Below are 57,671 nucleotides of genomic sequence, written 5' to 3'. Positions count from 1 at the left end.
TCAAGTTTAATCAATGCGCTTCTGCCAGACAGGGATTTGCGTACCGGTGAAGTTTCTGATTGGAGTGATAAAGGACAGCATACCACTACGTTTGCTGAGATGTTTGAACTGCCACAAGGTGGCTTTATTGTAGATACACCAGGGATTAGAGAGTTGGGTGTAATAGATATCGAAAAAGAGGAGTTGGGCCATTTCTTCCGGGAAATCTTCAAAACTTCTCATCAATGCCGTTTTAATAACTGCAGGCATGTTAATGAACCAGGTTGTGCAGTAATCGAAGCTGTTAATAATGATGAAATTGCCATATCAAGGTACGAAAGTTACCTGAGTATTTATCATGGTAATGATACACGGCATTAGCCCCACAGCCCCCTGAAAGGAGTTGAAAGGCAAGGTGCAAATGAAAATAAATAAACGTTTTGTTATAAACGATAGAAAGTAAAAAGTACCGTTTAGGGGCTTGGGGAATAAATATGAAATTTAAATTAGGAGATTTTGTTCGTTTTGTTGATGAAAAACGTGAGGGCTATGTAACGAAGATTATCGATGCGCAGACATTGGGTGTAACTGATGAAGACGGTTTCGAAATACCAGTTGCCATTAGTAATTTAACTTCTGTGCATGGGCATGGTGTGGTTGCAGAAGAGCAAGATGCGCCAAAGCCGGTTCATGTAAATGTGCCTTCTATTAATAAAATTGAAAATGGAATTTATGTCGCCGTAGCTACAGATAACAAGGCAGGTAATGTGGTTCACTTTCATTTATTGAATCAATCACCAAACGTGCTTTTGGTAAGTTTAATAACTGAGAAAAAAGAAAAGTACGCAGGCATTTTCCATGGCGTGATAGAAAGTTACCAGTCTGGTTTGGTTTACTCTGCTTCTTTAGCTGATTTAGACCTTTGGCCCGAATTCACTTTTCAAATTATAATTGCTGGTAAAACAGATGTAAAACCTGTAGATCCACTGGTGATCCGCAAAAAGTTCAGGGCCAAAGATTTCTCTTCAGAGCAGAAAGAATTGCCCCAAGCTAAAAAAGGTTGGTTAATCCGGTTGGATGATTTGGTACCCATCACCATCGATGCTCAAAAGTTAAAGGAGAGTTTTTTTAAATCGCCTGCTGAAAAGAAAACAGTAGATGTGCCCGCAAAGGAAATCGATCTGCATATCGAAAAGTTGAGAGACGACCACCACTTCCTCGAAGCGGATGAAATTCTACAAATTCAGCTAAACTATTTCCAAAACTCACTCGATGCAGCTATTGTTCACCATTTTGATAAAATGATTTTTATCCACGGTTCAGGAAACGGAACACTCAGAGATAAAATCCATAAGCTGATCAGTAAAAACCCTAACATCAAAACCTATATGGATGCCAGGAAGGAAAAATTCGGTTACGGGGCAACTGAGGTCGTTTTTAAATAAATAAGTTCATTAGCTTAATTAATAGTCATTGGTTCATTTGTTGCCTATGAACTAAAAACTGCAAACCGGAAACTGCAAACTGTTAACTGAAAACCGCGAACTGAAAACTGAAAACTATTAGCCGAAAACCTCATCTCCATAATCAGGGTTTGCGCCATGTTGCGAAGCCACAAACGAGCCAACCTTACAGGCCCTGTCTAAAACGGTATCAATAGGGTAGCCGTTGAGGTAGCTGGAAATAAAGGTGGCCAGAAATGAATCACCTGCACCAACAGTATCGGCGACTTTAACCAGATAGCCTTTATGGTGATATAAGTGGCCGTTTTGCAAAACATAAGCACCTTTTTCGCCTACGGTTAAACAGATGATCTCAATATCAAAACCATGGCTAATTTGCTTTAGGAGTTGTTCATCTGTATTACCAGTTAAAGCTAACTCATCTTTAAGGTAAACCAATTCATGTTCATTTACCTTTAAAATGTTGGCCTCGCTTAATAAGGTTTTTAAGGTTGCTATGGTATAAAACGGCGGACGGAGATTAATGTCGAATATTTTGAGTTTTGCATGCTTTAATAAAGTAAGAATAGTGTTTTTGCTTTCTTCGTTCCTACAGGTTAAGCTGCAATAAACAAAAGCATCTGCTTGTTCAACAGCTTTAATAATTTCGTTGTTTAGGGTTATTGCATCCCAGGCAACAGGTTCAACAATGGTATAAGTTGCCTGGTGCTGTTCATCTAGTTGTACTTCAACTGTACTTGTCGGTAGCGTAGGGTGTGTTTGAACTAAATTTGTAGGATATCTTTTCGAAGCAAGGAAATCTATGAGTTCCTGGCCATTTGCATCATCACCTACTGCACTAATAAACTGGCTATCAATATTTTGTTTATGAAGGTTTAAAGCTACATTCATTGAAGATCCTCCCGCTTTTTTCCCTTCTGGAAAAACATCCCATAATATTTCGCCAATGGCAATAACTGATTTTTTCATAGTTGACTTTTTGATTTCGCAATGTAGCAAATTTGTGAAATAACGATTGCCAATGGAGTCTGCAAATTAAAATTTATTATTTTTAAAGCAGCTTAGTCTTCACTTACCTGTGATGGTTTTTAAAAGCTTTTCATATTTTAGTAGCAGTAACATCCTTTAATAAACCTGAACCAAAATGATTAAATCAATTTTTGTCTTTCTTTTTTGTAGCATCACTATCTATGCTACGGCTCAAACGCCAGCAGATAGACAAGCTATTCTTAAAGTACTGGAAACCCAACGGCTAGCCTGGAATAAGGGTGATTTAGAAACCTTTATGCAAGGTTATATAAAAAGCGATAGCTTGCTTTTTGTTGGCAGCAGCGGACCAACTTACGGTTGGCAGCAGACATTAGCTAATTATAAAAAGACTTACCAGGGAGCTGCCGGAATGGGACAGCTTACGTTTGGAATTAAGAAAGTAGATTTTCTAAATAAAGATGTGGCTTTCGTTTTAGGAAGCTGGCATTTGAAAAGAGATAAAGATGAGCCAAAAGGTTATTTCACTTTATTGTTTAAAAAACTGAAAGGCGAATGGAAGATATTTGTTGATCATTCCAGCTAAGCGGTCAGCATTTTAACTGGAGTAGATATGCTGAAATAGGTTTCGTCTACTCCCATTTAAATATTAGCTACTATTCGCCTAATTTAAAATCTTTGTAATAGTAATCTTTGTCTTCATCAGTAAGTTGACGAATTATCCTGCAGGGATTTCCGGCAGCGAAAACATTATCCGGAATGTTTCGGGTTACAATGCTCCCTGATCCGATGACCACATTTGACCCAATTTTCACACCAGGGTTAATCACCACATTTCCACCAATCCAAACACTGTTTCCAATAGTAATTTCCTGGGCCCATTCAAACTCCTGATCGCGAAGGTGTGCATGAATAGGGTGGCCTGCTGTATAGATCGAAACGTTTGGTGCTATGAATACACTATTACCAATAGATACTTTTGCGCAATCTAAAATGACTAGATTGAAGTTTGCATAGAAGTTTTCACCAATTTCGATGTTATAACCATAATCACAGCGAAATGGTGGTTCAACATAGAACATTCTTTCTGTTTTGCCGAAGAGTCTTTTAAGCAATTCTTTACGCTGTTTGATAAATTTTGGAGCCAGATTATTGAATTCAAAAGTGATTTCACGGGCTTTTAACCTTTCTTTAGATAGGATAGCATCTCCAGCCTGGTATGCTTTTCCCGCAAGCATTTTTTGTTTTTCTGTGAGTATTATTTCTTCCATTACTGATTTTTAGCGTGATCATTTTAAAGGTAGTAATTGTATCCAAATGATCAATAGCATTGAGATCTAAAATGATTAGTGGCAGTAGTTTGGAACCTTTGTGCCTAAAACAAAAGCGGGACCTCAGTTAAGAAACCCCGCTTTAAGCTTGTATTTATAGTATTTTAAGGCCTGCCTTTGGCTAAAGCGCGTTCAGCAATTTTAACTGCTTTTTTCTCTCTCCACTGTGCATATTTTTCTTTGAAAGTCATTTTTATTAAACTGTCAATTGCTCCGTGAGTAAATAAGCTCCACACGCTGGCTACTTTTCTGGTGATGGATTGATCCCAGGCACGCAAGCTTAATGAGAATGAACCATCCAGGTATTTCATCCAGTGCCACATTCCTGTCGGCATAAATAAGGTATCGCCATGCTCTAAGAAAACTTCGTAACCTTCAATCCCTTTTAAGGAAGGAAATTTTTCGAAATCAGGATTGTCTACCTGATAATCTTCTAAGGCATAAGTGGCATTCGGCAGGCAATATAAACGATCTTTCCATTTATTGTCAAAAAGCACAATGTGTTTTCTGCCACCAAAATGTGTATGAAAAATGTGAGGTAAATCAATATCGTAATGTAGAAAAGTTACCGAATTGGAACCTCCAAAAAACATAGCTGGCATGCTTTCTATAAAACCACCCATTAAATCTTTAGGAATTTTTATATCATTAATCAAACTGGGAACCTTTTTAAATAAATTAAAGAAAAAGATTCTCAATTCTGTTGGTTCACGCTTAATTAAATCCAGATAATCGCCAAATTTCATGTGAGCAGTTGCCGCATTAATTGGTTTAGATGGATCTGCTTTGGAGTTATCATACAATGGAACTTCCAATTCGCCGCCAATCTCTTTTAAGTATTCTGTAGTCCATTTTTCTCTTGCTGGCCAGTCTTTGGTAAGGCCCTTAATAACAAGCGGACGTTTCGTTTTCAAATAATTTTTTTTGAAATCCTCTGGAGTAATACTCTCAACGATATCAACAGGTTTTAGAATGAAACTCATGCGTTTAAAATCGGTTATTTGTGCCGAAGAACAAAAATGTAAATTTTATTTTACAAAAAGTATATTGTGCACTAAATGTGACTAAATTCACGTAATCTGGATTTAATAGCTCCTTAACAATTTATTTATTTAAGCGGGCACTTTGCTTTTGATAATTTCAGCATATGCTGCATCCCACAAATCGATCCGTTTTTGTAAGGCTCTTTTGGTGGTTTCTTCAGCTTCAATCCAAAAAAGTTCATCTTTTGCACATAACTTTTCCGTCATAGATAAGGCCAGGTGACTGTGGTGATCGCCATCCACTTCAATATGACGTTCCAGGTAATACTTGAAAATGGAAACCTGCTCGGGGTTGGAACTATTTAAATCGTTCACCATACTAAAGAACATATTTGGAATCAAATCTTCGCGACCGAATGTAAAGCTAGCGGCCTGAAGATGGGGTTTTCCGCTATTTATTGTTTCAAATGTGGCATTCACAAAGTCTCTGGCTGCCTGAGGAACTTCTGCTAATTCAAAAGCCATGTCGAAATCTCTGCCATTTTTTAACGACGTTAAGAAATGATTAATAGGTTTTATATTAGCACCACATTGTTCCATCGCATCTAAATATAATTCGAAGTGGCTTTTAATAGTTCCATCAGCATCAACATCACTCTCTTCGCCGGCAACAATCTCATTAATCAGCTGCCTGGTAACTGCATCTCCAACAGGAAACCATGGGAGTGTAGTACATGTTAAATTAATCTGCAGCGATTTTAGTAACGACATAAAATCCCAAACCGCATAAATATGGTATTCCATAAAAATCTGCAAATCTTCCAATTCACTGATTGCTGTATACACTTTATGATTAATTATTTGTTGCCTCAGTTGGGCAATATTCTCCTTGATTTTTGAAATATTGGGGTGCATAGTTATAATATAGATGATCTACTACCGATAGAAACAGTTAAGAAATAAGTCGCATTTAAAAATCACTTCTCACTATCATTTTACGGTATTGGTTTGCCAAAATTAAGCAGTAAAGTCTGAGTAAAGTGCAAAAAGTAAAAACCTGAAAAACAAGTGACAAACCGGGCGGACTTAGATTGAATAATAAAATAATAAACGCCCTTACTTGGAAGCAAGGACGTTAGATTAACCACCAAAGGGACGTGATATAACGTGAAAATGAATATCTGAATAGATTGCAAGGAAAGCATTGAAATAAAAAAATGCATTTGCCAAGGCAAATGCATTTTTCAAATCAAATTGAAATTTATGTTTTATTTAGGCATTAAAACGCTATCGATAACATGGATAATACCATTTTTTTGGTTCACATTAGCAATGGTTACTGTGCTTTTTCCACCTTTTTCATCTTTCAAAACAAGTTTTTTTCCTTCCATCGAAGCCCAAAGCTTACCGCCTTCTACTGTAGTAAGTTCTGCTTTGCCACCGCCAGCTTTGATCGCTGCAGCAATTGCTTTGCTATCCATTTTACCTGCAACAACATGATAAGTTAAGATTTTTGTTAATGTCGCTTTATTTTCTGGCTTCACTAAATTACCAACTGTACCTGCAGGAAGTTTATCAAACGCTGCATTTGTTGGTGCAAAAACAGTAAACGGACCAGCGCCTTTTAAGGTTTCTACCAAGCCTGCTGCTTTAACTGCGGCAACCAACGTAGTGTGATCTTTAGAGTTTACAGCATTATCAACAATATCTTTTGTTGAATACATTTCAGCGCCACCAACCATTGGGTTTTTCTGAGCATAAACTTGAGTGGTAATGGCCATTGTGAATACGGCAAATGCCGATAAGATTAATTTTTTCATTTTTTCTAATTTTTAGGTATTTTTATTTGCATTCATTTACGATAGCTTACCAATGCTTGGTTTTTTAGAATTGAAAAATAGATTTAAATATCTGATAATTAGTTATTTAAAATTTATTTGGCTTTCGTTATGAAACAATATTTTTTGCCTGTTAATTAGTTTTGGTGTTGGCTTTCAATAGGGAAATTCCTTCAGGATATAAGTGAAATCCCTATACAATCGAAAATGTATAGGGATCATTTGAGCAATTTTGAAACGAATAAATTAAATCATTAATTAGCAATGATGACTAGGTTACTTTCGCCGCTCTTATTTTTTTGGAAAAGTATTTTGGGAAGAAGCGTTTCAGAAAAATCGACTTTGTTTCCTTTCCGCCTATATAAACTTCCTCTTTTTTTAGTTTTACTGCTGCAATAATCTGTTTTGCACACTCGTCCACATTCATTCCATTTGCTTGTGCATCATCCATGGTTCCCTGACTATCTCCCTTTGCTGTTAAAGCATTAATAGAAACATTGGTCTTAATAAAACCAGGACAAACAATTGTTATGTCTATATTTTGATCATATATTTCTGATCTCAGGGAATCGAAATAACCGTGTAATGCATGCTTAGATGCAGCATAAGCTGATCTTAACCTAGTGCCAAATTTACCAACCAAGCTGCTGATGACCACTATTTGTCCGCCACCATTCTTAAACATCACCGGTAGAACTGCTTTACTTAAAATAACAGTTCCCCAAAAATTGGTATTTATAATTTGTTGTTCGGTGCTTAAATCTGTAGCCAATGCTAATCCACGTTGACTTACTCCGCCAGCATTGATTAATAAATCTATGCTCCCAAAAATTCGAATGGCATCTGCTGCTTTTTGTGCCAAGATTTCAGTTTCACATAAATCGAAAGGCAATACATGAACATTAAAAGAATTTTGGCAATTGCCTTTTACCCTGAAAAGTTCATCCCGGTTACGGGCCGAAATAATTAGTTTATCTCCGGCTTTAAAATGTTCATAAACCAAAGCTTCACCAATGCCGGATGATGCGCCTGTAATCCATATAATTTTCGACATATATTACATTAGTTATAGAATTACAGAATGATTGAGTTTTGAATGAGTAAATGTTATCTAACCCGTAAAATCAATCATTCTCTAATTCCCTCATTCTCTAATTCAATCCTTTATTCATTTCCTACTATGAACAATTCTGAGGCGATGTGATCGGCAAAAAGTTTACCGCTCTCGCTCAGTTTAATTTGATCATCCTGAATATCTAACCAGTCTCTATCTTCAAAAGCCTTTAAATTACGGTTAGTTTCTTCTAAAAAATCTGCTCCAAAATCAGTTTTGATTTTCTCTAAGTCTGTACCCCACATCGTCCTCAATGAAGTCATTATATATTCATTAAACCTATCGTTCAATGATAATTCTTCCACTATTTCCGGTAGTTTATTTTTAGATAATACCTCCATATACTGCGCATTGTTTGCAGGATTCATATATCGGTTTTGTCCATCGAAACCATGTGCAGATGGGCCAATTCCTAAATAATCTACGCCACGCCAATAGTTGGTATTGTGAACGGCGTAACAGCCTGGTTTGGCAAGGTTAGATATTTCATAATGCTCAAAGCCGGCAGTAATAAGTTGATCCATCAGGATTAAAAATTGTGCAGCGCTTTGACTATCATTCACGGGCGTTTGTTTCTTATTTCTGATGGCATGTGCCAATGCCGTTTTTGGCTCAACAGTGAGGGCGTATGCAGAAATATGTGGCACCTCCAGCTCAATTGTTTTTTGAATATTGAGCAGCCATTTAGAATCGCTCAATAACGGGTAGCCATAAATCAGATCAAGGCTTAAATTTTCGAAGCCTGCATCCTGACTTCTTTTAATGCAATTTTCTGCTTCATCTGCATGGTGAGCACGGTTCATCCAAAGTAAATCTTCATCGAAAAATGATTGAACTCCTACGCTAAACCTGTTAATTGGTAATTTTTTCAGCTCTTTTAGCTTTGCTGCTGTTAAATCATCTGGATTAGCCTCAATAGTAATTTCAGCATTTGAATCTACCGAAAAAGTATGATTAATGGTATCGAAAATCTTTTGCAGTGCCACCTCAGATAGGATAGAAGGCGTTCCTCCGCCCAAATAAATACTACCAATTTGGCCCGAAATCCTATCCTGCTTCATTTCAATTTCCTTGCAAATGGCCTCTACCATCTCATTTTCATATTTCAATGAAGTACTGAAATGGAAATCACAATAATGACATGCTTTTTTGCAAAATGGAATGTGGATGTAGATACCGGACATTTCGCAAAGATAATGAAGTTCGTATTTCTTTTTTTGTCATAATATACTACTAAATATCGCCATACTGAATTAGACTCGCCTTTGGATAAAGTAGTTAAAACATATGTTTTGTAATAAATTCTGATTTATAAACTCAAAAGGATGTAAATCATCGTGAATTATTTAGAAATCTGAAACGCATATGAATCAAAACCTCTTCAAACTACAGAAAATCATTCTTTTGATCTTGTTATCCGGATTTATACCTTTTTTGAAAGCTCTTGGGCAGTCTAAAACAGATAGTATTACCTCTTTTTTACAGGATGAAATGATAAAGAGAAATATACCGGGTTTACAAGTCGCCATCATTAGGAATGGGAAGGTAGTGTTGGTTAAGTCATTTGGATTTGCAAATATAGAAAACCGGGTTAAAGTTAATGACAGTGCCGTATTCTCGATCAATTCCGCTACAAAGGCATTTACAGGCGTCGCCATTATGCAATTGGTAGAAGAGGGAAAGATTAATCTTCAAGGCATGATCTCCTCGTATTTAGATAGCCTACCAGATCAATGGAAGGAGATAAAAATTTACCAGCTACTCACTCATACTTCAGATTTACCAGATTTTGTTGATGTTAGAAAAGGTGGATTTGTTGAAGGTTTAAAATACCCTGAAGCATTGAAAGCGATTCGGAAATATCCCATGGAATTTACTGCAGGAACACAAATGCGATATAATCAAACGAATTACGTATTGCTTGGTCAGATCATTGAAAAATTGAGTGGCAAATCTTTTGAAAAATTTATTCAGGAGCGGCAATTTGATCCGGCTGGGATGAAAAGAACGGGTTTCGGAGATTCTCGAGATATTATTATGGATAAAGCACCTACTTACAGGCTTTCTAAAATCACTGAGAGAAATTTTGTAAAAGGTAAAACATTAGAACGTACCTGGGAAGAATTTACCGAGTTACGTGCTACTGCCGGAATAAACAGTTCTGCAAGCGAACTTGCCAATTGGATTTTATCTTTACAAAATGGGATACTGCTAAAACCAGAATCATTAAAAACAATGTGGGAAGCTGGAAAACTTAATAATGGCAATTATTCAGGCTGGGCATTAGGTTGGATAGCCCGTAGAAATATAGCACCCCGCGCAGTGGCGGGTATAGGTGGGGCTCGTTCCTGGTTTTATGTGTATCCGGATAATCATCTGGCAATAATTATATTAACCAATCTATCAACCAATCAACCTGAAGATCTGGCACCTGAAGTAGCAGGTTTTTATTACCCGGAATTAAAGTCTATTAATGGAGGTAGTTTACCAGAAACAGTTTTACCATTGAGGGCATTGCTCGAAAAAGAAGGGTACAATAAAGCAATACAACTGAGCGAAAAAATAAAAAAGCGTGACGGTAAATTTTTCCTTTCAGAAAGAGATTTAACTAACTGGGCCTATTATTTGCTTCTTATACAGCATAAGCCCAAGGAGGCTATCGAGCTTTTCAAGCTATATGTACATTTCTATCCATCAGATGCTAATGCATACGAAGGTTTAGGAGAAGCTTATCAATCAACAGGCGATTTAAAAAACGCAATTGCAGCTTACAAAAAAACTTTAGAACTGGATCCGAAAAATACAAATGCAAGTAAAAAACTCAAAATCCTATTAAATAACTAGTATGAGCACCAAGCTAAGATAAATCATGAATGAAGATCAATTTACGAAGTTTGGGTGGCTTTTGTTGTAAAAAATACTTCGAAAGTTTTAGGGTACTATCAGCAAACTTACGAAATTCTTCAGCGCACAGGCCTTTGAAATTTCGTAAGTTAATCACTTATAAATTTTAGGCAGATTTACTTCTTGTAATTCAATTTCAGATGGCTTATCGTATTTGAAGCAGACATCAAGATATGGCATATTTCAAAACCATTTATTTTCTCTAGGTAAACCATGATTATTCAGCTACTTTTGCGTCTTTAAGTTTTGATTTACAGCATGCCGAGATTTATTTTTACTTTATTAGCTTTCATTTTGACAGCCAATTGTGTTTTTACGCAAGAAATTCCGGCTGCTCCTGATAGTGTAATTGCAGTAAATCAATATAAATTTAAACGCTATCGGCTTGATTCTGCTTCTTTAGCCAGACAAAGAGTAGTTACTGATTCCATCATCAGCCATACCTGGGTATTACCGGATAGTGCGATTAATAAAAATGCCTTGATGGACAGTGTGGAGAAAGAGTTTCTTTTTCCTAAACTGGATTTATTAGGTTGGCAAAAGCAATATTCACAATTTAAGAAAAAAGCTAATCCGTACCAATTGGGGAAACAAATTCCAAAAGGAAACGTGGGTTTATTAGGCTTCATTTTTGCGATGCTGGTGATTTTCGCTATTCTGAAAAATGCTTTTTCAAAACAGCTTTCGGCTATTGTTGAATCTTTTTTTAGTAACCGGATTTTGAACAACATCAACAAGGAAGATAACCTTTTTAGTTCCTGGCCTTTTTTGCTGCTGTTTATTCAGTTTGGATTTATTTTAGGGATGTTCTTTTTCCTGGTAGCGCAATACTATGATATGTATCAGGCGAAGCATGGATTTAAATTTTTCTTTACCATTTCCATTACGATCATTGTCTTTTATGCCCTTAAATTAGTTATATTAAGATTCATTGGCTATCTGTTTAACGTTCAGAAACCAGTAGGCGAATATATCTCTATTTTGTACCTCAGCTACTTTAATGCATCCTTACTTTTTATTCCATTAGTTGTGGCATTTGCATTATCTCCATTAAAATATGGTGTAATATATATAGCATTGGCTTACTTGCTATTAGGTGTAATATTTGCATTTCAGCTACTTAGGGCTGGCATCACAATACTTTCTAATAATAAGTTTTCTAAAATTCATTTAATTTTGTACTTTTGCGCCCTCGAAATATGTCCTATTTTAGTACTAATTAAAACGATAGGATTGTAGCAGGAAAAAGGAAAATGCAAGAAAAGAACGACTCTAGAATTCGCAAAATAAAAAGTATTTTGGTTACTTTACCAAAACCTGAAACCGAAAAATCTCCTTACTACGATTTGGCGAAAAAGCATAATTTAAAGGTCGATTTCAGATCCTTTATCCATGTTGAAGGTGTGCCAGCGAGAGATTTCAGAAAGGATAAGATTAACCTTGCTGATTTTACAGCAGTAATCTTTACCAGTCGTAACGCTGCAGACCACTTCTTTAGAATTTGTGAGGAAATGCGTTATGATGTGCCAGTAGATCTAAAATATTTCTGTCTGTCTGAAACTATTGCATTATACCTTCAAAAATACATTCAGTATAGAAAACGAAAAATATTCTTCGGAAAGCAAACAGCTGCAGACCTTGCGGAGGTGTTAAAAAAGCATGCCAATGAAAAATTTTTATATCCATGTTCTGATATGGCAACAGAGGATACCATGAAGTTTTTAGAAAAAAGTGGTTATGATTTTACTCCCGCAGTATTATTTAAAACCGTTGTGAGTGATTTATCAGATCTTGCAGAAGTTTTTTATGATGTAATCGCATTTTTTAGTCCTTCAAGTATCCAATCTCTATTTAAAAACTTCCCTAATTTTCAACAGAATAATACCCGCATCGCGGCCTTTGGTACCAATACAAGTAAGGCTTGTGTAGATATGAATCTAATCGTTGATATTGCAGCGCCTACCCCGGGCGTGCCATCAATGACTATGGCTATTGAAAACTATATTAAGATATCTAATAAATAAGACTATCAATATTTTTAGTAAGTCAATTCTTGAAATATTTAACGAATTGATATTCAGTTAGTTGTGTGTGGTTGTCGCTTGGTAATCATCTGTGTAATCCTTTAGTAAAAGGTATTAGCTGTCTAAGAGTAAACTATTTAACTCGAAATATTTGCATTTGTTGATAATTGTATTGATTTTTGATAAGATTGGTCCTAACTGTGCTGTGCACACACTATAAATAATATGAAGAAAATCTACCTTCTAGTCATTGTGGGTATAAGTGTATTACTGGCAAGTTGTGGTCATGAAGGCCAAGGCGAGTTAGTGGGTGCTTACAACCGAAAATTTAAGAACAACCGTGTTCCTTTGGGAATGGTTTATATTCCTCCTGGCCATACCCCTCTTGGAGGATCTGATGAGGACATTACATTCTCTCAAAACGGGCCCAGTAGAATGACGACCATAAGCGCATTCTTTATGGATCAAACCGAGATTTCTAATGCAGAATATCGCCAGTTTACTAACTGGGTAAGAGATTCTATTGCCATTTCAATGATGGGAAATCCTCAGCAATTCATGATGAACCCAAAAGGCAAGGGTGCTGAAGCACTTGGCGGTGAGAAATACATCAACTGGAAAGCTGTAGGAACCAATGGCGCAAATATCTGGCGCAATAAAGGTAAAGGTGGTGCAGGTGCTCAGGCTGCTCAGCTAGACGGGATGTATTATTCTGGCTTAGATGCCTTACCGGGGAGAAAAGAATTTGATGTTCGTAAGTTTGAATATAACTATGCAGAGTTGAATATGGACAAGGCTGCTTTAGGCCATAAGAATCCAAATAGCAAGCGTCAGGATTATATTGATCGTTATAACATTGCTATCTATCCCGATACCATGGTTTGGAAGACGGATTATTCTTATTCTCAAAACGATCCTATGGTTCGCGGCTATTATAATCACCCCTCATATGATGATTATCCTGTAGTTGGTGTAAGTTGGGAGCAGGCTAAAGCATTTGCGCACTGGAGAACCAGATTATACGATGGTGTGGCGCAGGCCAGGAAAATGCCATCAGGATCAAGGTCTGATTATAGATTACCTGCCGAAACAGAGTTTGAATATGCTGCCAGAGGTGGAAATACCAAGACTAAATATCCTTGGGGCGGACCTTACATCAGAAATACAAAAGGATGTTTACAGGCTAACTTCAAACCCGGACGTGGAGATTATTCAAGCGATGGTGGCATTTATACCGTAGGCGTGAGGTCTTATTTTCCTAACGACTATGGTCTTTATAATATGTCTGGTAATGTGTCTGAATGGACGCTAACTGCTTACAATAAAAGCGCATCGCCATTGCTACACGATTTAAACCCGAACTTTACCTATGTTGCGGGGCCGAATGACAGCAAATACCTAAAAAGAAAAGTTGTAAAAGGAGGTTCCTGGAAGGATACCGGCTACTTTCTTCAAAATGCCGTATCTACTTACGAGTATCAGGATACACAAAGATCATATATCGGTTTCAGGTGCGTGTCATCTTATCCCGGTACTGATTTAAGAAACTAAACCAAACAAACTAATACTTAAAGAAAAACATCAAAATTTTATGGCATCAAAAAAACAACCAGGCTGGTTACACGTAGCGATTTCATGGGGAGCAAGTATCGTAATCGTTGGCGCACTATTTAAGATTCTACATATCGGGGGGATTTTCGGTAGTTATATGATTGGAGTAGGACTTGGGATAGAAGCAATTCTATTCTTTTTAACCGGATTTTTTCCGCCAGAGCCAGAACCAGCATGGGAAAGGGTTTATCCAGAGTTAAGAACAGATTTTACAGGAGAACTGCCAAAAGCTTCAGCAAGACCTGTTGCTACAGTTTCTGCACCAGCAAACACAGCGGCGTTAGATAAAATGTTAGCTGATGCTAAAGTTGGCCCGGAGTTAATTGAAAGTTTAGGTAACGGCTTGCGTACATTTGGCGATAAAGTTGCTGCGATATCAAATGTTGCAGATGCTTCTACAGCAACCAATGAATTTACCAGTAAAGTAAAAACAGCCTCTGCCGGTTTCGATAATTTAAGTGCATCTTTTGAAAAAGCAACGGCTAACTTGAAAGCAATGGGCGATAGCAAAGTAGATTCGCAGGCTTACCATGATCAGGTAAATAATTTAGCTAAAAATTTATCGGCATTAAACGCGGTTTATGAATTGGAATTACAAGATTCTAGCGCTCATTTAAAATCAATGAATAAATTTTATTCAAACTTATCTTTAACCATGCAAAACTTTAACGAATCTATGGAAGATTCGAAACAGTTTAAAGAAGAAGTGAATAAGCTGGCTAAAAACTTGTCATCTTTAAATGCAATTTACGGCAACATGCTCTCGGCTATGAATGGCCCACGTCTATAATTTGTTTAGTTTTTAATTTAAAGAAAAAGCTACATAAACATGGCAGGCGGAAAAGAAACAACCAGGCAGCGGATGATCAATATCATGTATTTGGTATTGTTGGCTATGCTGGCCTTAAACGTATCAGATACTGTTTTAGATGCATTCAAAAATATCAATGATAGTTTGGATACTTCAAAGAACAATGTAAACTCTAGTATCAATCAGCTTTTCTCAGCTTTCGAAAATTCGAAATTAAAAGAAGAACCAGCTCGTGCACAGCCTATATATGAAAAGGCTCAACAAGCTAAGGCCGCTGCAGACGAGTTAAATAACTATATTGAGAGTATTAAAAAACAATTTACTGTAGCTGGTGATGGTATTAATCCGGAAACCGGAGACCTTGTTAACCGGGATAATCTAGACATTGCTCAGGATATCATGATCAATAAAGGTGAAGCAGATAAATTAAAAGCGAAAATTAATGCCACCCGAGAGAAATTAATTTCTTTACTTGATCCGGCAGACCGGACTAACGTGGCTTTCTCATTGGAAGCAAAAGATCCGGAACGCAAGAGAAAAGGTAACTGGCAGGCAACTTATTTCGGTGAGGGTACGCCATTAACTGCTGCAATGACTGTGTTGACTAAACTTCAGGCTGACACGAAAAATGCTGAAGCGGAAGTGGTGAAGAAATTGTTCGGTAATATGGATAAAGCACAGGTTAACTTAGATCAGTTTGCTGCGGTAGCTGTTGCGCCAACATCTTATGTGATCCAGGGTCAACCTTATACTGCTGAAGTTTTTTTAACAGCAAGTGATTCCAGGTCAACCCCTGATATTACAGTGAACGGAAATAAGCTATCGATCAAAGAAGGAAAGGGAACTTACACTGGCGGAACAGGTAGTGTAGGTGAATTTACCTGGGTTGGTACGGTAAGGGTTCGTCAAACTGATGGCCAGGTGAAAGAGTATAAAACTCAGCCACAAAAGTATCAGGTTGCAAAACCTTCGGCTACAGTATCTTCTACTAAAATGAATGTGATCTATGCTGGTATTCCAAATCCATTTACAGTTTCAGCGGCAGGATTTCCGTTAGAGAGTATTAAGGCATCTATCTCAGCCGGATCAATGTCTGGCTCAAATGGAAACTATAATGTAAACCTCGCAGGTAGTCAGGTTGGTCAGGAAGTTTCTATTAATGTTAGCGCATCTAATGCTGGTAAAACGGTTAGTCTAGGTTCACAGAAATTCAGGGTTAAAGCCATTCCAAAACCAATTGCTAAAGTTGGTGGAAGATCTGGTGGCGACGTTGCATCTGTACAGTTAAAAAGTGAAAGCGAAATTGAAGCAGATCTGGATGATTTTCCATTTGATGTAAAGTTCAAAATTCAACGTTACAAATTAACGATCATTAAGCCACGTTCTGATGCAATCACAATTTCAGGTAGCGGTGGAAGTTTTGCTGGCCAGGTTAGAGCAGCAATCAATTCCATTACTCCGGGAACAAGAGTATTTTTTGAAGATATCGTTTCTGTTGGTCCAGATGGACGCCAGAATGTGTTGCCTTCATTAGCATTTACTGTTAAATAAGAATAAGATGAAAAGGATTTTAAGCATCGCTGTTTTGACATTATTTACTGCGCTGGCTTTTGCACAAAAAAAGCCAACGAAGTTAGCACCAAAGAAAACTACACCTGTATCTGCGGTACCAGCGCCCGTAGATTCGGTGAAAGTACCTGTAAAAACAGCTAAGAAAAAACTAAAGGTTCCACCAAAGGATGGCTTTTATGCACGTAAAGACATCGATAGTACAGAGATGGTTCCCTTAGCTGACGTACGTGAGGAGGATGTTTTTTATGCTAAACGCATTTGGAGAGAAATAGATTTACGTGATACCGTGAACTCTGCATTGAGGTCGCCAAAATCACGGTTAATAGACGTATTAATTGCTGCAGTTAAAGCAGAAGAACTTACGGCCTATTCTCCTTTTGACAGTGTAAATAATGAAGACGATGCTTTTACAAATCCAATGGCGGCAGATTCTGCTATGATGCAAGCCGCAGGAACGGTTGAGGTTACTGATTCAAAGGCAGGTACCGTAACAACAGTTGCCAATGATCTTAATCCGGAGTCTTTTTTGAAATTTAGAATTAAGGAAGATTGGATCTTTGATGTAAAACGTTCTATTTTCGAACCCCGTATTGTAGGTATTGCACCAATGAAGTTTATTGAATCTTCAAAACAATGGCAACCAGTATTCTGGATTTATTATCCTGAGGCTAGAGAAATCTTAACCAAGAAACGTTTAGTCAATACGAACAATGATGCTTCAACATTAAGTTTCGATGATTTCTTCATCCGAAGGTTATTTAGTAGTTATATTGTTAAAGAATCTAACCCAGGAGATCAAAAACTTAGGGATATTATATCAGATCCTAAACAAAGGTTATACGAATCTGAAAGAATAAAAAAATCAGTTCTTGATTACGAACAAGGACTTTGGGAATATTAAACAAAAAGGGCTTCGAAAAATTCGAAGCCTTTTTGTTTATCGTACCTATATCTTTTAGGCGTTAAAATTACTTGATTAACAAGTAACAAGCTTCACAACTACAGATAGCACTTTAGAAGGGAAAGGTGTCACGGCTAATTATCAAAAAACGAGTACAATACCCTTTCAAAGGTTTGCCAACTCTTTTGCTGGCTTTACTTCTTTGACTGATTCAGTCAAGTTGCAATTGGAAAATTTATATAGAATAGATAAGAGTTGACAAATTACTAGCATTTGGGCTAGAATCTGTCAACTCTTTATTATGGTATTGAGAATTGAAGTCTTACTGGTTATCTGTTGTAGCCTCAATTGCATTCTGTACAGCTACTGGTACATTTGATAAAATATCATAACCCGTTGCAGATTCTACTGCATTAACGGTAGTACGGTATGTTCTCCAATTTGTGTTTAAACCGTTAGTATTAGGCATATTTACGGTAATTACACGTGTAGAAGAGGTAACGCGACTTAAATCATTACTGCCGTTAGGTAATACAACAATTACTTTCCATGTACTAGCAGGTACATTGATCCGGCCATTATCAATAGTGTAGGTAATGCCACCATTACTTCCGGTACCGCCTGAGCCATAAGAACCACAAATTACATAAACTTCGTTGCCAGCTGTAACCAGAGAACGGGTATAGTTCTCCAAATCTGCCCAGGGCCCCTGATTATTGTTAGGTGCCTGTGGCATCATATTACTCATTAAGAATGTAGAAGAATTTGATGCAACTGATGCTGTTCTATCACCAGACGGGCAATTATGACCACGATCGAAACCTGAACCAGAATAGCTGCTGTTTGATACCTGGTACCAACCCGAAGGTAAAGTATTGTTTGCCCTGAAATCATCCTGACGAGATGTAGAACCTAAATCAGATGATCCGATGTGCCAGCTTACCCAGTTTGGTACAGCCCTGCTTTTGCTGTAAGAGCTGCTGTAATAGGTGCCTTGCATCAGGTAATTTTCAGGGCTGGAAGTGCTGGTTACTGCATTGCTGGGGTTCCCCATTAAAAGATTGCTGTTATCACCGGGTGTTGTAGTTGGTGGGGTAGTAGTGCCGCCGTCACCTGTAGCAATACTGAAATCATCAATATTAATGCGGGAAGTGCCTCCACTAATTTTACGGATTTGAAAACGTACATTTCCGGTAATGGCGGTGTTAAAAGTAACGGTTGATAATGCGGCAGAACTACTGGTTATGGTGCTGCCAGATTGTAACCAACTCGAACCGCCGTTGGTAGAATACCACAACTGCCAGGTACTATTGGCATCTGTACCATATTTAGCATGGGCAATACTCACCACATCAGCTCCGTTTACATCGAAATTCATGCTTAATATACCGGTGTTACGGATGCGAGCAGATTGACTGCCATTTTTAGCATCTGCTGCCAAATTTCCAATCAGGGCGTCATTAAGGCTCCAGCTTCCACTGGTCAGCGTTACATTTGCAGTAGTATAGCTTCCTTTGGTGGCAGATTCAAAATTTTCTGGGAAACCGGCTACAATTGCCTGTGCATTGGCTGTAGCAGCCTTGCTGTTTAGTTTTTGTTCAAAAAGGTTTGTTTGAGGTTGAATTTGGTTTTCTTTCTTACAGGCAGCGAGGCCAAGGCACAGAACGGCCATTAAGCTTAGTTTTTTTAATGCTTTCATGTTTAATAGGGATTTTTATGGATGATATGAATTTGCTAGGTTTCTACAGCAAAAGTTTCGAGCGCAAGGCAGGTGCCATCTGGCAAATAGCCAGTAATCAGCACAGGGATGCTGCTTGCACCTTCTACTCGTGTAATTTGGATATTGGATAGGTTCTGTTCCAAAAAGGCATGAACTGCCTCTATTTTGCTTGCATTTTCAACCATTGGCACATCTGCTGCATCAACCTTTGAAGTGAGGTGATGGAAAAAAGCAACATGATCCAATTGTTTTAAATTTTCGGGGGCAGCATGATATTGTGTTGCTATCTTCTGTAATAATTCTGCAGGAGGAATTTTGCCCCAATCGGCCACTTTGAAGGGGCTTTCTGATTCGGTAAAATACAATACGCCCAATAATAGCTTGGTAATTGTAGCCAGGATGTTGTTATTCATGTAAATAGGGGTAGATGTTTACTTGGTTTAACACCCCTAATCTATCAAAAAAGAATTTAACTTGTGCTATGCCAGGGTTACTATTAAGTTAACATTTTAACATAGCGTATAAGCGCTGTCCAGGGCCTTGGTTTAGTCTTCTTTAAAGTGTGTTAATAAAGTCATTACCTGCTTTTTATTCAGCACTTCTGCCAGTTCTTTCTCGGTTGCTTCCTTAATCTTTTTAACCGATTTAAAATGTGTCAGTAATTTATCCGCTGTTGTTTTACCAATTCCCTCAATTTGTTCAAGTTCCGTTTTTAATGTTCCCTGATCGCGTTTTTTCCGGTGAAAAGTAATACCAAATCTGTGGGCTTCATCCCGGAGTTGCTGAATAACTTTTAAGGTTTCCGATTTTTTATCCAAATAAAGAGGATAAGAATCTCCGGGATAGAATAACTCTTCCAATCTTTTTGCAATACCAATTACAGTAACCTTATGCTCAATGCCTAATAGCTTTAAACTTTTCATTGCAGATGAAAGCTGGCCTTTACCACCATCAATGATGATCAACTGAGGCAAAGGCTGGTCTTCCTCCAGCATACGCCTGTAACGACGGAAAACGGCTTCTTCCATCGTCGCAAAATCATTTGGACCTTCTACGGTTTTCACGTTAAAATGTCGATAATCTTTTTTAGATGGTTTAGCGTCTTTAAATACCACAATGGCAGAAACAGGATATTTACCCTGGAAGTTAGAGTTATCAAAACACTCAATGTGCTTAGGCAACTGTGTTAACCGCAAATCATTTTGCATCGTAGTTAAAATGCGGTCAGTTCTTAAATCGGGATTTAGCTTTTCGTATTGATTAAGCTTCTCTTTTTTAAAGAAAAGCACATTTTTCTGCGATAGTTCCAGCAGTTTCTTTTTTTCGCCTAGTTTAGGGACTGTAAATTTCAGTTGTTCATCTTCTATTGAAGGTTCAAAAGGCACAATAATCTCTTTAGAAGTGCTGTTAAACTTTGTTCTGAACTCAAGCATCGCCGTGATCAATAACTCATCATCACTCTCATCAAGTAGCTTTTTAATTTCGATGGTTTGCGTTTGAATAATTGATCCATTTGTTACCTTAAGATAATTAATGAATGCATAACGTTCATCCGAGGCAATGCTCACCACATCCACATTGGTAATGGCGCTATTTACAACGGTAGATTTACTTTGATATTTCTCTAAAACCTGGAGTCTTCTGGAATATTGGTGCGCCAGTTCAAAGTTCAAATCCTCTGATGCCGATTTGATAATTCCTTTTACCTCGCGAATAACGTTGCCAATTTTTCCATTCAGAATTTCTTTTATTTCCCCGATATTTTTATCGTAATCAACCTCTGATTGATAGGCCTGACACGGGCCTTTACAATTCCCGATCTGATATTCTAAACAAACTTTGAATTTGCCCTCGGCGATATTCTGATCATTCAGTGGTAAACTGCAGGTTCGAAGGGGATAGGTTTCCTTAATCAGATCTAAAATGGTATGCATCATACCAATAGAACCATAAGGTCCAAAATAGGTAGACCCATCTTTAATCACTTTCCTTGTCCAGTAAATCCGTGGAAACTTTTCATTCTTAATAATGATCCATGGATAAGTTTTATCATCCTTCAGGTTGATGTTAAACTTTGGCTGGTGTTTTTTAATTAAGCTGTTTTCCAGTAACCAGGCGTCAATTTCAGTATCAACAATAGTAAAAGTTATTTTCCTGATTTTAGAAACCAGCACTCTTGTTTTACCATTGAACTGCTGTTTGTCGCTATTGAAATAAGAACCTACGCGATTGCGCAAATCTTTCGCTTTGCCAATATACATCAACTTTCCATCTGCATCCCAATACTGGTATACGCCCGGTTTATGCGGAATTGCCGTCAATGCTGTTTTATGGTCGAAACTACTCATTAGTGCAAAAATAGGGATATAAGGAGGAAACCTTTCCTAAAAAGGATTAGAAATTGATATTGTTTCAGAATTATGGCATTCAATAACTTAATCGGAAAGATAATGCTATTGGCTTTTTAGTTTAAGTAATACTTGAAAAAATCTTTAGAAACCTAATTTCTCATCAAGCTCCGGACTGGTTTCTTCTTGCTGTTGCTGGTATTGGTTACAATCGTAAGTGATCGAAACGCCAGATTTAGGGGCTTCAAAATCGGCATGGCTAATCTTTAAGGCAGGATTTGCATAAACCCGTTTAATAAAACCAGCAAAAATTGGTAAAGCCGTATTTGCCCCCTCACCCTGGCTGGTACTGATAAAATGAAAAGCCCGGTCTTCGCAGCCTGTCCAAACGCCGGTTACGAGCTGTGGGGTAATGGCCATAAACCAACCGTCAGAGTTGTTTTGAGTTGTGCCCGTTTTTCCACCGATTGGTGCATTTACCTTATATTTATAATTTAATCTCGAACCTGTACCACCAGAAACCACACCTTTTAGCATCCTGGTCATTACGTAGGCAACCTCTTCGCTCATGATTGGTTTTGGTATTTCTTTCTGCGAGAATAATACCACACCATTTTTATCTTCGATTCTGAGTAAATAGATTGGTTTAGTGTAAACGCCTTTGTTTGCGAAAGCACCATAAGCACCTACCATATTATAAATTGAAGAATCGAAAGTACCTAATGCGATAGATGGATAAGCAGGAACGTTTGGAATGCCCATTTTGGTTGCTAATGTAGAAACCGCTACTGGACCAACCTGTTTCATCAGGTATGCCGTTACATAATTTTGAGAAAAGGCTAAAGCTTTTTGCAAAGTAATGGTACCAGCCAATGGTTTTCCTGATGATTTTGGTGTCCAGGGTTCTCCATAACCATCAATCGTAACCGGAACATTAGGTACGGTGTAACAAGGAGAATAGCCATTTTCAATCGCTACGGCATAAGTAAACGGTTTTGCCGTTGAACCAACCTGCCTCGTTCCCATCTTCACCTGGTCATACTTAAAATGTTCATAATTAATGCCACCAACCCAGGCTTTAACGTGGCCGTTAGTTGGATCCATTGTCATCATGGCATTCCGCAATAACATCTTATAATAGCGTACAGAATCGATTGGTTTCATCACTGTATCCACATTACCTTTCCAGGTAAAAATAGTCATCTCCGTTTTGGTGTTAAAATCCTCTTTAATTTCATCATCAGATTTTCCTTCTAATTTGAGTGATTTATAACGATCTGATCTTTTAATACCTTGTTGAATTTGTAAATCTTTTCCCTTAAAAGGATTTCTCCCTTTCCAGCTCGCTAAGAATTGTGCCTGCAACACTTTCATGTATTCTTTTTGCGCCTCCTCGGCATACTTCTGCATATCGTAATTTAGCGTGGTGTAAACCTTCAGTCCATCACGATCTAAATCGTACGCCGATCCATCAGGTTTAGTAATTCCCTGTTCCTGAAAAATATTTTTAATATCACTTTTTAAAACTGATCTGAAATAAGGTGCAATGCCATCATTTACCGTTGCCGCATTAAACTTCAAACCTAAGGGCTTTTCTTGTTCTTCGGTAAATTCCTGCTGACTTAACAATTCTGATTTTACCATCATTGCCATTACGGTGTTTCTACGATCTCTGGATCTTTCCGGATGGCGGGTAGGGGAATACATCGTAATTCCTTTTTGCATTCCAACTAAAGTAGCAGCCTGTGTTAGTGTTAATTTATCTGGCGTAGTATTAAAATAAACCCTCGCGGCAGACTTTATTCCATAAGCCTGGTTACCGAAATCTACCGTGTTTAAATACATGGTAATAATTTCTTCCTTCGTATAATTTCTTTCCAGTTTAACAGCAACAATCCACTCTTTAAACTTGGTAAGTACTAAAGAGAAAAAATTCAGGTTAGATTCTCTTGGGAAAAGATTCTTCGCCAATTGTTGGGTAATGGTACTGGCACCTTGTTTTTTCCCAATCAGGTTGTAGCCAATAATGGTAAAGGTACGTTTGAAATCGATCCCTGAGTGTTCTTTAAAACGGGTATCTTCTGTAGCTATTAATCCGTTAATTACATTTTCAGAAATATCCTTATAGGTAACATTGGATCGGTTTTGCACAAAATAGGTTCCAAGCGGGCGCCCATCTTCAGCAATGATTTCTGATGCCTGATTACTTTTTGGATGCTCAATATCACGGAAAGATGGCAAAGCACCGAAAAGGCCCAAGCCAATCATTGAAATGAAAATAGCGAAAAAGGCTATTCCGGTAATGAGTATTTTCCAGATGATTAAACTATATCTTTTGGTTTCTTGTGCAGAAAGGGATTTATTCATTTTGTGTTGTAATTAGTTCAAAAGAGACTCGTTGCAGAGCCAATTTTAAGCTGCAAATTTATTAATTTTTAAAGAAAATGAACATTTTTGCTTTCACTCAAGCGTCCTGTTCTATTTGTAATTGTCTTTTAAAAACTCCAGGTATTCATTTATACGTTGCCTGTTGGTAAGCTTTTCGAAGTTTTCTTTGCTGATAATGAATCCTTTGTAAAGATTAGCAGGAACTTTCATAATGTTCTTTAGTTGTCCTGAAATGCCCGATTCATATAACTTAGCATCTTCCAAATCAATAAAGCTGGTTACGTAGATTAACTGATCGTTATCTAACTCAATCAATTTATGCGCCAAATCATTATCAGGGTAATTACCACGATTAAACTGGCCTATTCCAAAACGAGAAGAACTCAATGTTAATGTCGCATCTGCAACATCAATTACATAATAATATTCATTGGATGTTGCTGCGCTAAAAATACTTGCCGGCTTGGCTACTTCAGGTTTAATTTCCACTGCTTTTTCCACTTCAGCTACTTTAGCTGGCTTTTCAACAACAGGAACAGCTGCATTTATATCCGTTTTTAATGGTTTGGTTGGTACAGCCATTGGTTTAGCCTGACTTACAAACCTTGGCTCTTTCGAATCGAAATCAATCAACGCTACTGGTCTTTGTTTAAACTCTTCCAGATTGGCTTCAATATATTTCAGGTGATCGCGAACCAGCGGAGTAATAATCCTATCGTTAGCATAATTCGTATTAATGGAATTGAACTCCGTTAATAAAGCATCTAATTTTGAAGTTCTACCAACAGCTATGGCTTTTAAATAGGCGTATTGTGGCGCTAAACCATTATCAGGGGAAGCTGAAATATTAAGGTTTGCCTGATTAATTACCGCTGGATAATCTTTTCTTGCATAAGCATCAAAAGTAACATTGTAATTATTAATGGCTATGTTTTCGAGGTTACTTTGTTTAGCTGAATAAGATGGATCTAAAATAATCCTGGCAAAATTGCTTTCAGGATATTTTGTGAGCACTTGTTGCCGATACTCGCTAGATTTGTTCTCATCAACACCTTTCGAATTGAGATACAAACTATAATAAATGGCAGCAAGATGATTGTTCTCCGGGAATCTCCGTAAAAGCTCGAGGTAAATTTTATCTGCTTCTAACTTATCATTTAATTCTTGCTGATAAAAACTGGCAATTTCAAAATAAGCATCTATTATTTTCTGGTTTGATGCGGTGAGTAATTCTGCCGTAACAGGGAGCGCATCCAGGTATCGTTTTTCCAAAGAAGTTTGATCCTGGATAATTTGGGCAATTCCTTCGTTTGCAGGCACTATTTCATTCGCAACTTTACCACCAGACATTACCTGGTTATTTTCCTGAGCAGATGATCTGGTGCTTTGACGCCAGTTGTCTTCTAATTGGCGGTTACCCCAACGTTTCTTAAAATCTGCAAAACCAGTGCTAATTGCAGCGTTGTTACTAAAGTAAAAGGTATTTCCAATATTGTTTCCAGCTGGATTTAATGACTGATTCGGAAAGTCAGGATCATTTAGCATTTGATTGGGAGTTGACACTACTGTAGCCACTTCCACCTTAGGAGTTAAATACTCTTTTACTTTACGCTCCCGCTCAGTTACTGGAAGATTTGCAAAAGCCTGGGCAGTATCTTCCTGTGCAATTATCGTGAAACGATCTGTTAGGTATTTAAGGTTTTCAGCCTTTTTAGCAATGCTTGTATAATCAGGAAAGGTTTTAGGTAAAATCATTACCGCACTATCGTAATAAAGTTTGGCTTTGATATAATTATTAAATTCCTTGAAGTTTAAATCGGCAACACGCAGGTATGACAAAGCCTTTTGAGTTTGGTTTTTTGTACTTTGTTGAATTGATTTCAGGTAATTTTCTTCTGCCTTATCCAGCTTACCTTCTGTTGAAAACATTTCTCCAACCTGGTAATAAATCTGGTCGGTATAATCAAAATTTTTATCGTCCTTCAAGAGTGCCAGAAGTGCTTTGTCTTCATCAACTTTATATCCATTGATCAATCCCTTCAGCTTTATGCGCTGCAAGTTGGCATGAAAATACATTTCAAACGGTGCGTTGCTGTTTTCTACTTTAGTAAAATTGATGAAAGCATTCTGAAAATCTTTTTCCTTTTCCTGGAGTTGAGCCAGAATATATCGCCAGCGAATACGCAGTTGTTTATCATCAGCAAGGCGTACAGCATTTTCCAATAGCAAAATGGCCTCTTTATTTCTATTTTGATAAATGCGCATTTGCGCGGTGGTTGCCAATGGCTCTGCCAGATCTTTTTTTAACTGATCTTCAGCACGAAGCATGGTATCAATTATTTTATCAGCAAATATCATATTGTTCAACTCCATCTGGCTCCTTGCTTTCCAGTTCATAGCCATAATGAATGTTTTCACATCACTGCTATAGGTTTTGGCCGTGTAATCAAAATATTCTGATGCAATGAAATAATTGCCCTTTAAGTAGTTTGCTTTTCCTAAAAGCATGTAGGCATCATCAATATAGTTGCTAAAACTTTTATCGTTTATAATCGTTTGTCCCTTGGTGATTATTTCATCTAATTGCTTATTTGGTGCTCCGGGTGTAAGTACTAAGTTAACCTGTGGTTCGGGATCCAGGTAAACCGGAAGTATTTTTTCATAGTTATCGATATAGCCTTGTAATAGTGCCTCTCGATGCTCAGTTAATAAAACATTTGAATTATAAATGTAATTGTATCTAGCCGTTAGGTTTTGAAACCTACGATCGATAGCGGTATCTTTGTTGGCTACGCAACCGTAGATAAATAATATGCCTAGAAGAATGAGAAAGCTATTTTTGCTTTTGTTGATGCGTTTTTTCAAGTATGATAATTCTCTTTAGTATGATACAATATACAAATGTTCGCAGAATTACATTATTCAGCTATCGATTTTAATATTCAAAGTTAATCTAATTATTGCATTTAAAAATGGAAAACCCTAAAGAAGATAATACAGGAAAAAAGGTAAATGCGGCGGCAAAGTATTCAGCAATAGGCTTTCAGATGATTGCAACAATTGGTTTATTAACGTTTATAGGCTATAAAATAGATGAACATCGTAATAGTAAAAGCAAAATTATAACAGCGGCATTTGCACTTGCTGGTGTAGGTATTGCACTTTATCAGGCCATTAAGCAGGCAACTAAGCGATAAACTTTCAGCTAACTGTTGTGCATGAACTATAACCTAAACATTAGCAATTTAAACACTCAGCAATAAGACTATCTATCAGAGCAAGGCGATTGATTATTCAAACAATAATTCTGCGCCTCACTAGTTACTTGATCCTAAAAACCTTATCTTTGCGGAAGTTTTTATTTGCAAAGAATTTATTCCATTGACGCTAGCCAAATTTACAAGCATCTATTTCATTTTTGTAGGGATATTAATTGCTGTTATCGCTGTTTTACCAATTGTTTTTCCGGAGAAACAACTTTTCGTTAAGAATTTCTGGGTGGTTTTTGGTTTTATGACAGGTATAACTTATATCGCTTATATGCTGGTTGATATAGGGATAAAACGGGATCCAGAAGTAGGCATTATGGCGATTATGGGATCAATTGCGGTGAAGATGATTTTTTGTATGGCTTTTGTGCTGGTTTACAGTATAAAAGCAAAGGGAAATGGGCTGCTTTTTGTACTTAATTTTTTTTCTGTGTATTTCTTGTTTACTGCCTTTGAAATATACTGTTTGTTACGTAACTTGCGCCACCAAAATTTAAAGTAAAAAACTGCCAATAAATGGATTGTAACCAAGTTTTTGTGTCGAAAGTTAAGAAGGTAATCTTTGTTTTTACGCTTTTAGTCGCGTTTTTATCTCTCAAAAATGATACTTTCGCTCAAGTTGATAGCGCAATTGCGTCACCTGATAGTGTTTTAGCCGAATCTGCTCATGCAGTTTCTGGAGAAGAGGGTGCTACCGAGCATGGTGAAGAGAAATTTGAGCCTACGAAAGTAATCATGGAACACATTGCTGATTCACATGTTTGGCATTTATGGGGACATACATCTATTCCACTTCCTGTAATTTTATATACTTCAGGAGGCTTAGAGGTTTTCTCTTCTGCAAATTTTCATCATGGTGAACATGATTATCAAGGTAAATACAATAAATATCGTTTAGTAACTGGTTTAAAACAAAGCATGACTAAGGATATGTTCAATAAGAACATTAAAGTGGTTGGTGCTGACGGACAGATTGATGAAGCTGCATCAGATACGGTGATCGATTTTTCAATTACTAAAAATGTTGCTGCAATGTTTATTGCTATTGCATTAATCGTTATTGTGTTTTCTGCAGTAGCAGCAGGTTACAAAAAAAGGGTAGGTAAGGCGCCAAAAGGTTTACAGTCCTTCTTAGAGCCGGTAATTATATTTGTTAGAGATGATATCGCTAAGCCAAATATTGGTCATAAATATGCGAAGTTCATGCCTTATTTATTAACGATCTTTTTCTTTATTCTATTTAATAACTTGTTGGGTTTGGTACCAATTTTCCCAGGTAGTGCTAACGTAACAGGTAACATCGCTTTAACATTTGTAATGGCTACGGCTACGATGTTGGTGGTAAACCTAAATGGTAATAAGTATTATTGGAAACACATTTTAACACCTGATGTGCCTTGGTGGTTATATCCAATCATGATTCCTGTAGAATTAATTGGTATTGTTTCTAAGCCGTTCGCTTTGATGGTTCGTTTATTCGCAAACATCACAGCAGGTCACATTATCGTATTGAGTTTAATCTCTTTGATTTTTATTTTTAAAACATTGGCTATTGCCCCGGTTTCTGTAGCATTCGTATTATTTATGGATGTGTTAGAATTATTAGTAGCATTTTTACAGGCCTTTATTTTTACATTATTATCTGCTTTGTTTATCGGAATGGCGGTAGAGGAGCATCATTAACAGAAAACTATTTTTTACAAATTATATAATTAAATTAGTTATGGTAGGTTCAATCGCGGCAATTGGTGCCGGTTTAGCAGTAATTGGTGCCGGTATCGGTATCGGTCATGTAGGTGGTAAAGCAATGGAAGGTATTGCTCGTCAACCTGAGGCTGCATCAAAAATTCAAACTGCAATGATTATCGCTGCTGCCCTTATTGAGGGTGCTGCTTTATTCGGTGTAGTAGTTGCATTATTAGGCTTAGGCGTATAATAGCAAACTGGAATTTATAAACCGGGAATTCAACGATTGGTTGTTTTCCCGGTTTTAATAAAAAATTAAGTAAAAAAAAATATACAATGGAATTAGTAACCCCAAGCATTGGATTGGTATTCTGGACGGCACTTGCCTTTATCTGCTTATTAATATTACTTAGAAAGCTGGCATGGAAACCTATTTTAGGTGCCATCCATGAACGTGAGCAGAGTATTGATGAGGCTTTAAATAAAGCTGAACTGGCTAAACAGGAAATGATTCGTTTAACTACTCAAAACCAGGATTTAATGCACCAGGCTCGTGCAGAACGTGATGAAATTTTGAAGGAGGCTAAAACACTTAAAGATGGTATTTTAAACGAGGCTAAAAAACAAGCTCAGTTAGAAGGTGCTAAATTGATTGAAAAAGCTAAAATCGAAATCGAAAATCAAAAGAAAGTAGCTTTGGCAGAAGTTAAAGGTCAGGTTTCTACATTATCATTAGAAATTGCTGAACGCGTTTTGCGTAATCAATTGGATGACAAAGGTAAACAAGAAGCTTTAGTGGCTAATTTGTTAAAAGACGTTGAATTAAATTAAGTTATAAGTATTACGTTTTAAGTTTTAAGTATTGGGTGTAATTGCGAGATTTTATATTTAGCAATTGGAATTGATAACTTATCACTTACAACTTACAACTCATATATATGTCAGAAATTAAAGTTGCAGGCAGGTACGCTAAATCATTAATCGATCTATCCGTTGAAAATAACGCGTTAGCGGAATCATATAATGATATGGTTTTGTTTGAGAAAGTGGTTGATGATACCCCTGAACTAGAAGCGATACTTAAAAATCCAATTGTACCTCTTGATAAAAAAATAGGGATCTTAAACGGTATCTTCACAGATAAAGTAAGTAAACTAACCCTTAGCTTTTTTAAAGTAGTGGTAAGTAAAGGACGTTCATCTATCTTGTTTGCTACTGCAAAGCAATTTGTACAACAGTATAACCAGCTTAAAGGTATTGTTACTGCTGATGTAATCAGTGCTACGGCGTTAACTGCCGAAGCAAAATCGCAAATTGTTGAAACAGTAAAAAGAGAGCTTGGTGCCAAAGAAGTTATTTTTAATGAAAAAGTTAATGATAAATTAATTGGTGGTTTCATCTTGAAGGTTGGTGATAAGCAATTTGATGCGAGTATTGCCAGTAGTTTAAGTAAGCTTAAAAAAGAATTAGCGCATTAGCGCAAGGCATCTGTATAAGGCGTTAACGCTGAAAGCAAATTGCCAAAACCGGAAATTAAAACATGACGTACGAGGTAGGAAGTATTAAATACTAATAACCAAGTCTACAATAAAAAGAATGCGCTAAGCGTGTGGCATTGAACGCCAACCGCCATGCGCCCAGCACTAAACATTTACAAAAAGATATAAATAGATTATGGTAGAGGTAAGACCAGACGAAGTATCGGCAATTATCAGACAGCAATTGGCGGGCTTCAAATCAGAAACCGAACTGGAAGAAGTTGGTACCGTGTTGCAAGTGGGCGACGGTATTGCCCGTGTTTACGGTTTAACTAAAGTTCAATCGGGTGAGTTGGTTGAATTTGCGAACGGCCTGCAAGGCATTGTATTAAACCTTGAAGAAGATAACGTTGGTGTTGTACTTTTAGGTGCTTCAGACGAGATTAAAGAAGGTGATACCATTAAACGCACCAAGAAAATTGCCTCTATTAAAGTTGGTGAAGGTATGCTTGGCCGTGTAGTTAACACTTTAGGAGAGCCTTTAGATGGTAAAGGTCCAATCTTAGGTGAAACCTACGAAATGCCTTTAGAGCGTAAAGCACCAGGTGTAATTTATCGTCAGCCGGTAAATGAGCCTTTACAAACTGGTATTAAGGCAATCGATGCAATGATTCCTATCGGTCGTGGTCAGCGTGAGTTGGTTATTGGCGATCGTCAGATCGGTAAAACTGCAGTTTGTATTGATACCATTATCAACCAAAAAGAATTTTATGAAGCAGGCCAGCCTGTGTTCTGTATTTATGTAGCTATTGGTCAGAAGAACTCTACCGTGGCAAATATTGTACGTACACTAGAGGAAAACGGCGCTTTACCATATACAGTTGTTGTCGCTGCCTCGGCTGCTGACCCTGCTCCAATGCAGTTTTACGCTCCATTTGCAGGTGCTGCAATTGGTGAATTTTTCCGTGATACAGGTAGACCGGCTTTAATCGTTTATGATGATTTATCTAAACAAGCTGTAGCTTACCGTGAAGTTTCTTTATTACTTCGTCGTCCACCGGGCCGTGAGGCATATCCAGGTGATGTTTTCTACTTACATAGTCGTTTGTTAGAAAGGGCTGCGAAAATAAATTCGAATGATGATATCGCCAAAGCGATGAACGATTTGCCTGAATCTATCAGACATATTGTTAAAGGTGGTGGTTCATTAACCGCTTTGCCAATTATCGAAACTCAAGCAGGTGACGTTTCCGCTTATATTCCAACTAACGTAATTTCGATTACTGATGGTCAGATTTTCTTGGAGTCGAACTTATTTAACTCTGGTATTCGTCCAGCTATTAACGTTGGTATCTCGGTATCACGTGTGGGTGGTAATGCACAGATCAAATCAATGAAAAAAGTAGCAGGTACTTTAAAGTTAGACCAGGCACAATACCGTGAGTTAGAGGCATTCTCTAAATTCGGATCTGATTTAGATGCTGCAACAAAATCAGTTTTAGATAAAGGTGCACGTAACGTACAAATGTTAAAACAAGCACAGTTTACACCTTTTACGGTTGAAAAACAAGTTGCTATTGTTTATGCGGGTACTAAAAACTTAATGCGTAGCGTACCGGTTGATAAGGTGAAAGAATTCGAAACTGAATATTTAACTCAATTGGAAATGCGTCATCCTGAAACTTTAGCAGCACTTAAAGCAGGGAAGTTTGATGATACCATTACTGGTGTTTTAGATACGGTAGCAAAAGAGATTTCAAGTAAATATTAATAAGTATCAAGTATCAAGTAGTTCGTATCAAGTATCAAGACAAGACTTAAATCTAATCTTGATACTTGATTCTTAATACTCAGGAAATAAAGAATGGCTAATTTAAAAGAAGTAAGAAACCGAATTGCATCGGTACAATCAACACAGCAGATTACCAAAGCTATGAAAATGGTTTCGGCAGCTAAGTTGAAACGTGCAACTAATGCAATTATCGCTTTACGTCCTTATGCAACTAAACTAAAAGAAATTCTAGAAAATCTTTCTGCAAGTTTAGAGGGTTCTTCATCGCCTTTTATTGAAGAGCGTGAGCCCAATAAGGTTTTAATTGTTACTGTATCATCAAACCGTGGTTTGGCTGGTGCATTTAACATGAACGTAATTAAAGCGGCCAATAATTTAATTGCCGAGAAATATAGCGAACAGTTTAAAAACGGTAACGTTAGCATTATTTCAATTGGTAAGAAAACACAGGATTTTTACGAAAAACGCAACTATAACGTTATTGGTAATAACAATGAGGTTTATGCTGCTTTAACGTTTGAAAACGTTACTAAAATTACAGATGCTATTATGGCTGCCTTTATTAAAGGCGACTTTGATAAAGTAGAATTAGTTTACAACCGTTTTAAAAATGCGGCTGTACAATTTATTACCACTGAGCAGTTGTTGCCATTGCCAAAAGCTGAAGAAGTAATCAAAGTAAGTACTAAGGCTTCTAATGTTGATTATATTCTGGAACCATCGCAGGAAGAAATTGTTGAGCAGCTAATTCCAAAATCAATTAAAATTCAGCTATATAAAGCGGTGTTAGATTCTCATGCATCTGAGCACGGCGCTCGTATGACATCAATGGATAAAGCCACTGAAAATGCTGGTGAATTGTTAAAAGCTTTAAAACTTTCTTACAACCAGGCACGGCAGGCAGCAATTACAACTGAGTTAACTGAGATTGTAAGTGGTGCAGCTGCATTAAACGGATAGAAATAAAGGTAGATTTCGAAGAGTTTAGCCAGAAGTCTATATTAAGTGACAAACCCATTTCTTAGTTGAAATGGGTTTTTTTATTAAGCAAGTTTCTTTAATCCAAAATAAACATAATAATTTGGGATTGTAATCCAGAATTATTATGTTTATTTTGGATTGCAATCCAGAATTATTATACTTTTGTTTAAATGTTTGAAGCTATGATTGTTAGAAATCAGTTAGATTATGCCTTGGCACGTCTCTTTAAGAGTAAGGCCTTTATTATTTTTGGTCCGAGGCAAACCGGGAAAACTACCTTTGTAGCGCAATTATTAGCGAAAGTTGATAAAAAGACTTTATACCTTAATGGAGATGATGCAGATGTAAGAGAAACTTTGGCAAAGCCGAATGCTGCAAATATTGCACAAATGTTAGGAAATTACGAAGTTCTTTTCATAGATGAGGCACAACGAATAAACGATGTTGGACTACTCATTAAGATTATTGTAGATCGCTTTAAAAAGGTACAGGTAATTGCTACGGGTTCCTCAGCTTTCGAGTTATCTGGTAAGATTAACGAACCATTAACAGGTAGAAAATATGAAATGATGCTTTTGCCATTTTCATATTCAGAGTTGGTAAATCATACAGACTACCTTACGGAAGAAAGATCTTTGGAACAAAGACTGATATACGGCTCTTATCCTGAAATTATTAATGATCCTCAAAATGCAGAAGAGCATTTAAAATTGCTCGCCGACAGCTATTTATATAAAGATTTATTTGCGTTGGAAGAGGTGAAGAAGCCCTTGCTATTTGAAAAAATTGTAAAGGCTTTGGCTTTGCAAATTGGTAGCGAGGTTAATTTCTCTGAATTGGCACAATTGGTAAAGGCTGATCAGAAAACCGTTGATAAGTACATCAGTTTACTCGAAAAATCTTTTGTAGTTTTCAGTTTACCAGCTTTTGCAGGTAATGTGCGAAACGAAATTAAAAAGAATAAGAAAATCTATTTTTATGATACAGGTATTGTGAATGCGATTACGCGGAATTTCAGCCCATTAACAAACAGGAGTGATGTTGGTGCGCTATTTGAAAATTATATGATTGCGGAGCGGATGAAGTTTCTACACCAAAACCAAATTGAGGCAGATCGCTTTTTTTGGCGTACTACACAGCAGCAGGAAATCGATTATGTTGAAAAAACGAACGATAAATTTTTAGCTGTCGAGTTTAAATGGAGTGAAAGAGGAAAAAATAGAATTCCTACCACTTTTACGCAAGCTTATCCTGAAGCAGAAACACTAATTTTATCAAAAGCAGATAGAGGACGCTTTTTGAACGGTTAAAGTCTTTTTTCTAAAAAACAAAGCCCGTTTCTTAATTTGAAATGGGCTTTGTTTTTATGTAGATATAATCAAGGGACTATGGATTGTTTATTATCAATAACAATTATCTATCATTGATTTTGCTTCAAAACACTCATCCTTAAATATCCGTTTTCCAACCTCAAACTTTTTTTGTTCTCTCCAAAAGTATTAACGCTGAATCTTGCTTCTAATAGATAATCTGATTTCCGTTTTTTAAGGCTTAGGATCTCAAATTTCGAACCATTTTGATCTGCCTGAGTGACTGATGCAGGTTTTCCTAAATCAGATTGGCTATATGATGTAAAAATACCATCTCTATTGATTAATGTGAATGCGATACCAGGTGTTGAATTACTTCTCATAAACTCCGTTGAATACCGATAGATACCTGGAGAAAAGATGTCTGTTTTGTCTTGGGGATAATTTAAGTTCCCACCATTATTTTCATTGGTAAATTCAGTTTGGTTATTATTATATATTTTGATAAACGAAACTGCTATATTGGTAAAACTTGCTTTTATACTGTATTCCCTTACAAATAAGGTTGAATCTTTATCACCTTGTAGTAGATAATTAAAGGTGGGTCCTGAAGTAATTCGCAGATTTGACTGAGTGGTAAACGTCATATTCTTTTCGATGGCAAGAGCATTGTACCGGCTTCCATTGATGCTATATGAGGCAGAGTCTTTAAGTAATTCTAATTGATCTTCTGGTTCGATAACAGCGTTATCCTTCTTGCACGCAGCAAGGCAAAGCAGAACCATGCCCATGCATAGTAAATTGTTTGTTTTCATAGATATTTTCATTGTGTGTCCCCAAAGCTATCAAAAAATACAATTGTAACACATTAACAGACAGGATAATTATAGCGTCGCCTTTGTCAACCGATTCGTTAAATGTTATTTTGCTGAAAACTCAAGGTTCAACTAAGCTGTATCGCAAGATTCTTAATACATTTGTCAATCAATTAAAAAAATGAAAAAATACATATTTACATTACTCGCCGTAATTCCATGCTTTGCATTTGCGCAATCTCCGGCAAGAGATTACACCAATGCTGTACTTTGGCAGCAAACATCAGGCGAGTACAGAGCCCTATGCTTCCAGGCCTATAACTTTGCCCGTTTATCATTAAAAGAAGCACTATGGGCAGATACGAGTAAAAAACCAAATTGTGTGATTGTTGATATCGATGAAACGGTTTTAGACAATTCAGCTTTCCAGGGGCACGAAATTAAAAAAGGACTCAGTTATCTACCCGAAGACTGGACTGAATGGACAAGTCTGGCTCAGGCCGACACCGTTCCGGGCGCATTGGCTTTTTTAAAGTTTGCGGCATCTAAAAATATTGAGACGTTTTATGTAAGCAACCGTGATGAGAAGGACTATACCGCCACACTGAAAAACCTTCAACATTTCGGCTTTCCGTATGCAGATGATGCACATTTAGTGGTCTCAAAAGGAACATCAAATAAAGAACCGCGTCGCCAAAAAATTAATGAAACACATAATATTCTCCTATTGTGTGGTGACAATTTGAGCGATTTCGCCAACATTTTTTATCGCGAAAATAAAAACACTTTGGACCAGGTTAATGCCAGTCAGGCGCTTTTTGGAAGTAAGTATATTGTTTTGCCAAATCCGATGTATGGCGATTGGGAAAAACCTTTATATCAGGGTGAAAAGCTTAGCGATAAAGATAAAGCCAAACAACGTTTAGAACGATTAAAAAGTTACTAAGTATTTATAATTATTCAGCAATAAGTATTACTTTTGCTGCATCATAAAAATAAGATTATGGAAAACAACGAATTAAAGCACAATACAAAAAGTATGCAAACGGCTAATCAGCCAGGGATTTATAAGTTAATGATTTTTGGTGTACTGATTTGTATGGTGGGTACTTATGCTCGTTTTGCATTTGATTCTTGGGTATTGTCTTTAGTTTCATGGATCATTTTATTCATTGGAGCAATCATTGCAATTAAAGGTGTATTCAAAATTTTAGACGCTTAAGATTTTTTTTCTACATACAAAAGCCAATTATGTTAAATACGTAATTGGCTTTTTTGTTGAAACAGTTTTTTATATTAAAAGCTTATTTGAAAACTGAATATGGTTTAACTCGCCATGCTAACGTTTTAAATTATTCATCCCGTTTATAGATTTTTCTAAAAAAAATCATCAAGAAACAAACGCTTTGATAGTTGGGTTACCTTAGTCTGTTTTTTGTATAAAGAGAAACACGATGTGATAAACTAACCAAAACGTCGAAACTTTGAATGGCCATTTGAAGCAAATATTTAAAATGATTAATTATTAGAACCATAAAATCATGAAAAGGAATATAATTGCTATTGCCATTATTTTAACAATTTTCGGCTGCAACTCAAATAAAAACGATAAAGCTAATGAATTAAGAATTGCAGATGAAGCAGCTACATTAGCGGAACCTAAAATCATTAAAACTGCTGATATGCGGTTTCGCGTAAAAAACGTCCAAAATACTAAAGAACAGTTGAGTCAGACCATTAAAGCACAAGGTGGTACAGTTGCTGAATTTTCAATAGAAAGCGTTATTCAGGAAACGCAAAAGGTTAAACAATCTGTAGATTCTGTAAAAGAGATTACAGCCTATAGAACCGAAGGGTATCTTGTTGCAAAGGTGCCATCAGAGAAACTTGATGATTTTACAAATACTACAGCTAAAATGGCTGTATTTGTAGATAATCAATCTATGAAAATGGATGATCAAAGCCATACTTATTTGTCTAATAAATCGAAGGCAGGAAACAGGCTGGATGCTGTGGATCAAATGGGTAAACTAGCCGGTAAAAAAAGCTCAAATGTGGAAACTGCGCTAAATATTAAAGATGATTATGTAGATAAAAGGATTCAAAATTTATCAATCGATAGCAAAGTAAAATACAGCACCATTACACTCAATTTTTACCAGGATAACACGATAAAAACTGTGGTTATAGCCAACGATAATGTAAATGATTATAAGCCTGACTTTGGAAATCGTTTTTGGCTAGCTATAGTAAATGGCTGGACCATCTTCAGGGAAATTATTTTAGCACTGTCTAACTTATGGATGCTTATTCTTGTAGGTATTGGCATATACTTTATAGCGAGACACTTTATCAGAAAAAATAAACTTGCGCTAGATTTGGCTACAAAAAACCTCGTTAATCAATCGAAATAGTTTACAGGAACAGGAGGGCTTGTTTTTCGATGATCATTTATATGCCTGGAAGAAACTTAATCTCTATATTTTAATATCGGCGAAAATAAGCTGGAGTATTACGGGGAGGTTTTATTACTAGCCTTTCAGTTTACTGCCTGCCTTTTTTACGCCAGTTACTTTCGCCTTATTGTCGCTCACAAAAGATTCCCAGCCAGAATACGTTTTAGATTTTCCACCTGAAGTTATTTTCTGAAAAGAATGACAAACTGCAACTGCCAAGCCATCTGTAGCATCTAAAAATGCTGGTGTTTCTTTAAAATTAAGTAATCGTTGCAACATGGCTGCCACTTGTTCTTTCGTTGCATTTCCACTTCCTGTAATAGATTGCTTAATTTTTCTTGGGGAATATTCGGTAACTGAAATATTTCTGGAAAGCGCCGCTGCAATGGCAATTCCCTGTGCCCGGCCAAGTTTTAAAAGTACCTGAATGTTTTTTCCATAGAACGGTGCTTCTATGGCTAGAACATCAGGTTTATATTGATCAATAAGTACAGCTGTTTTTTCAAAAATGCGCTGAAGTTTAAGAAATGGATCATCGAGATGCGTCATTTTTACGACGCCCATACTTATCAATTCTGTTTTATTTCCCTTTTCTAAAATTATGCCATAACCCATCACCGCCGTACCTGGGTCGATACCCATAATAACCCGTTCCTTTTTTTCATTCAACATTACAGCAATATTAAGCATATTTGCAAACTAAAAAGATAATCTTGACAGACAAGAACAAAAAAATATTTTCTCTACTTATTAAAACTGCAATTGTCGTATTTGCTTTTTGGTTTATTTATCATAAGCTGGTGGCAAATGAAAACCTGCACAATTTCAAAATACTGTTAACAGATCTTCCGCAGGTAGAAATTATTGTAGTGATTGGTCTGGTTTTATGCCTGATGCTGGTGAACTGGTTTTTAGAGGCAGCCAAATGGAAAAGATTAATGACTCACATTGAGCGCATCAGTTTCTATCGTGCAATCGAATCGGTTTTTTGTGGCTTAACCTTAGCGATCTTTACACCTAATCGCCTGGGCGAATACGGCGGGCGTGTATTTTTTCTATCTCCTAAACGGCGGATTGTTGGAATTGTAGCCATGACGGTTGGGAATATTGGGCAGTTGGTACTTACCAATGTGTTTGGTGCAATCGCCGCCTGCTTTTTTATCTATCAGTTTGTACCTATAGATAATCTGGTTTTTACTGCACTTGTAGTTTTAGCCTCAATATTTTGCCTGTTTTTTATTGTTTTTTATTTCAATATCCAATGGTTAAATGGCATATTATTATCCTTTAAGTTTACCAGGAAATATAAAAAATTCTACAGCATTTTAAAGCGATACAAGAAAGCTGAATTATTTAGGATTATACTTTTTTGCTTCGCTCGTTATGCCGTTTTTAGCTCTCAGTATTTTATTCTTTTTGCATGGCTTATTCCAAATTTAAATTATTTGGATATTGTAATGATGACCTGCCTGTTGTTCTTCATTCAATCTGCATTGCCATCTTTGGATTTGTTCGACGTAGGCATCAGAAGCATTACAGCAGTAGAATTATTTAAGCATATTACCGATCAACATGTGGCAGTGATTGCATGCACGGCAAGCATTTGGCTGATTAATATTATTATTCCTGCTATATTAGGCACATATTTCGTTTTTAAACTCAATTTTTTTGGAATTTCTAAGTCTAACTAGTTTATTATCTGCTACGCTAACCCTTGTTTACTGTTTTCTAGTGATCACATTTATAAGAGGTTGGCATAAGCTTGTTAATTTTTATCCAGATAAAAGTACGCCTGAAACCAAAGTTTCGATCATTGTGGCTGCCCGTGATGAAGAGCTAAATATTACCAGAACAATTGAAGATCTGGTTGCTCAGCATTACCCAAGGCACTTAATGGAAATTATTTTTATTGATGATCATTCAACTGACAGGACAGCAGAAATTGTGATGAGTTATGGAAATCAAGGTGTGAAATTAATCAGGTTGAATGAAGATCGGGCGCTTAACTCTTATAAAAAGAAAGCGATACAAACTGCAATTGGAACATGCTCCGGGGATTTAATTATTACTACTGATGCTGATTGCAGAATGGGTGCACACTGGCTTTCTACTATTGTAAATTATTACGAAAAGCGGGATTATAAAATGATTTCTTCGCCTGTGGCTTATTTTGAAGAAAAAAGCTTATTCGAACGTTTGCAGTCGCTGGAGTTTCTTTATTTAATTGGTTTAGGGGCATCTACAATAGGTAATAAACAGCCATCTACCTGTAATGGTGCAAATTTAGCTTACGAGAAAAAGACTTTTTACGAAGTTGGCGGTTTCCAGGGGATTGATGATTTAGCTTCAGGCGATGATGAACTGTTGCTTCATAAAATTGCGGCTAAATATCCAGATAAAATTGGGTTTCTCAAAAATAGAGAAGCTATCGTATACACGCACGCTAAAGAAAATCTTCAATCTTTCTTACAGCAGCGAAAAAGATGGGCTTCTAAAAGTACCCGGTATAAAAATAAAGCCATCATTGTTTTAGGTGTTTTTGTTTGGGTTTTCAATGTAAGCATACTGGCTAACTTTATCATTGGATTGTTTTTTCCTGGTTTTTTAATGGTTGCATTTTATCAATTGTTCGTTAAAATGATTTTAGAAAGCCTATTTTTATGGAACGTTACCGGCTTTGCGAAACGGCGAAGTTTACTCACATTAATCCCTGTTTTAACTATTTTACACATTCTTTATATGGTATATATTGGCATTGCCGGAAATAGTGGCAAATACAACTGGAAAGGTAGAATGGTTAGGTAATGGATAACAGCCCATCAAGAAAGGTTTGGTTAAAATTTAAACGGAATAGACTGGCGTTCGCCGGGCTGATTTTCATTTTGCTGTTAATGGTAATGGGAGTTTTAGGATACGTTATTATTCCTGTTGACGCTCCGGATGCCAATACGCAGACGGTTCAAATCAGTAAGGAACCAATGGGCGCAAAATTTAAGTTTTTGATTATTCAAAGATATCACAATGTTGAAAAAGTGAGCTTTTTGGAAAGGATGATGTATGGACAAAAGCCACGATTTAAAAGCATTCCCATTACTGCTTACAAAATTGCAGGTAATCGCGTCTTGGTTCATGAATACATTGGGAAAGAAGAAACGAGTAAAGAATCAGTTTATCAGCTGCAGGAACTTTGCCCAAGTTGTGTGTTGCCTAGCAAAATAGGAACACCAGCGCAATTGTTTGAAAACAATAATATCTACGAGCAAATATTTTTGCTGGGTACAGATATATACGGACGTGATTTACTAAGTCGGCTAATTTTAGGAATCAGGGTTTCTTTATCGGTCGGGTTAATGGCCGTTCTCATTTCACTTTTTATTGGCATAAGCTTAGGCGCCATTGCTGGTTATTTTGGCGGAAGAGTAGACGCTGCAATTAGCTGGTTTATGAATGTCGTTTGGTCCCTTCCATCCTTGCTGTTGGTTATTGCCATTTCATTTGCCTTAGGCAAAGGATTCTGGCAGATTTTTATTGCCGTGGGTTTATCTACCTGGGTAGATGTAGCGCGGTTGGTACGTGGTCAGGTAATGGCACTGAAAGAAGTAGAATTTGTTGAAGCCGCCAGGGCTTTGGGCTTTAGCACTTCAAGAACCATTATTAAACATATTTTACCCAACATCGCAGGGCCTATTCTGGTGGTGGCTTCCTCTAATTTCGCATCAGCGATTTTGTTGGAAACAGGATTAAGCTTTTTAGGCTTTGGTGCACAGCCGCCAATGCCAAGTTGGGGCGGCATGATTAAAGAACATTACGGCTATATAATTATGGATGCAGCTTATTTAGCCGTATTACCAGGACTGGCCATTATGTTTACCGTTTACGCCTTTAATGTGTTGGCCATTGGCTTACGCGATGCTTTTGATGTGAAGGGACAAAACGTTAGCGTTTAGTATTTATTAAGATGTAAAACTTCGATTCGAAATTCGTTTGACAAAACTTAAGCATTAATCTTTAAATTTGTAAAATGTTGTTGAACTGTTATCAGGAAGAATTTTTAGAAGCAGGTTGTGATGAAGCGGGGAGGGGCTGCCTAGCCGGACCGGTTTTTGCCGCAGCAGTTATTTTACCAAAGGGTTTCTATCTGGAAGGATTAAATGATTCTAAGCAACTTACTCATGCCCAAAGGGATTTACTTCGTCCTGTTATTGAAAAAGAAGCTTTGGCCTGGGCAGTTGCCTCCTGTGATCATGAAGAAATCGATCAGATTAACATTTTAAATGCATCATTTCTGGCCATGCATCGGGCCATAGAGAAATTACATACTCAGCCTCAATATTTGATTATTGATGGAAATCGATTTAAGACCTATCCACAAATTCCGCATTGCTGTATTATAAAAGGTGATGGCAAGTACCTAAATATCGCAGCAGCTTCGATTCTTGCTAAAACCCATCGCGATGAATTTATGACCAATTTACATGTCGATTATCCTCATTATAACTGGCAACAGAATAAAGGCTATCCAACCATAGCACATCGAAAAGCCGTGATGGAAATAGGGCTTTCTCCGTTTCATAGAAAAACATTTAATGTTCGCGATCCGCAGTTAGATTTGTTTTCAAAAACCATTTAAAATTTAGTATTTTCACGGCATTGTGAAGATTTTATTAATAACTAAGCGGATTCCTTTTCCGCCAAATAGCGGTTATCCCATAGTGGTTTATAACACCATGAAGGGTTTGCTTCAACTTGGTGCAGATATTACTTTGTTTAGTTTAAATCCTTCAAAGGGAAAAATAGATATTGAGGATATTTCTGATCCTATTTTTGAACAGATAAAATATCATACAGCAGATTTAGATACCGATGTAAATGTATGGTCTGCTTTTTTCAACATCTTTACCAACCAATCTTATAATATTTCAAGATTCTACAATGATGAAGCTGCTAACCAATTAGAAAATATTCTCCGCGAAAATGTTTTTGATATTATTCAGTTTGAAGGGCTTTTTGTAGTTCCTTACCTTGATATTGTTAAAGCAAACAGCAATGCCAAGCTGATTTACAGGGCACATAATATTGAGTTTACCATGTGGGAACGCCTCTCTCACTCCGAAACTTTTTTGCTTCGCAGAAAGTATTTGTCTTTTTTAGCGCAACGCTTAAAAGCCTATGAAACCGAACAGATTAATCGCTTTCATCAGATATTTGCCATCAGCGAGCCAGATCGTCAAAGTATTCTCCGTTTTGGTTGTGAAGTTCCAATGACGGTTTTTCCGGTAGCTATTGATTTGGAGCGGTATAAAGTGGATAAATCAAAAACCAGCTTTCCCACGTTATTTCATTTAGGGGCAATGGATTGGCGACCAAATCAGGAAGGCTTGGAGTGGTTTCTGGATGATATCTGGCCGGATATTGAAAAATTAAATAAAGATCTTCGCTTCTATATTGCAGGCAAAAATATGCAGAAACATTTCTTTGAATATGATTCTGAAAACCTGATTGTGGAGGGGGAAGTTTTTGATGCGGTAGATTTTATGAACTCTAAAGCAATTATGATCGTTCCGTTAATTTCAGGTACGGGCATGCGGGTGAAGATTATTGAAGGAATGGCTATGAAAAAATGTATCATCGCTACCACCACTGCAGCGGAGGGAATTAATTGCAAGCATGGTTATGATATCCTCATTGCAGATTCTGCAGATGAATTTTATCGTTCCATTCTGCAATGCATTATTAATCCAAAACGTTGGATGGAAATTGGAGAAAATGCCCGTAAAACAGTAGAGACCGATCATGGTATTTATTTAATTTCATCCAAAATGCTCGAAATCTATCAGCAACTCATTAGCGCTTAAAAGGGGGTGTGCCTGCTCCCAGGCAAATATCGATAAGATCTATATACATAACAATCCACGGAAAGCCCTGGCAGCATAATAAGATTGTGCGCCATTGTGATAAACAAAAACAGTATCATAACGAAAATCGGCGAAAAGTGCGCCACCAAGTCTCCGGATGTTCTCTGGTGTTTTAATCCAGCTGGATGTTTTCTCATCAAACTTGCCTGATTTTTGTAAATGGCGATACTGTTCCTCCGTTAATAGGTCAACTCCCATTTCCGCAGCTAAATCGATCACACTATTTTCTGGTTTATTATCCTTTCTGGCATCAAGTGCCTCCCGATCGTAACATAAACTTCTGCGGCCTTTAGGGCTTTCAGCTGAGCAATCGATGAAATGATATGCTCCTGTTTTTTTATCAAATGAAATTACATCGGGCTCACCACCTGTTTCTTCCATTTCGTTAAGCGACCATAATTTATGTTGGCTTGCCCTTAACCTAATTTCTACATTCGTCCATTTCAATTCCTGATGCCTTTTCATATTCTTTTCAAAACGGCTTTTCAAAAGGTTGATTAATTCTTCCGTTTTTTCGGCCGGTAGCGCCTGGTTTATGCCCATAACTTTATTTTTTTGAAAAATGTGTACTTGTTAACATCACGTCTATTAAGTAAAAATAATAAATAGAATTTAAGTCTTTCCGGAAAGATTCGGTGTTTTGATTTCAATATTTAAACCTCGCAATTATTTAAAACCTGCGAGGTTTAATAGGACAATTTGAATCCAGTGAAATAAGCATTTAAACATTGCTGTTTTCTTAGTACTTTTGCGGCAAATAAAGATTAGGTATGAACAATACGGCATTAACAGAAAAACACATCGCTTTAGGCGCTAAAATGGTTCCATTTGCAGGATATAATATGCCTGTTACTTACGAAGGTATTAATGCAGAACATGCAACTGTTCGTAATGGAGTAGGTGTTTTTGATGTAAGCCACATGGGCGAATTCATTTTGAAAGGTGAAAATGCACTCGATTTAATTCAAAGGGTAACCAGTAACGATGCCTCGAAATTATACGATGGTAAAGTTCAGTATTCTTGCCTACCGAACCATGATGGTGGAATTGTAGATGATCTTTTGGTTTATCGCATAGATGAAAAAACTTATATGTTGGTGGTAAACGCTTCAAATATCGAAAAGGATTGGAACTGGATTCAGCAGTTCAATACCAACGCAGTGGAGATGCATAATATTTCTGATAAAACATCTTTACTGGCCATTCAGGGTCCAAAAGCTGCAGATGCCTTACAAACTTTAACTGATGTAGATTTGGCTTCTATGGAGTATTATACTTTCGTTAAAGGTACGTTTGCAGGCGTAGATAACGTAGTAATTTCTGCAACTGGTTACACCGGTGCCGGTGGCTTTGAGATTTATTTTGATAATGAACATGCTGATAAAATCTGGGATGCCATTTTTGAAGCGGGTAAAGCGCAGAACATTAAACCTATCGGTTTGGGCGCCCGTGATACCTTGCGATTAGAAATGGGTTTCTGTTTATATGGAAATGATATTGATGATACCACTTCTCCAATTGAGGCTGGTTTAGGCTGGATTACTAAATTCTCTAAACCATTTACAAACTCAGAGGCATTACAAGCTCAAAAGGAAGCTGGAATCCAAAAGAAATTAGTTGGTTTCGAAATGATTGATCGCGGTATTCCGCGTCATGATTATGAAATTGCAGATGCAGAAGGAAACATTATCGGCAAAGTAACATCGGGTACCCAGGCGCCATCTTTGCAAAAAGCAATAGGTATGGGTTATGTGGCTAAAGATTTCTCCAAAGAAGGTACAGAGATTTTTATCAATATCAGGAATACGCCAATCAAAGCAAAAATAGTTAAGTTTCCTTTTTATAAATAGATGCAAGTCTTGAGTATTAAGTATTAAGGCAATTGTCCCGACACTTAATACTTACGTCTTGATACTCAATATATGTCGAAAAAAATAGAAGTTTGTTTAACACCTGCATTGATTGATTTATACGATATCGAAGAAAGTATCGTAGTGGTAATTGATATTTTAAGAGCTACATCCTCCATCACTTACGGAATTGATAACGGTGCAGAAGCCATTATTCCGGTAGCCAATGTGGAAGACTGTTTAACTTATGCAGATAAAGGTTATTTGCTAGCTGCAGAACGGAATGGTGAAGTGGTAACAGGTTATGATTTTGGAAACTCACCTTTCTCTTATACAACAGAAAAAGTTAGTGGAAAAACTATCGTTTTAACTACTACTAACGGCACCAAAGCATTATATCTAGCCAGTAAACGTGCCTATCAGGTGGTTATTGGTTCTTTTTTAAACCTTGATTCACTTTGCGATTATTTATCTGTCCAAAACAAAAATGTATTGCTTTTATGCGCCGGCTGGAAAGATCAGTTTAATTTAGAAGATACTTTGTTTGCTGGCGCTGTTGTAAATAAGTTGCGCAAAAACTTCGAGCATTTCGATGATTCCAGCGTAGCAGCTGAAGACTTGTACTCGTTGGCCAAAGATGACTTAAGGAAATATCTTTATAAGTCATCTCATAGCCACCGTTTGGCACAGCTTAATATTGAAGAAGATGTTGTTTTCTGTTTGCAACTAAATATCTGTTCAGCTATTCCGGTTTTACAAGGTGAGAAATTAGTTGCGCTAAATTCTTCAGCGGCGATTTAAATGAAGTGATTTCGAAAAAAATTTCCTCAACTATTATTTTGTAATCAGTTGAGAAATAGTCGGACTATTTTTAATGGTAATCAAAGCTTCTTCGTGTGCTAACCAGTAGATATCTTCAGCACGTTTCATATCGAATGTGCTTATGGCACCTAAGCCTTTCGGCTCAATGAGCACATTGCAAAATTTGGCTTTTCTTTCCATATCATGGTTAATCGACATGATGCCTGCACGACCCATCAAATTAGTAATCCCGGTAATTTTATCCACAGGCTTAAGGTGATTGCAGGAAGATCCAATGATAAAATCGCAGTCTTCCATTAAAGGTTCAACTGGAAAATTATTTAAAATTCCACCGTCAACGTACATTTGTCCATCGATCATAATGGGTTTAAAAATGCCTGGAATACAGCTTGATGCTTGTATAGCCCTGATTAATGGTCCTTTTGTAAAATATACCAGCCGGCCTTCACTAAAGTTTACTGCAGCAATGGTTAAAGGAATTTTAAGGGTTTCAATTGTGTTAGCCGGGAAATATTCCTTCAGAATGAGGGAGGTATTTTCAATATTAATCAGACCCAATGAACCTACAGCGGGGCGAATAAACCGCCATAATTTTGTTCTAAGAAAAATACCTAGTCCTTCTTCCGGATCTATTCCTGCAGCGAAGAAAGCACCGGCAATGGCACCCGCACTGGTTCCGCTAATGTGACTAAAAGTAATGCCTAAATTGCTAAACGCTTTTAAAACACCTAAATGTGCTATTCCCCGGATTCCTCCTCCTGATAAAACAATGCCAACTTTCATATTTAGATTCTGGTATTAATAATTGACAGAAAGTATTACAATTTGTCTGCCAGTACTTAAGTACAATCTTTTTAAAGCTAACATTATTTTTGTTTAGGTTTATACTTTGACAGGTTCAGAATTTTTTGAGCATCGTGCTCGGCCATGAGTTGTTGCAATGTTATTTTAGGATTTTCATCCATATACTTTCTTACAATCTGCCATCCCGTCCACGTACCTAACTTTGGTGCTGAATCTCTGTTCTCACCCAATCCCGGTGTAAAAGGGCCTTCTGATAGAAATACCTGAATCTTCTGGTAGTCGGTTTCATAAAGAAAATTATTTTCCAGAAAGTATGCCCAAATATCGCCTTCAAATCGTTGTGCCCATTCAAGTTGATCTTTAGTATAACCAATTTTTGTAGAATCAGCAATGTTTTCCGGTAAAACCTGATCAAGGAAATACAGAATTTTTCCCTGGAAAACCATTTTTGAAAGCAGTGTCCGGTTTTCATCCGGCTCTAAAAATAGTTCTTCGTGAGCATACGTTTCCGCTACCCTGGGTACAATATATTCAGGAGAGAATCTCCTGGATAAGTATAAAGGGACACTTTGAACAATTGCTTTATAAAATTTACTGTTCTTGCCTAAGAACATGTCTAAACCAATTCCTAAATAGTCATCGCCCACTGGCATCTGGTAAGCGAAACCGGATACGAAAGAAACGAATTTTGGAATTTTGGCCTTCGGATAATAGTATTTAATGTATTTGAATGTTTCGGTTAATCCTTTTTCCTGAACAGTTAAATTAGGGAAAACGCTATCTACCTCTTTGGTAAGATCGGTGTAAGCCTGGTCTTTAAATAAGGTGCTCAAAACCTCGTCATTGCTATATTCAGGAGCGCCAATCATTTTATGAACAAAATCATCATAAAACACGCCATAGTTTTTTGATAACAACTGATCAACATCACCAGTTTTTTTTGCCTTCGCCGTGTAAAGCGCTTTATCAAACCGGGCAATCTTAATATCCAGATTTATATTGCTCACATCAGGGCGGTTAGCCTGCTTACAAGAAATAAATGCGATAGCAAAGAGAAAAATTAGATAAATTTGTCTGTGTTTTACGTTATAAATCATGTACATCAAATATAAACACATCAGCATGAAAAAAATATCAACTATCTTAATTTTATCTTTTCTAAGTTTCAGCACCTTCGCACAAATGCCAAAATTGACAAACTATGGTTTTAGATTAGGTTTAACAACATCACCAACAATCGGTTGGGTAAAACCTGAACAAGGTAAAACCGATGGCATAGCTTTAGGGTTCTCTTATGGATTGATAGGGGATTTTAATTTTGCGCCCAACTATAGTTTTTCAACAGCATTAACCATTACCACCATGAATGGAAAAAGTACGGAAGTAGATCCAACTTATATTAAAAGCCTGGATCTTGGTGCAAATAAAAGTATTCCGGTAGCTTACGACTTAAAATATAAAGTTCAATACCTGGAATTGCCTTTAACCATTAAACTCAAAACGGAAAAGGATAATGGCAGACGTTTCTATGGTCAGTTCGGTTTGTCTAATTCCATTTTGTTAAGCGCTAAGCAAGATGCGGTGAGCAGTACGGTTAAATTAAATGATGTAAAGATTGGTGATAATACTAAATTCTACCGTGCTGGGCTGCTGATTGGTGGCGGCGGGGAGTTTGATATTTCAGGGAATACCAGTATTGTAGCTGGATTAACATTTAACAATGGTTTCACCAATATTACCACAGAGAAAAACCGTGACGTTAGAAACCATTACCTTGCCCTAAATTTTGGTGTATTCTTTTAAAATTTGTTTTAAATATGAAAATAGCATTAGCACAACTTAATTATCACATTGGAAATTTTGAAGCAAATACAAAAAAAATAATTGATCACATTGAACTGGCGAGAGGTAAAGGAGCTGATTTAGTGGTGTTTGCTGAGTTAGCCATTTGTGGTTACCCGCCCCGAGATTTTCTGGAGTTTGAGGAGTTCATCGCACTTTGTGAGGAGGCCGCACAAGAGATTGCCAGACACTGTAAAGAAATAGCCTGCATTGTGGGTTTGCCGATTAAAAACGAGATCCTGCAAGGTAAAGATTTGTATAATGCTGCATATTTTATAGAAAATGGTAAGGTTAAAGCGATTGCCAGAAAAGCTTTGCTTCCTACTTACGATGTTTTTGATGAGTATCGTTATTTTGAACCTGCCACATCATTCGCTTGTATAGACTTCAAAGGAAAAAAAATTGCTTTAACCATTTGCGAGGATCTTTGGAATATCAATGATAATCCCCTTTATGTATCTAATCCGATGGATGAGTTGATAAAAGAAGAGCCAGATGTAATGATTAATATTGCAGCCTCTCCATTTTCTTATACCCACGATGATGCACGGATTAAAGTTTTAGCTGATAATGCAAAAAAATACCATTTGCCAGTTTTCTATGTAAACCAGGTTGGTGCGCAAACGGAAATTATATTTGATGGCGGTTCTCTGGTTTTCGATGCTGATGGAGAAATGAAAGCCGAAATGAAATATTTCGAGGAGGATCTGCAGGTCTTCGATTTATCTGAAATTGTAAATGTTCGCAATAAATATCCAAAGGCTGATCGTTCGGCTGATGTTGAGCAAATTCATGATGCACTGATTTTAGGAATTAAAGATTATTTTAGGAAATCTGGCTTCAGCAAAGCAGTTTTAGGTTTATCAGGTGGGATTGATTCTGCTGTGGTTTGTGCATTGGCCTGTAGTGCCTTAGGCGCAGAAAATGTGATGGCCGTGTTGATGCCTTCTAAGTTTTCTTCTGATCATTCGGTGCAGGATGCCATCGATTTAGTGAACAATTTTGGCTGTATGCATGAAATTATTCCGATTAAAGATGTTGCACAGGCATTTGATTCGATTTTAGCACCAGCGTTTAATGGTTTGCCTTTCAATTTAACAGAAGAAAATATCCAGGCCAGAACGCGTGGAACCATTGTGATGGCCATGAGCAATAAATTTGGCTATATTTTGCTTAATACATCTAATAAAAGTGAGTGTGCAGTAGGTTATGGCACGCTTTACGGCGATATGTGTGGTGCCATTGGCGTAATTGGCGATGTTTATAAAACGCAGGTTTTTGAACTGGCAAAATACATCAATAAAGATCGGGAACTGATCCCGATTAATACTATAGTGAAGCCACCATCTGCTGAGCTTAGGCCAGATCAGAAAGATTCGGACTCGCTACCAGATTATGATGTTTTAGATAAAATTCTTTATCACCATATAGAAGAGAAACAAGGTTCGAAATCTATTATCGCTAAAGGTTTTGATGAGGCTTTGGTGCAACGTGTTTTAAAACTAGTCAATATTGCCGAGTTTAAACGCTATCAAACGCCGCCAATCCTCAGGGTTTCTCCAAAAGCATTTGGTATGGGCAGAAGGATGCCAATTGTAGGAAAGTATATGATTTAATCCAGTAGATTGCTGGAAATGAATGAAAAGGTCATGCTGTAAAGATTTATCTAAACGGCATGACCTTTTTCAGTTTATGCTAAAGTTGCGTCTACTGTAATAGAAGTGTTAAGCAATTTAGAAATTGGGCAGTTCTTCTCCGCATCAGCAACTAATTCATCAAATTTTTCTTGTGATAAACCTGGAACTGTAGCAGTTAAGGTTAAATGCGATTCAACAATTTCACCTTTTGATGGGTCTAAATTAATGTCACATTTAGTTTCTAACTTATCCGCGGTAAAACCAGCTTCGCCTAAATTTGCAGATAATTTCATGGTAAAACAGCCTGCATGTGCCGCTGCAATTAATTCTTCAGGGTTTGTACCTACACCTTCAGCAAATCTCGAATTAAATGAATATTGCGTGTTGCTTAGCGTTGTACTTTGTGTAGTTATATTGCCAGCACCTTCTTTAATAGAACCTTGCCAAACGGCTGTTGCATTTCTTTTCATGGTTTGAGTTTTATTTTCGTTGTTTAACAATTAAAGATAAATATATGTTTGTTTAGAAATGGTAATTTGGTGTTAAGAAATTTACGCTTTACCGGGTTAAAAGCTTCAAACTCTGCTGATATAAAAGAAGCTGTCTCAAAGAAACAGCTTCCGGTACATTACGATCTTTTTAGTTAGTGATCTGATTTTTTTGTAAAGAGGTTAAAGCGGATACAATACTGCGGTTGCCTGTTTATCTTTTGTTGATAAAACTGTTGCACCGCTTCCGCATTGTCCGCCATTCATTAGCGATTGCGCATCTGTACCGCCAACTCCGGGAACGTTGACTGTAGTAGATTGATTGGTGTGCTTAAATGATATGGTGTGCCCAAATTCATGTGCGATTGTTCTTTGGCGTTGTGCTGCAGAATTGTTTTGAATCAGTGCCTGATTAATCCAAACTGTATTGCCTGCCAAACCATTTGATGTTGAAAGATAAGCCTGTCCGCAGGTAGAGCTTCCGATGGTATTATCAACTTTAATGAGAATATCATAAACGCTACCTGTGGTAATTACAAATCTAAGATTAGAATTAGGCACCGTATTCCATTGGTTAATTGCACCGTTGATCTCACTGGTCATGCTGGTGATTGATGGATCTATTTTGACACGAATATTTCTACTGTTGGTTACAATATAACCATTGTAGTACTGCTCGGTTATAGATTTCCCGTTGTCTGCAGGAACTTCCATGTTTTTGCTAAAGACGATGTCACCATCTACAATATAATTATCTCCTTTTTCTACAATTTGAGCTGCTGAAAATCCAAGACTTTTGATGTAAGCTAAAACCTTATTCTGTTGAGTGGTTTCAGTTTGCTGATCTGGGATCACTTCATTTTTCTTTGAACAAGAGATAATGAAAACAGAAAGCAGCATCATTGCTGCGGCATTTTTTAATAGGTTCTTCATAGTTTAGTTTTTAGTTTGATCGTAATGACTGGTATTCACTATCGTAAATATAGTATAAAAAATACAAAAATGTATTCATTAATCTTTATCTATGTAGTTCATTTTATTCAAACTAAATTTTTACGGCTAAACCATTTCGTTTTGCTTGGTTATATTTCCCCTTATAGATTGAACGAGTAAAATTCCTATGCCAATCATAATAGAGATATCAGCGAAGTTAAATACACCTGTTTGAAAGAGGTAAAAATCAATGTGCATAAAATCGGTAACAGACCCGTGTGCAATCCGATCATATAAATTTCCAATACCGCCACCAATCAGAAAGCAAAGTGCAATTTGCATGCTTAGACTTAAATTGCGTCTGGAAAAAAGATAATATAATCCATAGCCCAGAAAAAGTGCAGGTAATGCGTTTAAGATGAGCAGTCTGAAAATATAAGGCATCTGGTCGCCTAAACTCAGAAAGGCACCGCTATTTTCAACTTTGGTTAGCGTAAAAATATTCTTTATTACCGCAATGTGTTCGTAATCAGAAATCTCTAATCTCACAATAAACTTTGAAATTTGATCTACTGCAATATTTAAGATTATGAATGTGATAAGGATAAATCTGTTAAAGTTTTTATGGTATTGCATATGTTTTAATTGGAATCATTAATTATTTGCATCTCCGGAATGACTAATTTTTTATTTATCTCTGGAATAAGCTTTTTAAGTTGAGTTTCTTTTTCTTTATTAGCATTAATAAAGTACCAGTTTTTTCCACCATTGTAAGAAATGCATAACAAATAACTGATAGCTTTAATCTTTTTATCTTTAATCATTACATCAGAAGTCTGAGGCAATAAGCATTGAACTAATTGTCCTGACTGAAATAATTGTTCGGGTTTCTCATTCTTTATATCAACGTAAGATAGACCGCTTTCTTCAATAATCTTAACACCCATCTTTAGAGTTGTCAAAGCAGAATCAACGCCGCCCATGATTAAAATAATTTTTGGATGTGTATAAGTTAAAAGCCCGTTAAAATCATTGCCTCTAAATGCTAATAGCATGGCTTTTGACTGGCTATTTAGACTATCTAAATATATCTGTGCTTTCGCACTCACACAACCGATGAACAGAAATAAGACTGCTAGGACTCTTATTTTTTTATCCATTTGTTATAAGGTATAACCAATGTTAGTAAAACTGCCAAAAGGCTTAATACTTTCGCGATAATATCGCCACTCTTCACATAAAAAGTAATTTCATCATTCAGATTAATATCACCTTTCAGCGCTGTCCGGGTCCACCATTTGGTGCTTTGTGTTACATCACCACGTTGATTGATGAAGCAGGAGATACCTGTGTTGGCCGATCTTGCTATATCCCGGCGGGTTTCTATTGCCCTCAGTTTAGCGTACATTTGATGCTGGTCTTTTCCTGATGTATTTCCCCACCAGCCATCATTGGTAATAATGGCAATAAATTGTGCTCCATCTTTTACCTGCTGGCCAATCCAATCGCCCCATAAACTTTCGTAACAAACTACTGGAGCCACACCAATCCCACTTTGTGCGTAAAGCACGCTAGGTTTTTCTTGCCAGCCCCAGCCACCAACCGTACCGCCCAATTGCGCAAAAACGCCATCCAGAAAAGAGAATACTTTAGGGAAAGGCATCTTTTCTACGCCGGGTACCAGTTTCGATTTATGATAGAACTGCACATTCGGAGAGTTTTCTACCTGCATAGCAGAATTAAAATTATCAAAGTAAAAGCCTTGCCGATCATCATATTTAGCCGTAATGGTCTTTTTATCTGCATAGACTTTAACGCTTTCTATGCCTGTAATCAGGGTGCCATTTTTGTATTTGCTCAGGAAATTTTGGAGCGTAATAAAATCTGGAGTGCTGCGGATATGATCTTCATCTGCATAATTTGGAATTGCTGTTTCCGGCCAGATAAAATATTCTGTGTTAGGCTGTGCGATCGAGTCAGATAAATGAGTTAGGATTTTAATTTGCTCAGCTGGCGTAATGTCCGTTAACTTTAAGTAGGGATCTATGTTGGGTTGAACGACAACCACATTGCTCGGTGTACCTTTTTGCGTCGCGGTAAAATATTTTGTTAGTGAGATGATAACGGGAATAACTACAACCAAGGCCCAGGTGCCTGCTGTTCTAAATTTTAAATACCCTGTTTGCGTTTTGAATTTTTTATAGGCTTCGAAAGCAAGGATGTTGCTGGCTAAAATCCATAGGGAACCACCATAAATCCCGGTATACTCATACCACTGAGCCAACTGATGCATGCCTGCTAATCCATTTCCAAGCGTCATCCATGGGAAGGCTAAATCCCAGGTTTGTTGCAGATATTCTAAGGCAATATAAAAAGAAATAAGCCCCAGATAGGCGATTTTTTTATTTACATATTTTCCTAAACGATAATATAACCAGAAAGCAAAAGTCATGAGTAATGCACCTAAGCCAAATGGAATTAATGAAACCGGAATGGCCACAATTGCACCATTGTAAGCACTAATGGCATTGTAAACCCAATAGATGGATGCTGAATTCCAAATTAGAAAAGTTAAACCAGCAGTTAAAAAAATGCGTTTACCCTGTTTCTTCAGGTCGGTTTTTGAAATTTTATCTAGTGCAATAAATAGCGGTACTAATGCAACTAGTAATAATGGAGTTGTAAAGGGAATAGGTGGCCAGGCCAGCCAAAGTAAAAAAGCGCTTAATAAAGCGAGGAGGTTAGTTTGTGTTTTAGCCATGGCTGTTTTGATGGGTAAAGGGGATATGCAGAACTGATCGCAAGTGGGGGAATAGGTTTTGGGAATAGGCAGTAGGAAATAGATAATAGTAAACAGGTAATAGATGGTGGAGAGGGGAAACTATAAGAAAGAGGCAATGTTTATTTAAATTTATTTCTCATTTCCTATTTAAAACTTCCAATCTATTTCCTATTTCTATCTGCTTTCCATTTCCCGCTATCTACTTCCCATTTTCCATTTCACGATCTTAAATGTTAAAAGCTATCTAAAATGTTTGCTTTTTTAGCTTCGTACTCCTCCTGTGTAATCAGGTGTTTATCATACAAAGTTTTTAGTTTTCGCAATTTTAAAGTGGTTTCATCTTCTGGCTCTTCTATCACTTCGGCAATTTGAATAGGTTCCGGCTCTATTGGTTGCTCAGCTGGTAGCTCTGCAAATGGTTGTGGGCTAGGGTTAATTGATGCCGCTGTAGCACGATTTTCTTCTATTTTTTGCTGATGCAGCAATTCTTTGTATTCTTCTAACTGTTGGTTGGCAGCCTGGTGTAACTTTCTCGCCTGCACTTTAGGAATAAACTCTGTTACAATATTCTCTCCATATTGGGGAACACAAATAAATTTTGAACCAAAAAGTTCTTCTTTAAACGATACTTCCTTAATACTTTTCCAGGAGATATCCTTAAAGTTCATGGTTAAACCCAGGTTCCCCGGCTCACAATAGAAGATTCTTTTATTCGAAATGGCAATGCTATCCGGAAGCAAGTTTACTGCCGGCTTTTTTTGTACCGCCAGGTAAAGAATTTCTTCGCCTGTGGTTAAGAGGTCATTTAATTTTCCAATAACTTTTTCTACAGCCTTAGGGTCTTGTTCGTCGCTAAGGAATCTATCTATGCTATTCATATATTGTATAAGTTTGTAATGCTACTCAGCATCTTCATATTTGTTTTTGCTTTTTGTTGCTGGTTTTCCCGCTATGCAAATTACAAATTCTCCTTTTAAAGTATTGTTTTCAAAGTGTGATTTTATTTCAACTAAAGTACCCCTTACCGTTTCCTCAAACATTTTCGTTAATTCCCTGCTTACTGATGCCTGTCTGTCTTCGCCCAGATATTGTGCAAACTCTTCAAGTGTCTTTAATAAACGGTGCGGACTTTCATAAAGAATAATCGTTCGTTCTTCTTCGGCGAGTTTTTTAAACTTCGTTTGGCGTCCTTTCTTCACCGGAAGGAACCCTTCAAACGTAAAAGCATCAGCTGGTAAGCCAGAGTTAACCAGGGCAGGTACAAAAGCAGTTGCACCGGGTAAACATTCTACTGCAATATCATTTTTAATCGCTTCGCGTACCAGGAAAAAACCAGGGTCAGAAATAGCAGGCGTTCCGGCATCTGAAATTAAAGCGATGTTTTGACCTTCGTTTAAAAATTTGATGATCTCTGAAGTCGCCTTGTGCTCATTATGCTGGTGATGGGAGAAAACGCGTTTGTCAATTCCGAAATGCTTCAGCATCGGTGCACTGGTACGGGTATCCTCCGCCAGGATCAAATCACATTCTTTTAAAATCCGAATGGCCCTGAAGGTCATGTCTTCTAAATTCCCTATGGGTGTGGGTACGAGGAAAAGTTTGCCGCTCATAGTCAAGTATCAAGTATCAAGTATCAAGATTGAAAACTACAAACTGAAAACTGAAAACTCTTTCTATCTTTGTGAAAAAAATTAAATAATGCTGCAAGTTAACTATATCCGCGAAAATAGAGAGAAAGTTTTAGAACGTTTAAGTGTACGTAACTTTAAACAACCAGAGTTGGTAGATCAAATCATTAAAATTGATGAAGAGCGTCGTTCCACTCAAACTTCTTTAGATGTCATTTCTGCGGAGGCGAATGCAGCAGCCAAGCAAATTGGCGATTTAATGCGTGCTGGTAAAAAAGAAGAAGCTGAAGCAATCAAAGCTCAAACGGCTTCTCATAAAGAAAATATAAAAAGTATGGGCGAGCAACTAACTGAACTCGAAGCCGCCCAATTTAATTTACTTGTTCAGTTGCCTAACTTACCACACGATCAGGTTCCGGTGGGTACTACACCAGAAGAAAACTTAACTGTTTATACCCATGGATCACCAGCGGAGTTGATTCCCAATGCTTTGCCACACTGGGAGCTGGCTGCGAAATATGATATAATTGATTTCGAATTAGGCGTAAAAATTACTGGTGCTGGTTTTCCGGTTTATAAAGGAAAAGGTGCCCGGTTACAAAGGGCGTTAATTAATTTCTTTTTAGATCAGGCGATTGAAGCTGGTTATAATGAAGTACAGGTGCCTCATTTAGTAAATGCGGCTTCTGGTTTTGGAACAGGACAACTGCCGGATAAAGAAGGACAAATGTATCATTCTACTGTAGATGATTTATACCTGATTCCTACTGCCGAAGTTCCGGTTACGAATTTATATCGCGATGTTATCTTAAAAGAAGAAGATTTACCAATAAGGAACACGGCTTATACGCCTTGCTTTCGTAGAGAAGCAGGTTCTTACGGTGCACACGTTCGTGGATTAAATCGTTTACACCAGTTTGATAAGGTAGAATTGGTACAGATTACTCATCCTGATCAATCCTATCAAACACTTGAAGATATGAGCACTTATGTTCAATCTTTGTTGCAAAAGCTGGGATTACATTACCGGGTATTACTACTTTGTGGTGGCGATATGGGTTTTGGCTCTGCCATGACTTACGATATGGAAGCCTGGAGTGGTGCACAAGGCAGGTGGTTAGAGGTTTCTTCTGTATCAAACGTAGAAACTTTTCAAAGTAACCGTTCTAAAATTCGTTTTAAAGGTGCAACAGGTAAAACGCAATTGGT

At 37.1% G+C, this 57,671-nt stretch carries 56 protein-coding genes (2 of these 56 cut by a window edge); 32 read left to right on the top strand and 24 right to left on the bottom strand.

What is annotated here, in order from left to right; all coding sequences use genetic code 11:
• Positions 1–360 carry the final stretch of a ribosome small subunit-dependent GTPase A gene (gene rsgA / locus SOM16_RS13280; protein WP_320464486.1) on the top strand. Its footprint begins 561 nt before the window's first position, so only the last 360 of its 921 coding nucleotides appear in the window; its start codon lies off the left edge, out of view; it ends in the stop codon at positions 358–360.
• 113 nt (positions 361–473) lie between these two features.
• Positions 474–1,424, top strand: a complete 951-nt coding sequence (locus tag SOM16_RS13275; protein WP_320464485.1) for a Smr/MutS family protein — start codon at positions 474–476, stop codon at positions 1,422–1,424.
• A gap of 117 nt (positions 1,425–1,541) precedes the next feature.
• Here SOM16_RS13275 and SOM16_RS13270 read toward each other — a convergent pair whose 3' ends face one another.
• On the bottom strand, positions 1,542–2,411 hold the full coding sequence (locus SOM16_RS13270) for a carbohydrate kinase (RefSeq protein WP_320464484.1): 870 nt from the start codon (positions 2,409–2,411) through the stop codon (positions 1,542–1,544).
• 175 nt (positions 2,412–2,586) lie between these two features.
• Here SOM16_RS13270 and SOM16_RS13265 point away from each other — a divergent pair, with 175 nt between their 5' ends.
• The gene (locus tag SOM16_RS13265) at positions 2,587–3,015 is read left to right on the top strand and encodes a nuclear transport factor 2 family protein (protein ID WP_320464483.1); all 429 of its coding nucleotides are present in this window, start codon (positions 2,587–2,589) and stop codon (positions 3,013–3,015) included.
• A 70-nt stretch (positions 3,016–3,085) separates the two neighbouring features.
• Here SOM16_RS13265 and SOM16_RS13260 read toward each other — a convergent pair whose 3' ends face one another.
• The 6 genes from SOM16_RS13260 to hemW all read right to left on the bottom strand — a co-directional run bounded on the left by SOM16_RS13260 (position 3,086) and on the right by hemW (position 8,879).
• Entirely contained in the window at positions 3,086–3,700 is a 615-nt protein-coding gene (locus SOM16_RS13260) for a sugar O-acetyltransferase (protein ID WP_320464482.1), read from the bottom strand.
• 164 nt (positions 3,701–3,864) lie between these two features.
• On the bottom strand, positions 3,865–4,743 hold the full coding sequence (locus tag SOM16_RS13255) for a cupin-like domain-containing protein (RefSeq protein ID WP_320464481.1): 879 nt from the start codon (positions 4,741–4,743) through the stop codon (positions 3,865–3,867).
• Between the two features lie 129 nt (positions 4,744–4,872).
• Positions 4,873–5,658, bottom strand: coding sequence for a DUF3050 domain-containing protein (locus SOM16_RS13250; protein WP_414692258.1), 786 nt, complete (start codon positions 5,656–5,658; stop codon positions 4,873–4,875).
• Between the two features lie 353 nt (positions 5,659–6,011).
• Entirely contained in the window at positions 6,012–6,563 is a 552-nt protein-coding gene (locus tag SOM16_RS13245; RefSeq protein WP_320464479.1) for a fasciclin domain-containing protein, read from the bottom strand.
• 289 nt (positions 6,564–6,852) lie between these two features.
• Entirely contained in the window at positions 6,853–7,635 is a 783-nt protein-coding gene (locus tag SOM16_RS13240) for an SDR family oxidoreductase (protein WP_320464478.1), read from the bottom strand.
• A gap of 110 nt (positions 7,636–7,745) precedes the next feature.
• Entirely contained in the window at positions 7,746–8,879 is a 1,134-nt protein-coding gene (hemW, locus tag SOM16_RS13235; protein ID WP_320464477.1) for a radical SAM family heme chaperone HemW, read from the bottom strand.
• 181 nt (positions 8,880–9,060) lie between these two features.
• Between hemW and SOM16_RS13230 the strand changes: the two genes are divergently transcribed.
• The 7 genes from SOM16_RS13230 (at position 9,061) to gldN (ending at position 17,518) form a co-directional block, all read left to right on the top strand.
• On the top strand, positions 9,061–10,539 hold the full coding sequence (locus SOM16_RS13230; RefSeq protein ID WP_320464476.1) for a serine hydrolase: 1,479 nt from the start codon (positions 9,061–9,063) through the stop codon (positions 10,537–10,539).
• 318 nt (positions 10,540–10,857) lie between these two features.
• Positions 10,858–11,838 (top strand): DUF4271 domain-containing protein, encoded by a 981-nt coding sequence (locus SOM16_RS13225; RefSeq protein WP_320464475.1) that lies wholly within the window; start codon positions 10,858–10,860, stop codon positions 11,836–11,838.
• A gap of 14 nt (positions 11,839–11,852) precedes the next feature.
• The gene (locus SOM16_RS13220; RefSeq protein WP_320464474.1) at positions 11,853–12,623 is read left to right on the top strand and encodes a uroporphyrinogen-III synthase; all 771 of its coding nucleotides are present in this window, start codon (positions 11,853–11,855) and stop codon (positions 12,621–12,623) included.
• 225 nt (positions 12,624–12,848) lie between these two features.
• Entirely contained in the window at positions 12,849–14,174 is a 1,326-nt protein-coding gene (locus tag SOM16_RS13215; RefSeq protein ID WP_320464473.1) for an SUMF1/EgtB/PvdO family nonheme iron enzyme, read from the top strand.
• Positions 14,175–14,214: 40 nt separating this feature from the next.
• Positions 14,215–15,024: a gliding motility protein GldL gene (gldL, locus tag SOM16_RS13210; RefSeq protein ID WP_320464472.1), complete on the top strand. Its 810-nt coding sequence runs from the start codon at positions 14,215–14,217 to the stop codon at positions 15,022–15,024.
• Between the two features lie 39 nt (positions 15,025–15,063).
• Positions 15,064–16,596 (top strand): gliding motility protein GldM, encoded by a 1,533-nt coding sequence (gene gldM, locus SOM16_RS13205; protein ID WP_320464471.1) that lies wholly within the window; start codon positions 15,064–15,066, stop codon positions 16,594–16,596.
• Between the two features lie 7 nt (positions 16,597–16,603).
• Positions 16,604–17,518, top strand: a complete 915-nt coding sequence (gene gldN / locus SOM16_RS13200; protein ID WP_320464470.1) for a gliding motility protein GldN — start codon at positions 16,604–16,606, stop codon at positions 17,516–17,518.
• Positions 17,519–17,840: 322 nt separating this feature from the next.
• On the opposite strand, the gene SOM16_RS13195 is transcribed toward gldN, so the two are convergent.
• The 5 genes from SOM16_RS13195 to SOM16_RS13175 form a co-directional block, all read right to left on the bottom strand.
• Complete coding sequence (locus SOM16_RS13195; RefSeq protein ID WP_320464469.1) at positions 17,841–19,217, bottom strand: DNA/RNA non-specific endonuclease; 1,377 nt, start codon at positions 19,215–19,217, stop codon at positions 17,841–17,843.
• Positions 19,218–19,252: 35 nt separating this feature from the next.
• Positions 19,253–19,651, bottom strand: a complete 399-nt coding sequence (locus tag SOM16_RS13190; RefSeq protein WP_320464468.1) for a nuclease A inhibitor family protein — start codon at positions 19,649–19,651, stop codon at positions 19,253–19,255.
• Positions 19,652–19,783: 132 nt separating this feature from the next.
• Positions 19,784–21,586: an excinuclease ABC subunit UvrC gene (uvrC, locus tag SOM16_RS13185; RefSeq protein WP_320464467.1), complete on the bottom strand. Its 1,803-nt coding sequence runs from the start codon at positions 21,584–21,586 to the stop codon at positions 19,784–19,786.
• 144 nt (positions 21,587–21,730) lie between these two features.
• Entirely contained in the window at positions 21,731–23,953 is a 2,223-nt protein-coding gene (locus tag SOM16_RS13180) for a transglycosylase domain-containing protein (RefSeq protein ID WP_320464466.1), read from the bottom strand.
• 111 nt (positions 23,954–24,064) lie between these two features.
• Positions 24,065–26,839 carry a gliding motility protein gene (locus SOM16_RS13175; protein ID WP_320464465.1) on the bottom strand — a complete coding sequence of 925 codons (2,775 nt, stop codon included), beginning with the start codon at positions 26,837–26,839 and terminating at the stop codon, positions 24,065–24,067.
• A gap of 107 nt (positions 26,840–26,946) precedes the next feature.
• Here SOM16_RS13175 and SOM16_RS13170 point away from each other — a divergent pair, with 107 nt between their 5' ends.
• The 9 genes from SOM16_RS13170 to SOM16_RS13130 all read left to right on the top strand — a co-directional run bounded on the left by SOM16_RS13170 (position 26,947) and on the right by SOM16_RS13130 (position 34,490).
• Positions 26,947–27,171: an AtpZ/AtpI family protein gene (locus tag SOM16_RS13170; protein WP_320464464.1), complete on the top strand. Its 225-nt coding sequence runs from the start codon at positions 26,947–26,949 to the stop codon at positions 27,169–27,171.
• Positions 27,172–27,514: 343 nt separating this feature from the next.
• The gene (locus tag SOM16_RS13165) at positions 27,515–27,745 is read left to right on the top strand and encodes a hypothetical protein (RefSeq protein ID WP_320464463.1); all 231 of its coding nucleotides are present in this window, start codon (positions 27,515–27,517) and stop codon (positions 27,743–27,745) included.
• A 14-nt stretch (positions 27,746–27,759) separates the two neighbouring features.
• Positions 27,760–28,926: a F0F1 ATP synthase subunit A gene (gene atpB / locus SOM16_RS13160; protein ID WP_320464462.1), complete on the top strand. Its 1,167-nt coding sequence runs from the start codon at positions 27,760–27,762 to the stop codon at positions 28,924–28,926.
• A 40-nt stretch (positions 28,927–28,966) separates the two neighbouring features.
• Positions 28,967–29,179 (top strand): ATP synthase F0 subunit C, encoded by a 213-nt coding sequence (gene atpE, locus SOM16_RS13155; protein ID WP_029287406.1) that lies wholly within the window; start codon positions 28,967–28,969, stop codon positions 29,177–29,179.
• A gap of 86 nt (positions 29,180–29,265) precedes the next feature.
• Complete coding sequence (atpF, locus tag SOM16_RS13150; protein WP_320464461.1) at positions 29,266–29,760, top strand: F0F1 ATP synthase subunit B; 495 nt, start codon at positions 29,266–29,268, stop codon at positions 29,758–29,760.
• 107 nt (positions 29,761–29,867) lie between these two features.
• Positions 29,868–30,407, top strand: coding sequence for an ATP synthase F1 subunit delta (gene atpH / locus SOM16_RS13145; RefSeq protein ID WP_320464460.1), 540 nt, complete (start codon positions 29,868–29,870; stop codon positions 30,405–30,407).
• A gap of 196 nt (positions 30,408–30,603) precedes the next feature.
• Positions 30,604–32,178: a F0F1 ATP synthase subunit alpha gene (gene atpA / locus SOM16_RS13140; protein ID WP_108197969.1), complete on the top strand. Its 1,575-nt coding sequence runs from the start codon at positions 30,604–30,606 to the stop codon at positions 32,176–32,178.
• Positions 32,179–32,271: 93 nt separating this feature from the next.
• Positions 32,272–33,159 (top strand): ATP synthase F1 subunit gamma, encoded by an 888-nt coding sequence (atpG, locus tag SOM16_RS13135; RefSeq protein ID WP_320464459.1) that lies wholly within the window; start codon positions 32,272–32,274, stop codon positions 33,157–33,159.
• Between the two features lie 203 nt (positions 33,160–33,362).
• Positions 33,363–34,490 (top strand): ATP-binding protein, encoded by a 1,128-nt coding sequence (locus SOM16_RS13130; RefSeq protein WP_320464458.1) that lies wholly within the window; start codon positions 33,363–33,365, stop codon positions 34,488–34,490.
• Between the two features lie 110 nt (positions 34,491–34,600).
• On the opposite strand, the gene SOM16_RS13125 is transcribed toward SOM16_RS13130, so the two are convergent.
• On the bottom strand, positions 34,601–35,305 hold the full coding sequence (locus SOM16_RS13125; RefSeq protein ID WP_320464457.1) for a hypothetical protein: 705 nt from the start codon (positions 35,303–35,305) through the stop codon (positions 34,601–34,603).
• 181 nt (positions 35,306–35,486) lie between these two features.
• Between SOM16_RS13125 and SOM16_RS13120 the strand changes: the two genes are divergently transcribed.
• The 3 genes from SOM16_RS13120 (at position 35,487) to SOM16_RS13110 (ending at position 37,719) form a co-directional block, all read left to right on the top strand.
• A complete protein-coding gene (locus tag SOM16_RS13120) occupies positions 35,487–36,251 on the top strand; it encodes a 5'-nucleotidase, lipoprotein e(P4) family (RefSeq protein ID WP_320464456.1) in 765 nt (254 codons plus the stop codon).
• 57 nt (positions 36,252–36,308) lie between these two features.
• Positions 36,309–36,527: a hypothetical protein gene (locus tag SOM16_RS13115; protein ID WP_320464455.1), complete on the top strand. Its 219-nt coding sequence runs from the start codon at positions 36,309–36,311 to the stop codon at positions 36,525–36,527.
• A gap of 319 nt (positions 36,528–36,846) precedes the next feature.
• Positions 36,847–37,719, top strand: coding sequence for a DUF4349 domain-containing protein (locus tag SOM16_RS13110; RefSeq protein ID WP_320464454.1), 873 nt, complete (start codon positions 36,847–36,849; stop codon positions 37,717–37,719).
• A 117-nt stretch (positions 37,720–37,836) separates the two neighbouring features.
• Here the strand turns inward: SOM16_RS13110 and ruvC are convergent, their stop codons facing one another.
• Complete coding sequence (gene ruvC / locus SOM16_RS13105; RefSeq protein WP_320464453.1) at positions 37,837–38,433, bottom strand: crossover junction endodeoxyribonuclease RuvC; 597 nt, start codon at positions 38,431–38,433, stop codon at positions 37,837–37,839.
• A 41-nt stretch (positions 38,434–38,474) separates the two neighbouring features.
• Between ruvC and SOM16_RS13100 the strand changes: the two genes are divergently transcribed.
• The 5 genes from SOM16_RS13100 (at position 38,475) to SOM16_RS13080 (ending at position 43,616) form a co-directional block, all read left to right on the top strand.
• Entirely contained in the window at positions 38,475–39,452 is a 978-nt protein-coding gene (locus tag SOM16_RS13100; protein WP_320464452.1) for a lysylphosphatidylglycerol synthase domain-containing protein, read from the top strand.
• Complete coding sequence (locus tag SOM16_RS13095) at positions 39,430–40,566, top strand: glycosyltransferase family 2 protein (RefSeq protein WP_320464451.1); 1,137 nt, start codon at positions 39,430–39,432, stop codon at positions 40,564–40,566. Before SOM16_RS13100 ends, SOM16_RS13095 begins: the two co-directional genes overlap by 23 nt.
• Positions 40,566–41,708, top strand: a complete 1,143-nt coding sequence (locus SOM16_RS13090) for an ABC transporter permease (protein WP_320464450.1) — start codon at positions 40,566–40,568, stop codon at positions 41,706–41,708. The genes SOM16_RS13095 and SOM16_RS13090 overlap by 1 nt, the downstream gene beginning before the upstream one ends.
• Before the next feature lie 74 nt (positions 41,709–41,782).
• On the top strand, positions 41,783–42,391 hold the full coding sequence (locus SOM16_RS13085) for a ribonuclease HII (protein ID WP_320464449.1): 609 nt from the start codon (positions 41,783–41,785) through the stop codon (positions 42,389–42,391).
• A 22-nt stretch (positions 42,392–42,413) separates the two neighbouring features.
• A complete protein-coding gene (locus tag SOM16_RS13080) occupies positions 42,414–43,616 on the top strand; it encodes a glycosyltransferase family 4 protein (protein ID WP_320464448.1) in 1,203 nt (400 codons plus the stop codon).
• 39 nt (positions 43,617–43,655) lie between these two features.
• On the opposite strand, the gene SOM16_RS13075 is transcribed toward SOM16_RS13080, so the two are convergent.
• Complete coding sequence (locus SOM16_RS13075) at positions 43,656–44,219, bottom strand: DUF4256 domain-containing protein (RefSeq protein ID WP_320464447.1); 564 nt, start codon at positions 44,217–44,219, stop codon at positions 43,656–43,658.
• A 227-nt stretch (positions 44,220–44,446) separates the two neighbouring features.
• On the opposite strand from SOM16_RS13075, the gene gcvT reads away from it, so the two are divergent.
• Both gcvT and SOM16_RS13065 read left to right on the top strand, forming a co-directional pair.
• The gene (gene gcvT / locus SOM16_RS13070) at positions 44,447–45,526 is read left to right on the top strand and encodes a glycine cleavage system aminomethyltransferase GcvT (protein ID WP_320464446.1); all 1,080 of its coding nucleotides are present in this window, start codon (positions 44,447–44,449) and stop codon (positions 45,524–45,526) included.
• A gap of 72 nt (positions 45,527–45,598) precedes the next feature.
• Positions 45,599–46,327, top strand: a complete 729-nt coding sequence (locus SOM16_RS13065; RefSeq protein ID WP_320464445.1) for a 2-phosphosulfolactate phosphatase — start codon at positions 45,599–45,601, stop codon at positions 46,325–46,327.
• A gap of 33 nt (positions 46,328–46,360) precedes the next feature.
• Here SOM16_RS13065 and SOM16_RS13060 read toward each other — a convergent pair whose 3' ends face one another.
• Together SOM16_RS13060 and gldB are read right to left on the bottom strand one after the other, a co-directional pair.
• Positions 46,361–47,131, bottom strand: coding sequence for a patatin-like phospholipase family protein (locus SOM16_RS13060; protein WP_320464444.1), 771 nt, complete (start codon positions 47,129–47,131; stop codon positions 46,361–46,363).
• 83 nt (positions 47,132–47,214) lie between these two features.
• A complete protein-coding gene (gene gldB / locus SOM16_RS13055) occupies positions 47,215–48,249 on the bottom strand; it encodes a gliding motility lipoprotein GldB (protein WP_320464443.1) in 1,035 nt (344 codons plus the stop codon).
• A gap of 25 nt (positions 48,250–48,274) precedes the next feature.
• Between gldB and SOM16_RS13050 the strand changes: the two genes are divergently transcribed.
• Both SOM16_RS13050 and SOM16_RS13045 read left to right on the top strand, forming a co-directional pair.
• Entirely contained in the window at positions 48,275–48,955 is a 681-nt protein-coding gene (locus tag SOM16_RS13050; protein WP_320464442.1) for a porin family protein, read from the top strand.
• Positions 48,956–48,969: 14 nt separating this feature from the next.
• Positions 48,970–50,610, top strand: a complete 1,641-nt coding sequence (locus SOM16_RS13045) for an NAD+ synthase (protein ID WP_320464441.1) — start codon at positions 48,970–48,972, stop codon at positions 50,608–50,610.
• Between the two features lie 74 nt (positions 50,611–50,684).
• On the opposite strand, the gene SOM16_RS13040 is transcribed toward SOM16_RS13045, so the two are convergent.
• The 7 genes from SOM16_RS13040 to rsmI all read right to left on the bottom strand — a co-directional run bounded on the left by SOM16_RS13040 (position 50,685) and on the right by rsmI (position 56,444).
• Positions 50,685–51,101, bottom strand: coding sequence for an OsmC family protein (locus SOM16_RS13040; RefSeq protein ID WP_320464440.1), 417 nt, complete (start codon positions 51,099–51,101; stop codon positions 50,685–50,687).
• Between the two features lie 201 nt (positions 51,102–51,302).
• Positions 51,303–52,052, bottom strand: a complete 750-nt coding sequence (locus SOM16_RS13035) for a M57 family metalloprotease (RefSeq protein ID WP_320464439.1) — start codon at positions 52,050–52,052, stop codon at positions 51,303–51,305.
• Between the two features lie 126 nt (positions 52,053–52,178).
• Entirely contained in the window at positions 52,179–52,688 is a 510-nt protein-coding gene (gene lspA, locus SOM16_RS13030; RefSeq protein ID WP_320464438.1) for a signal peptidase II, read from the bottom strand.
• Between the two features lie 5 nt (positions 52,689–52,693).
• Positions 52,694–53,212 (bottom strand): hypothetical protein, encoded by a 519-nt coding sequence (locus SOM16_RS13025; RefSeq protein WP_320464437.1) that lies wholly within the window; start codon positions 53,210–53,212, stop codon positions 52,694–52,696.
• Positions 53,197–54,813 (bottom strand): apolipoprotein N-acyltransferase, encoded by a 1,617-nt coding sequence (gene lnt / locus SOM16_RS13020; protein WP_320464436.1) that lies wholly within the window; start codon positions 54,811–54,813, stop codon positions 53,197–53,199. The genes SOM16_RS13025 and lnt overlap by 16 nt, the downstream gene beginning before the upstream one ends.
• 254 nt (positions 54,814–55,067) lie before the next feature.
• Positions 55,068–55,712, bottom strand: a complete 645-nt coding sequence (locus tag SOM16_RS13015; RefSeq protein ID WP_320464435.1) for a PH domain-containing protein — start codon at positions 55,710–55,712, stop codon at positions 55,068–55,070.
• A 21-nt stretch (positions 55,713–55,733) separates the two neighbouring features.
• Complete coding sequence (rsmI, locus tag SOM16_RS13010; protein WP_320464434.1) at positions 55,734–56,444, bottom strand: 16S rRNA (cytidine(1402)-2'-O)-methyltransferase; 711 nt, start codon at positions 56,442–56,444, stop codon at positions 55,734–55,736.
• A gap of 88 nt (positions 56,445–56,532) precedes the next feature.
• Here rsmI and serS point away from each other — a divergent pair, with 88 nt between their 5' ends.
• A protein-coding gene (gene serS, locus SOM16_RS13005) for a serine--tRNA ligase (RefSeq protein ID WP_320464433.1) crosses the window boundary here: on the top strand, positions 56,533–57,671 show its 5' portion. 133 nt of this gene lie beyond the right edge of the window; only the first 1,139 of its 1,272 coding nucleotides appear in the window; its start codon is at positions 56,533–56,535; its stop codon lies off the right edge, out of view.

Origin of the sequence: Pedobacter sp. CFBP9032, from assembly GCF_034045265.1 — a bacterium.
Classification (GTDB): Bacteria; Bacteroidota; Bacteroidia; order Sphingobacteriales; family Sphingobacteriaceae; genus Pedobacter.
This window is presented reverse-complemented; position numbering and strand designations above follow the sequence as displayed.

Bases quoted from the DNA above. Each gene is read 5' to 3' on its own strand.
- SOM16_RS13245 (WP_320464479.1), bottom strand. From the start codon at position 6,563: ATGAAAAAATTAATCTTATCGGCATTTGCCGTATTCACAATGGCCATT.
- SOM16_RS13215 (WP_320464473.1), top strand. From the start codon at position 12,849: ATGAAGAAAATCTACCTTCTAGTCATTGTGGGTATAAGTGTATTACTG.
- gcvT (WP_320464446.1), top strand. From the start codon at position 44,447: ATGAACAATACGGCATTAACAGAAAAACACATCGCTTTAGGCGCTAAA.
- SOM16_RS13170 (WP_320464464.1), top strand. From the start codon at position 26,947: ATGGAAAACCCTAAAGAAGATAATACAGGAAAAAAGGTAAATGCGGCG.
- SOM16_RS13035 (WP_320464439.1), bottom strand. From the start codon at position 52,052: ATGAAGAACCTATTAAAAAATGCCGCAGCAATGATGCTGCTTTCTGTT.
- SOM16_RS13250 (WP_414692258.1), bottom strand. From the start codon at position 5,658: ATGCACCCCAATATTTCAAAAATCAAGGAGAATATTGCCCAACTGAGG.
- SOM16_RS13230 (WP_320464476.1), top strand. From the start codon at position 9,061: ATGAATCAAAACCTCTTCAAACTACAGAAAATCATTCTTTTGATCTTG.
- SOM16_RS13045 (WP_320464441.1), top strand. From the start codon at position 48,970: ATGAAAATAGCATTAGCACAACTTAATTATCACATTGGAAATTTTGAA.
- SOM16_RS13120 (WP_320464456.1), top strand. From the start codon at position 35,487: ATGAAAAAATACATATTTACATTACTCGCCGTAATTCCATGCTTTGCA.
- SOM16_RS13040 (WP_320464440.1), bottom strand. From the start codon at position 51,101: ATGAAAAGAAATGCAACAGCCGTTTGGCAAGGTTCTATTAAAGAAGGT.
- rsmI (WP_320464434.1), bottom strand. From the start codon at position 56,444: ATGAGCGGCAAACTTTTCCTCGTACCCACACCCATAGGGAATTTAGAA.
- ruvC (WP_320464453.1), bottom strand. From the start codon at position 38,433: ATGTTGAATGAAAAAAAGGAACGGGTTATTATGGGTATCGACCCAGGT.
- SOM16_RS13165 (WP_320464463.1), top strand. From the start codon at position 27,515: ATGCTGGTTGATATAGGGATAAAACGGGATCCAGAAGTAGGCATTATG.
- hemW (WP_320464477.1), bottom strand. From the start codon at position 8,879: ATGTCCGGTATCTACATCCACATTCCATTTTGCAAAAAAGCATGTCAT.
- SOM16_RS13065 (WP_320464445.1), top strand. From the start codon at position 45,599: ATGTCGAAAAAAATAGAAGTTTGTTTAACACCTGCATTGATTGATTTA.
- atpG (WP_320464459.1), top strand. From the start codon at position 32,272: ATGGCTAATTTAAAAGAAGTAAGAAACCGAATTGCATCGGTACAATCA.
- SOM16_RS13025 (WP_320464437.1), bottom strand. From the start codon at position 53,212: ATGGATAAAAAAATAAGAGTCCTAGCAGTCTTATTTCTGTTCATCGGT.
- SOM16_RS13015 (WP_320464435.1), bottom strand. From the start codon at position 55,712: ATGAATAGCATAGATAGATTCCTTAGCGACGAACAAGACCCTAAGGCT.
- SOM16_RS13060 (WP_320464444.1), bottom strand. From the start codon at position 47,131: ATGAAAGTTGGCATTGTTTTATCAGGAGGAGGAATCCGGGGAATAGCA.
- gldL (WP_320464472.1), top strand. From the start codon at position 14,215: ATGGCATCAAAAAAACAACCAGGCTGGTTACACGTAGCGATTTCATGG.
- SOM16_RS13050 (WP_320464442.1), top strand. From the start codon at position 48,275: ATGAAAAAAATATCAACTATCTTAATTTTATCTTTTCTAAGTTTCAGC.
- atpE (WP_029287406.1), top strand. From the start codon at position 28,967: ATGGTAGGTTCAATCGCGGCAATTGGTGCCGGTTTAGCAGTAATTGGT.
- SOM16_RS13260 (WP_320464482.1), bottom strand. From the start codon at position 3,700: ATGGAAGAAATAATACTCACAGAAAAACAAAAAATGCTTGCGGGAAAA.
- SOM16_RS13090 (WP_320464450.1), top strand. From the start codon at position 40,566: ATGGATAACAGCCCATCAAGAAAGGTTTGGTTAAAATTTAAACGGAAT.
- SOM16_RS13130 (WP_320464458.1), top strand. From the start codon at position 33,363: ATGATTGTTAGAAATCAGTTAGATTATGCCTTGGCACGTCTCTTTAAG.
- SOM16_RS13270 (WP_320464484.1), bottom strand. From the start codon at position 2,411: ATGAAAAAATCAGTTATTGCCATTGGCGAAATATTATGGGATGTTTTT.
- SOM16_RS13265 (WP_320464483.1), top strand. From the start codon at position 2,587: ATGATTAAATCAATTTTTGTCTTTCTTTTTTGTAGCATCACTATCTAT.
- SOM16_RS13190 (WP_320464468.1), bottom strand. From the start codon at position 19,651: ATGAATAACAACATCCTGGCTACAATTACCAAGCTATTATTGGGCGTA.
- SOM16_RS13125 (WP_320464457.1), bottom strand. From the start codon at position 35,305: ATGAAAACAAACAATTTACTATGCATGGGCATGGTTCTGCTTTGCCTT.
- lspA (WP_320464438.1), bottom strand. From the start codon at position 52,688: ATGCAATACCATAAAAACTTTAACAGATTTATCCTTATCACATTCATA.
- atpA (WP_108197969.1), top strand. From the start codon at position 30,604: ATGGTAGAGGTAAGACCAGACGAAGTATCGGCAATTATCAGACAGCAA.
- gldN (WP_320464470.1), top strand. From the start codon at position 16,604: ATGAAAAGGATTTTAAGCATCGCTGTTTTGACATTATTTACTGCGCTG.
- atpH (WP_320464460.1), top strand. From the start codon at position 29,868: ATGTCAGAAATTAAAGTTGCAGGCAGGTACGCTAAATCATTAATCGAT.
- SOM16_RS13110 (WP_320464454.1), top strand. From the start codon at position 36,847: ATGAAAAGGAATATAATTGCTATTGCCATTATTTTAACAATTTTCGGC.
- lnt (WP_320464436.1), bottom strand. From the start codon at position 54,813: ATGGCTAAAACACAAACTAACCTCCTCGCTTTATTAAGCGCTTTTTTA.
- SOM16_RS13075 (WP_320464447.1), bottom strand. From the start codon at position 44,219: ATGGGCATAAACCAGGCGCTACCGGCCGAAAAAACGGAAGAATTAATC.
- gldM (WP_320464471.1), top strand. From the start codon at position 15,064: ATGGCAGGCGGAAAAGAAACAACCAGGCAGCGGATGATCAATATCATG.
- SOM16_RS13255 (WP_320464481.1), bottom strand. From the start codon at position 4,743: ATGAGTTTCATTCTAAAACCTGTTGATATCGTTGAGAGTATTACTCCA.
- SOM16_RS13225 (WP_320464475.1), top strand. From the start codon at position 10,858: ATGCCGAGATTTATTTTTACTTTATTAGCTTTCATTTTGACAGCCAAT.
- SOM16_RS13240 (WP_320464478.1), bottom strand. From the start codon at position 7,635: ATGTCGAAAATTATATGGATTACAGGCGCATCATCCGGCATTGGTGAA.
- SOM16_RS13220 (WP_320464474.1), top strand. From the start codon at position 11,853: ATGCAAGAAAAGAACGACTCTAGAATTCGCAAAATAAAAAGTATTTTG.
- atpF (WP_320464461.1), top strand. From the start codon at position 29,266: ATGGAATTAGTAACCCCAAGCATTGGATTGGTATTCTGGACGGCACTT.
- atpB (WP_320464462.1), top strand. From the start codon at position 27,760: ATGGATTGTAACCAAGTTTTTGTGTCGAAAGTTAAGAAGGTAATCTTT.
- SOM16_RS13180 (WP_320464466.1), bottom strand. From the start codon at position 23,953: ATGAATAAATCCCTTTCTGCACAAGAAACCAAAAGATATAGTTTAATC.
- SOM16_RS13085 (WP_320464449.1), top strand. From the start codon at position 41,783: ATGTTGTTGAACTGTTATCAGGAAGAATTTTTAGAAGCAGGTTGTGAT.
- uvrC (WP_320464467.1), bottom strand. From the start codon at position 21,586: ATGAGTAGTTTCGACCATAAAACAGCATTGACGGCAATTCCGCATAAA.
- gldB (WP_320464443.1), bottom strand. From the start codon at position 48,249: ATGATTTATAACGTAAAACACAGACAAATTTATCTAATTTTTCTCTTT.
- SOM16_RS13195 (WP_320464469.1), bottom strand. From the start codon at position 19,217: ATGAAAGCATTAAAAAAACTAAGCTTAATGGCCGTTCTGTGCCTTGGC.
- SOM16_RS13275 (WP_320464485.1), top strand. From the start codon at position 474: ATGAAATTTAAATTAGGAGATTTTGTTCGTTTTGTTGATGAAAAACGT.
- SOM16_RS13115 (WP_320464455.1), top strand. From the start codon at position 36,309: ATGGAAAACAACGAATTAAAGCACAATACAAAAAGTATGCAAACGGCT.